Origin of the sequence: Nocardiopsis halotolerans DSM 44410, assembly GCF_000341065.1 — a bacterium.
In the GTDB taxonomy this organism is placed as follows: Bacteria; Actinomycetota; Actinomycetes; order Streptosporangiales; family Streptosporangiaceae; genus Nocardiopsis; species Nocardiopsis halotolerans.
Map to the genome: position 1 here is coordinate 1 of NZ_ANAX01000164.1, position 49,721 is coordinate 49,721.

Consider the following 49,721-nt stretch of genomic DNA (forward strand, 5'->3'; position numbering starts at 1 on the left):
CGTCCACCCGCCACTCGTGGTCGCCGTCGACGTGCTCGGCCAGCAACCCCGGCAGGTCCCTGGACAGGTAGGCGGCGACCTCCGAGGGGCCGGCCACGGGGTCGGCCACCACGCCCACCGTCACCGGCTCGTTCGAAGCGGTCTCCCCGCTTCCAGAATCGTTCACGACCAGCTCTCCTTGTTCCTCGGTGACACATCGCATCCCGGGGGTCCCCGGCCACGCCGAACCCGAGAACCACCGGTACGCGTCCGCGGTGCCGCGGCCGCACGTTCGCCACTACCCGTGGCGCGCACCGGGGACTCCCGAGCCGGCGGGCCCGCCGCAGCCCCACTCCCGGCGCCCTCGCGAAGCGGATCGGCGCGCCGGTGGCGGCGGCCGTCGTCACGCCCTCCGGAGCCGGATTCCCGCCCGTTCCCGTCCGCCGTGTCCTGGTGGCGACCCGTCCGATCCGCCTCCGACCTGTTGAATCTTTCGGCTCCCACCCCTATCGTTCCATGGTCGGCTTAATCGTTCGCTGAACGATTAAGCCGTTCGCCACCTACGCCGACACGGAGGGGAAGTCATGCCGCGTTCACCGGGTTCCGAGAGCGGTCCGCCGCGGGTCCCGCGTAGAACCGCGCTGCTGGGCGGCGCGGGCGCCCTCGGCGCCGCCGCACTGCTCTCCGGATGCGGCCCCTCCGGCCGGGAGGGTCCACCGGCGATCCCCACGGGATCGGCCACCGGTACCCCCGCCGACGGCGGGGGGGTGCGCCCGGCGNACCGCCCGCGTCACAGGCGGAGACCCTCGACCCGGCCAGCTCGCTGTCGGCCTACGAGTACCTCGGCGCCCTGTACAACCGGCTGGTCCGCATGGACGAGAACGGTCGCACCGTGCCCGACCTGGCGACCGAGTGGGAGTCCAGCACCGACGGAACCGTCTGGACCTTCCGGCTGCGCGACGGCGTCACCTTCCACGACGGCGCCCGGTTCACCTCCCGGGACGCCGCCCACACGCTGCGCCGCATCGTCGATCCCGCCCTGGCCTCCCCGCAGGGAACGGTGCTGAGGCCGCTGCTGGACCCGAACAGGGTGTACACCCCCGAGCCCGGGGTCCTCAGGATCGAGCTCAGGAGCCCCAACTTCGAGTTCCCGGCGCTGCTGACCAACTACAACTGCTACGTCATCCCCGACGGCAGCGGCGACACGATCGGCACGACCGGCGTCGGCACGGGCCCGTTCCGCCTGGACACCTTCTCGCCCGGTGGACGCGGACGCGTCGTCGCCAACGGCGACCACTGGGAGGGCCCGCCGGTCCTGGACGCCATCGAGATGTTCGCGATGACCGACATCCAGGCCCGCACCAACGCGCTCCTGTCCGGGCAGGTCGACCTGCTCACGCAGACCAATCTGGACTTCGCCACCGCCCGCGTGGTGGAGGCCTCCGAGCGCGCCACCATCGCGCGCTCGGTCAACGCGCAGTGGTACGTCCTGCCGATGCTCACCACCGCGGAACCCTTCACCGACCCACGGGTGCGCCGGGCGATGAAGCTGGCCTACGACCCCGGGCACGTCGTCGACGTCGCCCTCCAGGGCACCGGCGTGGTCGGCAACGACAACCCGGTCCCGCCGGGCACGCCCTACTGGACCGACCACGCCGTCCCGCGCGACCCCGAACGGGCGCGGGCGCTGCTGGCCGAGGCGGGCCACGAGGGCCTGCGGGTGGACCTGTACACCTCCAGCTACGACCCGGTGTTCACACCGATGGCGCTGGCCTACCGGGACTCGGTCGCCGAGGCGGGGATCGACGTCACCGTGCGCAACGCCTCCGCCGACTCCTACTACACCCGGATCTGGATGAGCGAACCCCTGATGGCCACCTACTGGTACACCGGCCGCCCCGCGGACCAACTGCTCAACCAGGTGTTCCGCAGCGGCTCCTCCTACAACGAGACCGCCTGGTCCAACGCGGACTTCGACGCCCTCCTGGACGACGCCCGACGCACGGCGGACGAGGACCGTCGCGCGACCCTCTACCAGGACGCCCAGCGCATGGTCGTGGACGAGGGCGGCGCGATGACCCCGATGTTCGCCGACCGCCTGGTCGGCATCTCCCGGGACGTCCTCAACTACCGCGAGACCGGATTCGAGTTCGACTACCTCAACATCGGATTGAGGCCCTGATGCTGATCTACGCCACCAGGCGACTGCTGTCCGCGGTCGTCACCGTGCTGCTGGCGTCGGTCCTGGTCTTCGCCGCCGTGCAGCTGCTGCCGGGCGACGTCGCCACCCAGGTGCTCGGCCAGGACGCCACCCCCGAGGCGGTGGCCGCGCTGCGCGAGCAGCTGGACCTGGACCGCCCCGCCGTCGTGCGCTTCCTCGACTGGATCGCCGGAGTGGTCCAGGGGGACTTCGGAACGTCCCTGGTCTCCGGCGAACCGGTGACCGCGACCCTGTGGCTGCACCTGCGCAACACCGTGCTGATCGCCGTGGCCACCATCGCCGTCGCGGTCACCTCCTCCATCGCGCTGGGCGTGGTCGCGGGCCTGTACCGCGATCGCTGGCCGGACACGGTGATCTCCACCCTGACCCTGGTCGGGATGAGCGTCCCCGAGTTCGTGGTGGCGACCCTGCTGGTGCTCGCGCTGTCCATCACCGTCCCCGTCCTGCCCGCGGTGGTCCTGGACGAGGCGTCGGCGCCGGTGTCCGACCTGCTGCCCGCGATCGTGCTGCCGACCATCGCCCTGTCGGTGGTGATGACCGCCTACATCGTGCGGATGACCAGGACCAGCGTCATCGACGTGATGGCCAGCGAGTTCGTCACCACCGCCCGGCTCAAGGGTGTCGGGACCGCGCGCGTGGTGCTGCGCCACGCCCTCCCCAGCGCCCTGCTGCCCACCCTCAACGTGATCGCCATGAACGTCGCCTGGCTGGTCGGCGGCGTCGCCGTGGTGGAGAACGTCTTCAACTACCCCGGTGTCGGCCAGCTGCTGCTGGAGTCCGTGCACGACCGCGACCTTCCGGTGTTGCAGTCCATCGCCGTGGTCAGCGCGGCCGTGTACGTGCTGTGCAACCTCGCCGCCGACCTCGCGGCGATGGCGCTCAACCCGCGCCTGCGCACCGGTGAGAGGAGCGCCCGATGACCGAGACCCGCGAACCCCGGCCGGGGAACGCCGGGGGCCCGCCCGCACGCGGGCCCGGGGCGGTGCGGCGGACCCTGCGCTCCCTGACGCGGTCCACACCCGCCATGGTCGGCCTCTGCCTGGTCGCCCTGCACCTGCTGCTGGCCCTGCTCGCGCCCCTGCTCACCCCCTACTCGCCGACCGGAAACGCCCCCGACGACGCGCTGCTCGGCGTGGGCCCCGAACACTGGGCGGGCACCGACGCCCTGGGTCGTGACGTCCTCACCCGGGTGCTGTACGGGGGCCGGTACGCGCTGACGGTCTCCTTCGCCGCGACCGCCTGCGCGGTGGCCCTGGGGACCGTCGTCGGGTGCGCCGCCGCCCTCCGGGGCGGCTGGTTCGACGACGCCCTGATGCGCGTGCTGGACGCGGTCCTGGCGATCCCGCCGATCCTGGCGCTGCTGGTGGTCGTCACCGTGCTCGGTGCCGGCCCCGCGGTGATCGTCCTCGCCGTGACGATCGTCTACGCGCCCCAGGTGGTGCGCGTGGTCCGCGCGGCGGCCCTCGGCGTGGCCCCTCTCGACTACGTCACCGCGGCGCGGGCGCGCGGTGAGCGCACGGTCTCCGTCCTGGTGCGCGAGGTGCTGCCCAACATCGCCAACGTGGTGTCCGTCGAGTTCGCGATGCGGGCCTCGTGGGTGGTGCTGCTGATCAGCTCCCTGTCGTTCCTGGGCTTCGGCGCCAATCCGCCGACCCCGGACTGGGGACTGATGGTCTCGGAGAACCGCACCACCATGGTGGTGGTGCCGTGGGCGACCCTCGCCCCGATCGTCGCCCTGGCGACCCTGGTCGTCGGGCTGAACCTGTCCGCCGACGGCCTCGCCAAGGCGTGGGGTGTCGACCGTGTGAGGGAGGGCTCATGACCGTCGAGGACCCGCGCGAGACCCTGGTGAGGGTCGAGGGACTGTCGGTGGCCTACCGCTCGGACGGCGCCGACGTGACCGTCGTCCGGGACGTGTCCTTCGAGGCGCGGGCCGGGGAGACCGTGGCCGTGGTCGGCGAGTCCGGCAGCGGCAAGTCCACCGTCGCCGGAACCCTGCTGGGGCACCTGCGGCACGGCTCCCGGGTCACCGGGGGCCGGGTGGAGGTCGCGGGCCGGGAGGTGTTCTCCCTCGACCGCGCCGGTCTGCGCCGCCTGCGCGCGCACGACGTCGCCCTGGTGGGGCAGAACGCGGGCAACGCGCTCACCCCGTCGATGCGGATCGGCCGGCAGATCGAGGAGTCGCTGCTGCCCCAGCGCATGACCCGCGCCGACCGGCGCGGGCGGGTCCGGGCCCTGGTGCACAAGGTCGGCCTGCCCGACCCGGACGCCATCGTCCGTCGGTACCCGCACCAGCTCTCCGGCGGCCAGCAGCAGCGGGTGGCGATCGCGATGGCGCTGGCCGCGCGGCCGCGGGTGCTGGTCCTGGACGAGCCCACCACCGCGTTGGACGTGGTCACCCAGGCGCGCGTCCTGGACCTGGTGGCCGGGCTGAGCGAGGAGCTCGGCCTGACGTCGGTGCTGGTCAGCCATGACCTCGGCGTTGTGGCGCGGATGGCCGACCGCGTGGTCGTGATGCGCGAGGGGGAGGTCGTGGAGGCGGCCGACGGGGCCGACCTGTTCGCCCGGCCCCGGCACGACTACACGCGCCACCTGCTGGCCAGCGTGCCCCGGGTCGGTGACCGGGGCCTGGCCGAGGTCGGCGGGGACGGAACCCGGACCGTGCGCGAACGGGCACCCCTCCCGCCGGACACGCCCGAGGTGGTGTCGCTGAGCGACGTCACGATCAGCTACGGGCGCCATCGCGCGGTGGACGGGGTCTCGCTCTCCCTGCGCCGAGGCGAGGTGCTCGCCCTGGTCGGCGAGTCCGGCAGCGGCAAGTCGACGCTGGCCTGGTCGCTGGCCGGGCTGCGCGCACCGACGGAGGGGGACATGCGGCTGCTCGGGGAGGTCGGGGGCGACCTGACCCCGGGCGCGCGGGAACGGCCGCTGCCCGTGCGGCGCCGGGTCCAGTTGGCCTTCCAGAACGCGGACACCTCCCTCAACCCGCGCCGCGTGGTGCGGGAGGCGGTGCGTCGGCCGCTGCGGTTCTTCGGGCTCGCCGCGCGGTCGGAGGCCGACGACCGCGCACGCGACCTGATCAGGGACGTGGCCCTGGACCCGGCGCTGTCCGACCGGCTCCCCGAACAGCTCTCCGGCGGTCAGCGCCAGCGGGTGGGCATCGCCCGCGCCCTGGCCGGGGATCCGAGCGTGGTGGTCGCCGACGAGGTCACGACCGCGCTCGACGTGTCGGTCCAGGCCTCGGTGCTGGCGCTGCTGGACGACCTGAGGTCCGAGAGGGACCTGGCGTTCGTCTTCATCAGCCACGACCTGGCGGTCGTGCGCGGTATCGCCGACCGCGTGGCGGTCATGCGCGACGGGCGGGTGGTGGAGGAGGGGCCGGTCGAGGCCGTCTTCTCCGGCCCGAACCACCCCTACACGCGCCGCCTGCTGGACGCGGTGCTGGAGCCGGACCCGGAGCGGCGCGGGAGCGGCGCACCGGAGGCACCCGACCCGGAGACGTCCGTTCCGGAGGCGCCCGGTTCGGCGCCGCACGACCCGGAGGCGTCCGACGGGCACGCCGAGGGGTCCGGAGAGGCCGGGGAGGCGGGAGAGACCGATCCCGGGTGGATCGACCTGGGCGGAGGCCACCGCATCCGCCGCTGGGACCCCGACGGTCCCGGGCCGGACGCCTGAGGCGAACGGTTCGGTCGGGACTTCCGCGCCCGGTGGTACGGACGGTCCACCCGACACTGACGTTCAGCACGAGGCGCCCATACGAGGCCGCCCGACACACGAGACACACCACGAACGGAGAACATGCGCTACCGCGAGGACTTCGACAGAGAGGTCGAGGTACGGGAGGACTGGATCCCGATGGCGGACGGCACGCGTCTGCACGCGTGGATCTGGCTGCCGGTGGACGCCGCGGAGGACCCGGTTCCGGCACTGCTGGAGTACCTGCCCTACCGGAAGGGCGACTGGACCGCGCCGCGTGACGCCCAGCGCCACCCCTACTACGCGGGCCACGGCTACGCGTCGGTGCGGGTGGACCTGCGCGGGTCGGGCAACTCCGAGGGGGTGATGCTCGACGAGTACAGCGAGCAGGAGCTCGACGACGGCGTCGCGGTCGTCGAGTGGCTCGCCGCCCAGCCCTGGTGCACGGGCCGGGTCGGCATGTTCGGCATCTCCTGGGGCGGGTTCAACTCGTTGCAGATCGCCGCGAGGCGTCCGGAGCCGCTCAAGGCGATCGTGACGGTGTGTTCGGCCGACGACCGCTACGACAACGACGTCCACTACATCGGCGGTTCGGTCCTGGGCATCGACATGGCCGGGTGGTCGGGGACGATGCTGGCCTTCACCGCCCGTCCGCCGGACCCCGTCGCCGTCGGCGACGCCTGGCTGCCCATGTGGAAGGAGCGGCTCGACGCCCTGGAGCCGTTCATCCACACCTGGCTGGCCCACCAGGAGCGCGACGACTACTGGCGGCGCGGGAGCGTCTGCGAGGACTACTCCGCCGTCGGGGCCGCCGTCCTGGCCGTCGGAGGCTGGGCCGACCCCTACCGCGACACGGTGCTGCGGCTGGTGGAGCACCTGCCCGGGCCGGTGCGCGGCATCCTGGGGCCCTGGGCGCACCAGTACCCCGACATCGCGCTGCCGCCCGGCCCGCACATCGGATTCCTCCAGGAGACGGTGCGCTGGTGGGACCACTGGCTCAAGGACGTCGACAACGGCGTGACCGACACCCCGCTCCTGCGGTCCTGGATGCAGGAACCCGTCCCTCCGGCGACCGCCTACGCCGAACGCCCGGGCCGCTGGGTCGCCGACGACGCCTGGCCCTCGTCGTCCACCCGGTGGACCGAGCACGCGTTGGGCACGGACACGCCGGTTCGGGTGCACAGCCCGCAGCACACCGGCGTCGACGCGGGCCGGTTCTTCCCCTACGGCAACGCCACCGACCTGCCGCCCGACCAGCGTGCGGAGGACGGACGTTCGGCCTGCTTCGACACCGGGCCGCTGACCCGGCGCACGGAGATCCTGGGGCGGGCCCGTGTACGCCTGCGCATGGACGCCGACCGGCCCCGGGGCACGGTGATCGTGCGCCTGTGCGACGTCGCACCGGACGGCTCCTCGACCCTGGTCAGCCGGGGCGTGATGAACCTGGGCAGCCGTTACGGCCGGGACCGGTCGGTGCCCTGGGAGCCGGGTGTGCCCGAGGACGTCGAGGTGGAGCTGACCGGCACCGGGTACGCCTTCCCCGCCGGCCACCGCGTTCGTGTCGCCGTCTCCACCGCCTACTGGCCGTGGGTGTGGCCCCAGCCCGACGACCCGACCCTGACGGTGTGGCCCGCCCGCAGCGCCCTGCTGATGCCCGAGCGCCCCGAGGGGACCGACGACGGGAGGGACGCCGTGGACTTCGACGAGCCGGAACAGGCCACTCCGCTGGCCATCGTCCGCGGGGCCTCGGAGGGCCGCCCCGAGCGGGTGGTCACCCACGACGTGGGCACCGGTGAGTGGGTCCTCGACGTGGACCCCAACTACGGGGGATCGCGTACCTATCCCGACGGTCTCGTCTACACCGAGAGCGCCCGCGAGCGCTACCGGATCCGGTCCGACGACCCGCTGTCGGCCGTGGCCGGGTCCGAGTGGGAGATCACCCTGGAGCGGGACGGCTGGAACGCGTCGGTGCGCACCTCCAGCGAACTCACCGCGACCGAAGGCCACTTCGTCGTGCGCAGTACCCTTGAGGCGCGCACCGGGGACCAGGTCGTCGCCGAGAGGACGTGGCACCGCGAGATTCCGAGGACGGCGGGGTGATGGAGGAACAGGCAGGCGCCGGACCCAGGCCGCCCGGTCCCAAGCGGCGCGCCGTGGCCCCCGACAAGCGGACCCGTCAGCCCACCGAGGTGCGCAGAAGGCTCATCCTGGAGGCCGCCGTGCCCCTGGTCACCGAGCACGGTGCGGGCGGGGTCGGCCTGCGCGACATCGCCCGGGCGGCGGGGGTGTCGGTCGGCACGGTCACCTACCACTTCGGCGGGGTCAGGGAGATCATCAGCGAGGCGGTGTCGATCGAGATCGACGGCTACTACCGGCCGCTGGGTGAGCGGATGCTGTCCCGGCCGACCGCCGTCGAGGGGTTGGAGGTCCTCGTCGAGGGCGTGTTCAACCCCGAGACCGACCGGCACTGGCGGCTGTGGTTCGACACGTGGGCCTCCGTCTCCGCGCCGGTGCCCGACTCCCGGCAGCACCGGCGCTACGAGGACTGGTCGGACCGCGTGGCCGAGCTGATCCGGCGGGGGCGGGAGAGCGGCGAGTTCTCCTGTGAGGACGTGGAGGAGACAGCGGTCCGCTGCGCCGCCCTGGTCGACGGTCTCGCGCTGCGCCGCCTGCGCGGGGCGCCGCCTCTGGCCATCGACCAGGCGCGCTCCCACCTGCGCCGCTTCCTGACCTCCGAACTGGGGCTGAAACCGGCGGCCGATCCGGTGCGGTGACCCGCGCGCGTCGCCCCGGGCGGAGCGGAGCGCGTCCGGGCCGCGGCGGGGCCGTCGGTGGCGCTGCCCTACGTGAGGGCGGTGACGCCCTCGTACTCTCCCAGGTGCGCTCGACCCGTCACCTCGTACTCGAGAAGCAGCAGTCCGTTCGGTGTGGCCTCGTGGTTGAGCAGGCGGAGACCGGAAGGGGCGCTCGCGCCGGTCAGCAGCCGTCGGCCAGTTCGCAGGACGACGGGCGCGACCACGAGGCGGAGGGTGTCGATCAGGCCCGCCGTCAGCAGTGAGTCGCCGAGCCGGGCGCTGCCGTGGATCTGCAGTTCCCGTCCCGGTCGCGCCCTGAGTTCGGTGACCGCGCGGACCGGGGAGCCGTTGAGGATGGTCGTGGGATTCCAGGTCCCTTCGGTGAGGGTGTTGGTCACCACGTATTTCGGCATGGTGTTCATCCGTTCGGCGAACGGGTCCGCCGGATCGGTGATCTTCGGCCAGTCGCGGGCGAACGCCTCGTAGGTCCTCCTTCCGAGCAGCAGCCCGTCGGCGAGGTCGAGCCAGCCGGAGACGCGCTGGACGAACGTCCCGTCCATGTGGGGGACGAGCCAACCGCCGCTGGTGAACCCGCCGCTGGTGTCCTCGTCCGCTGATCCGGGGCCCTGGCTCACCCCGTCGAGCGTGACGAACTCGGTGAGGGCGATCCTCATCGTGTGCCCTCGGCGTACGCGGCCAACTGGGCGGCGACCGTTCCCCAGCCCTCGGCGAAGCCGAGCTTCTCGTGATGTGCGCGGGCCTCCGGTTCACCGTGTCGGACGACGATCCGGTAGTGCGTTCCGTCCGGGTGGTCCTTCAGGGTGATCGTGGCGGTCATCAGGATCGATTCGGGGGCGGCGGGACGCCATGTGCTGTCGATCGCGGTGGTGAACACGATTCGCTCGAGCTCGTCCACGGCGAGGAAGCACGCGTCCAGGTGCGGGACGAACTCGGTTCCGTCGTCGCTCAGCCGCGTCACGAACGCCCCGCCCGGCCGCAGGTCCAGGCGGTTCACCCGGCATCGGAACGGAGCGGGGACCCACCATCGTTCCAACTGGGAGGGATCGGTCCAGGCATCCCACACGGTCCTGCGCGGAGCACGGATGATCCGCTCCAGGCTGAGGTCCAGCTCAGGGTCGAGGTTCATCGTCGGTTCTCCTCCGTGTCGGTGACGAACTGCTCGAGGCGGTCGGTGCGCTCCTCCCAGATCCGGCGCTGCTCCGTGAGCCAGTCGTCGATCAGGGCGAGCCGTTCACGGTTGAGCACGCAGGTGCGCACCCGTCCGGACTTGACCGTGCGGATCAACCCGGTCGATTCGAGCGTTCGCACGTGCTTCATGAACGAGGGAAGGGTCATCGGAAACTCGCGGGCGAGGTCGCCGACGCTCGTGGGTCCGTGGCCGAGGCGCCGGACGACGGCGCGCCGGGTCGGGTCGGAGAGGGCGACGAAGACTCCGTCGAGCTGCGCCAAATACTGTGCCACATGGCTAAGTGTTGCAGTCGTACGACAGTTAGCGCAAGGGCTAAGTGTTGTGTTCGCCCATGGTGACGGGTCATCACCGATCGCTGCGGTGCGAGGCCCGCCGCCCGGTGGTGGGAGGAGGGGGACCTGCCGGAGCGGGACGGCGGCGGCCCCCTCCCGGTGTTCCGCCACTCGACGACGCACCGGTGAGCTGACCGGAGAACCCTGACGTTCACCACGCTGGGGCCCGTTTCTCGGAACGTTCACCCTGGGAGGCGGTTCGGGCGCCGCCGCTGGCCGTCGACCGGGCGCACTCCCACCTGCGCCGTTTCCTGGCCTCCTGACCGGGGCCGGAGCCCGTGGCCGATCCGGTGCGGTGACCTCCGCTGCCGGGGGCGCCCGCCTCGCGCGACCTCTGGCGGGCGCCCTTCGGCGACCACGGCCGACGTTGGACGACGGGCTCAGGGCCTCACGACGGCGAAGGCGGGGTCCGGCGCCTCCAGGACGTCGAGCAGCGCCCGGAGCACCGAGAGGTCGCCCTCGTGGTCGAGGTCCTCCAGCTCCCGACGTGCCAGGACACCGATCAGCTGCCGCCTGGTCGTGGTGAGCGTCAACCGGGCCCGGGGGTCGGGCGTGCGGTCGCGGAAGTGCACGAGCACGCCGTTGGCGAGACGCAGGTGCCAGAGGGCGTCGTCGCCGATGAGGGACAGGTCGATGCGGAGGTCGAGCTCCCAGGCCGCGGGTCCGTCGACCCGGACGGCCAGGGAGTCGAGCAACTGACCGACGTCGAGGGCCGCCAGCAGCTGGGGTCCGCCGGTCCGGCGCCTCACCCCGGGCCCGTGGAGGAGTTCCCGCGCTCCGGTGAGGTAGTAGTTGCGCCACGTCGCGTTCTCACAGCCGTGTCCGAGCGCGGTGTAGACCTCGGCCAGGCGGTGCCGTGCCTCCACGTGGGTCGGTTCGGCGAAGACCGCGTGGTTGAGCAGCGTGGCGGCGAAGCGGAGGTCCCCCTCCGCGACGCGGGTGTCCGCGTGCGCGAGCGTCCGGTCGACACCGCCGAGCAGCTCGACCCACCGCCTGGCCTCCTCGACCGGCGGAAGCTCCCACAGATGCGCGGGGTTCCCGTCGAACCAGCCGAGGTAGCGCTGGTAGACGCCCTTGACGTTGTGGCTCAGCGATCCGTAGTAGCCGCGGTTGGCCCACCGCCTGTCGAGGGCGGGCGGCAGCGTCAACTCCTCCGCGATCTCCCGGGGGGTGAGGCCCCGGTTGATCAGGCGTACCGTCTGGTCGTGGAGGTAGGCGTAGAGGTCGCGCTGCCCGGCCAGGAACTCCTCGATCCGGTCGGCGCCCCAGGTGGGCCAGTGGTGGGTGGCGAAGGCGACGTCGGTGCGGCCGCCGAAGAGCTGGAGGGCCTCGGTGAGATAGCGCGCCCACTGCCGGGCGTCGCGGACCTGGGCACCCCTCAGCGTGATGACGTTGTGCATCGTGTGCACGGCGTTCTCGGCCAGGCACAGCGCCCGCCGGGCGGGGAGGTACATGTTCATCTCGGCCGGGGCCTCCGTCCCCGGCGTGAGCTGGAACTCGATCTCGACTCCGTCGACCACGCGGACCTGGCCGGTTCCGGTGATCGAGTCGGTGGGCTCGACCAGGCCCATCGTGCCGGTGGCCAGGCGCTGCCCCAGACCGCAACCCAGGTGTCCTGCGGGGTCGGCCTCGAGTGCGGTGCCGTACATGAAGCCCGACCGCCGGGCCATCGCCGGTCCGGCGTAGACGTTCTCGGAGACCGCGTGCTCCAGGAAGCCCTCGGGCGCGATCACCGGGACGCCGGGGGCCGCGTCCGCGAGGACGCCGTTCACGCCCCCGAAGTGGTCGGCGTGCGGATGGGTGAGTACCACGCCCGTGACCGGCCGGTCGCCACGGTGGGACCGGTAGAGCGCCAGCGCCGCGGCGGCGGTCTCGGCCGAGGTCAGCGTGTCGATCACGATGACACCGGAGTCACCCTCGACCAGGGTCATGTTGGCCAGGTCGAACCCACGGACCTGGTAGATCCCCTCGGTGACCCGGAACAGGCCGTGTCTGGCCGCGAGTCGGCTCTGCCGCCACAGGCTCCCGCTCNCGTGGGCGCCGGTTCCTCCAGGAAGGCGTACGCGTCGGCGTCGTACACCACGCGTCCGGCGGTGTCGGTGACGCGGGCGGGTTCCAGCGTCCCCACGAAACCGCGCCCGGCGTCGCGCAGGTCCCGCTCGTCCTCTGCGGGGAGACCCTCCGTCTCCGGTCGTGCGGCGGTCATGCCGATGCCTCCCCGGCCCTGACGAGTTCGCGGATGACGCCGTTGCGCTGGATCTCCGACGCGCCGGTCAGCACGCGGAACATGCGCAGCTGCCGCCAGATCACGTCCACGGGCGCGCCCCGCACCATGCCGGCCTTGCCGTGGATCTGCATCGCCTGGTCCGCGATGGCGAACGCGCGTTCGGCCACGAACAGCTTGCACATGAAGGACTCCACCCGGGGCCGCTCCCCCGCGTCGAGCGCGGCGAGGGCGTCGTAGGTCATCGAACGGGCGGCGTAGAAATCGGTGGCCATGTCGGCGAGCTTGTGTTGGATCGCCTGCTTCTCCAGGAGGAGTCCGCCGGAGACCTGGCGCGTGGCGGCGAAGTCGAGAGCCAGGCCGATCGCCCGCCGGGCCGCGCCGAGGGCGGTGGGGCAGTGAAGCAACCGGTTCGTCGTGACCCGGCCGAGGGCGATCCGCATGCCCTGCCCCTCCTCGCCGAGCAGGTTCTCCTCGGGGACGAAGCAGTCCTCCAGGACCACGTCGCTCTCGATGTTCTGTCCCGACAGGGGAACCCTCCCGGGCGTGACGCGGCAACCCGGGGAGTCCAGGTCGACGAGGAACGTGGAGTAGACCTCCTCGGAGGAGTCCATGCGTGCGACCAGGATCGAGAAGTCCGCGAAGGTGCCGCCGGTGCTGAACACCTTGTGGCCGGTGACCCGGTAACCACCCGGGACCGGGGTCGCGGTCGTGCGCATACGGCGTACGTCGGATCCCGCGTCGTCCTCCGTCATGGAGAAGCAACACGCGCGCTCGGCCCTGACGACCGGGAGCAGGTACTTCTCCTTCTGGTACTCGGTGGCGTGCTCGAAGATCGCGCCGATCCGCAGCGGTCCGCCCATGTCACCGAGCACGCTCGTGGCCAGCACGCGACCGGAGGCGCCGACCTCCTCCTTGAGCGCCGCCAGCTCCGTGTGGGACAGCGCCTGACCGCCGAGGTGCTCGGGAAGGTGGATGCCGTAGAAGCCGAGTTCCCGGCTGCGTCGCCACACCGGTTCCAGCATGGATCGTCGCAGCGTGGACTCGGGAACGAGGCCGAGGTCCTCCTCGTAGGCCGCGAGCTCTCCGGACAGGTAGTCCCGGAGGCCGGTGACCAGCGCGTCGAGGCGCGGATTGCCGTGGTAGCTCGGTCGCAGCATGAAGGTCATGTCCGCTCATCCCACCCTTCGGTCCGTGCCCGCCCACTCGCGCTCGCGGAGGGCGCGGCGGTCGATCTTGCCGTTGCGGTTGCGTGGAAGCCGCTGGACGAACTCGACGACGCGCGGGAGTTTGACCCGGGACAGGCGGGTCGCGCAGAACTCGCGGAGTCCCTCCTCGGTGGCCTCCGCGCCCGGGCGGAGCGTCACGAACGCCTTGACGGTCTCACCCCACCGTTCGTCGGGGGTTCCCACCACGCACACCTCGAAGACGGCGGGGTGCTCGTAGAGGGCGGTCTCCACCTCGGTGCAGTAGACGTTGTAGCCGCCGGAGATGATCATGTCCTTCTGACGGTCCACGATGAACAGGTAACCGTCCGAGCGGAGGAAGCCGAGGTCACCGGTGTGCACCCAGCCGTCGCGGAACGTCTCCGCCGTGGCCTCCTCCGCGTGGAAGTACTCCCGGACGCAGTCGGGTCCGCGTGCCACGATCTGGCCCACGGCGCCCGCGGGCAGTGGTTCTCCCCCCTCGTCGACCACACGGACCTCCGTGTCGAAGACGGGACGCCCGCAGGAGAGCAGGAGTTCGGGGTCGGACTCGATGCCCCGCACCACGTCCTCGGAGGTGAGGAAGGTGACGGCGCTCGTGGTCTCGCCCTGGCCGTAACCCTGGTTGACCACCGGGCCGAACAGTTCGACGGCGTCGCGGAGGCGGGCCGGGCTCACCGGAGCGCCACCGATCGTGACGCTGCGCAGACAGGACAGGTCCCGCCGCCTCGCGGTCGGTGAGGCCAGCACCAGGTTGAGCATCACCGGCACCAGGAAGGTGTGCGTGACGCGTTCGCGCTCGATGACGTCGAGGTAGGCCTCGGCGTCGAAGGCCGGAAGTACCACGACCGTGGCGCCGCGGAAGAAGCAGCCGAGGATGCCCATGCCGCTCGCGTGGGTGATCGGGCCGGGAGCGAGGTAGACCGACCCCGGGGTGACGGAGCCCTGCGGGTTCATCGCCAGCTTGCGCATGTTGGACAGGCGGTTCTCGACCGTCTGGACCGCTGCCCTGAGCGTGCCGGTGGAACCGGAGGTGAAGTTCAGTACCGCTGGCGAGTGGCCGTCGAGGTCGACGGCCACCGGGTCGGTGTCGCCCTCGGCGAGGAGGGCGGTGTAGGTCAGGGGCGCGCCGGTCTCCTCGTCGAGGCAGACGACGAGGCAGTCGAGGGCGTGGTCGTCGACGATCGTGCGTACCGTCCCGAGGTTGGCCCCGTCGACCAGGACCAGCCGCACCTCCGCGTCCAGGAGGACGTGCTCGATCTCGGCCGCCGCCAGTCGGGCGCTGACCGGCACACGGAGGCAGCCCGCCTTGCAGATGGCCATCTCGGCGACGACCAGTTCACCGCGGTTGCCGGCGAGAGTGGCGATCGCGGTGCCGGGACCGTAGCCGCGCGCGGACAGGGCGGAGGCGAGCTGGTTGGTCTCCTGTTCGAGGGCGTGATAGCTCCAGCGCCGGTCCCCGGACACCAGGGCCTCCGCCTCCGGCCAGTGGGACGCGCTGCGGGTGAGGTAGCTACCAAGATTCACGAGCCCTCCAGAGACGATGAGTGAACGCGAAGATACTAGACACTATGTCCAGGTTCTGTCCAGGGGCTTGAACGTTGCTAGAAAGGCCTCATGACAAACGAGGATCGACGCACCCTCCGTACACGGGCCGCACTGCGGGCGGCGTTCGTCGCCCAGGTGCTCGAACGCGGATACGCCGGGGTCAGGGTGGAGCACATCGCCGCGGCGGCCGATGTCGGGAGGGCGACGTTCTACACGCACTTCCGCGACAAGGAGGCCCTCTACGACCACGTGGTCGAGGTCGTCCTGGGCGAACTGCGGGAGAGGATCACCCCCGCGGACTGGGAGGGCGTCGGGTTCACCGGGCGGCCGGTGGCCGAGCTCTTCCGCCACGCGTCCGAGCAGCCCGAGGTGTACCGACTGATCCTGCGTGGTGAAGGCGACGGCCGCGGCCTGCGGGCCCTGGTCGACGCGTGGACCACGACGGCCTACGACGTCTTCGCCGAGCGGGCGGAGACCCAGCGGATCCGCCCGCGGGTGGACCTGCGCGTCGTCGCGCGGGCCTGGGTCGGAGAGCAGGCGGCGGTGCTCCTGTGGTGGCTCGAGTCGCCCGCGCCGCGTCCGGGGACGGAGCAGGTGGTGGAGACGCTGGTCGAGCTGTCCCGGCACGGGCGGTACTGGGCGACGGGCTTCGACCCGGTTTCCACGTAGGGGTTGTGTGGCGCCGGTCACTGCCCTTATGTTCTGGACGCACAGAACAGTATTGGATGTTCTGTCCAGGAACTAGAGAAGGGTCGGTGCTGTGCTGTCGTACCGCAGACTGCTCCACGAGTACCCCACCGGAGCTCGGCGCCGGCTCCTGTTGGCCGTCGTCGTGCTGGCGTTGTTCATCTCGGCCTACGAAGGGCAGCTCGCGCCGATCCTCCCCCTGTTGCTGGCCGACCTCGGGCTGACCCTGGAGGCCTACGGGCTGATCACCGCCGTGTCACTGCTGTTCGGAGCCGTGTCCGGATACCTGGGAGGTGAACTGGTCGACCGGATCGGCCGTGTCCGCGTGCTGGTGCCGTGCATGTTCCTGTCCGCGGCGGCGTGCCTGTTCATGGCGCTGTCGCAGTCGGTCGCCCACTTCGTCGCCGCGCGCATCCTGCTCGCCTTCGTCGAGGGCGTGGCGATGGCCGGTACCCAGCCGCTGATCCGGGACTTCACCCCGAGGATGGGCAGGGCGCAGGCCTTCGCGTTCTGGAGTTGGGGCCCCGTCGGGGCGAACTTCTTCGCGGCGGTCCTCGCCGCGCTGACGCTCGGCCTGTTCGACGACTCCTGGCGTTCGCAGATCTTCCTGATGTCCGGCCTGGCCTTCGCGGGTGCGACGGTCGTCGCGTTCACGCTGCGCGACCTGTCCCCCGAACTGCGGCGCACCATCCGTCTCAGCGAGCGGACGACCCGCGAGAGCGGCGCGGCCGCGACCGGTCCCCGACTGGGGCCGCTCCTGGGGCACCGTGTCGTCTGGGCGCACGTGGCCGCGATGTCACTGCTCTACGTGCTGCTCGCCACCATGAACGCCTACGGCCAGATCATGCTGGTCGAACACTTCGCCGTCACGGTGCGCACGGCGTCGGCGATCGTGATGTCGTTCTGGATCAGCAACCTGGTGGCCAGCCTGGTCTTCTCCCGGCTCTCCGACAGGGCGCAGAACCGCAAACCGTTCCTCGTCGGCGGGGGACTGGCGGCGGCGCTGCTGCTCGGGGGGCTCATCGCCACCATGAGCGCGGGAGCGTCCGCGTCGTGGTTCCTCGTCGTCGTGCTGCTGACCGGCATCGGCCTCTCGCTCGGCGCCGTGCTCGGGCCGTGGATGGCCAGCTTCTCGGAGTACACCGAGGAGATCCACCCGGACGCCCAGGGAGTGGCCTTCGGCCTCAACCACTTCGTGAGCAGGTTGTTCATCCTCGCCGCGGTGCTGCTGGCACCGCGCGTGGTCTCCGCCACCGGCTGGCAGACGTGGATGACCGTCACCCTGGTGGCCATCGCGGCCTTCGCGGTCGTCGTCACACAGGTCCAGGGCGGCATGCGGCGCGCGCACGGTTCTCCAGCGGCGGGGGAGACCGACGTGGTCGTGCCCACGGCCGAGGTGCCCGAGGACTCCCCGAGGAGCTGAGGTCGGCGTCCGCGCGGTCGCACCACGGGGTCCGGCCACGGGACCTTCGTACGGGTGGCCATTCGGGAGGTCGTGACGTACGGGAGGCGGAATGGTGGCCTCTCGTCGCCCGCCCGGAGCGCTGCCACGCCCAGGGGGTGTTCCCGTTCTCCGGTCACACGGCGGACCCAGTCGCGGGCACCCCGAACCGCCAAGGACGCAGAGCTGAAGCATGCGGCGTGACGTCGTCCCTCACAGCGGGAGAGCCTGCCGGTGGAGTACCCCGGCACCCGGTGGGGGAGCCGGGGTGGTACCACTGTTCGAGATTCGGGGAGGGGCGTTGCGTACACCTGGTCACCATCTGCGTTGGATGCACTCTGGGAGCGGAGTTCCTGATCCGGTTCGGAATCTCATGTTCAGGTTCGGAATCCAGCAGGTAAAGATGCCTGGCGCTAATCCGGAATAGACGAGACTGAAGCGGAAGTTCCTGGAAATGAACGACGCGCTTCGGAATCCTGCGTCATGCTGGATGCATGTCCTCCAGCGAAAACACAAAAGCAGACAAAAGGTCCTTATTGCCTACGGTGCCGAGGTGCGCCGCCTGCGGAAGGAGCACGGCCTCACCCAGACGACGCTCGCCAAGAAGGTGAGCTCGTCGAAGACGGCGATCTCCGACCTCGAGCGAGCACTGGTCAACCCCTCCGCCCAGCTCCGGGAAGAGGTGGGGCGGCTCCGGGATGAGCAGAAGAGGTTGGAGCGATGAACAGGTCACCGGTGTCACCTGGCACGGACTGGCACAAGAGCAGCTACAGCAATGGGGGCACCAACTGCGTGGAGGCTCGCGAGAGTGTTCAGGGAGCCGATGTGCGGGACTCGCAGAACCCCCTCCTCGGTCATCTCCGTTTCGCCTCCCTGGAGTGGGCTGGTTTTCTCCAGGGGGTCAAGAACGAACAGCACGTCTGACAGTACGCACAGTCTCTGAAACGTGGCGGACGACGGCAGTCGAACCCGTGCCGTCAGCTTGGGAGTCCGAGGCCGTGGAATCCGACTGGCCTGTGAACAGCTCGCTCGCTGCTTCGTGGACGGCTGCTGTCTGAGTGGTGGTGAGTCCCCGTCTACCGCCATCCGAACGTTGACTACGGCTCTGGCCAGAACTGGGCCAGGTACTGTTCGCGGCCTTCCAGAGCGCGTTCGGCTTCGGTGAACTCGATCCCGTGGATGTCGTCGAACCGGCCGAAGAGAGCCATGTAGGCCTCGCTGACGATGCGGCGATTGCGGTGTGCGACACGGACCCGGTACCGGCCCGGCGCCGGGAGCGTAAGTAGGTCGTGTTGTGCGCCTGCGGTGATCTCGTCGACGCTGACCACTCCTGTGGCGAGTTCTATAACGGCGGTGCGCGAGCCTTCCCAGTCATCTTCGTCCCAGGCCGGTTCGGTCTCCCAGGACTCCAGGTACAGGCGCACGAGAACGTTGTTCTGCATGCTGTGGAAGTAGACGGAGCGCTCACCAACGCTGAAAACGTTGCGTCCGGGAACGGGGGCCGTGTCGTCGCAATCCTTACCGTCGACGATCTGGAAGATGCCGTAGTCGGGATAGACGAGCGTGCTGTTCTGACTGAGGAGGCGGCTCATGCGCGTGCTCCGTCTCTGGGGGTGATGGAGGACTCGAGCCCAGAGGGTCGTGCTGTCAGACCATCGGGACCCTTTCGTGGCCACAGAGGAGCTCTGCGGGGCCCGTGCGGGTGACGGCGGCGATCCGCCCTCGGTGGGTGTCCCGATCCGAGTATCGGGTGCGGTTCGTGCAGACTCCGGAAAGCAGTGCGGCCAGGTGTTCGGAAAACCCCGAACGACCTGGCCGTCTGTGTGTCTGGAGCGGATGACGGGAATCGAACCCGCGTTATCAGCTTGGGAAGCTGAAGTTCTACCATTGAACTACATCCGCGCGGCACCGCCGGAAGGATCCGGCTGGCAACGGATGCCATCCTAGCCCAACTCCGGGGTGCGTGGGCAACTCGGCCCGGGACGTCCTGGGGACGGGGCGGGCGACTACCCTGCGTTGTCCCACGCGGTAGGTTCGGAGCGTGCTGCTCTCCGATCGCGATATCAGGTCAGAAATCGACGCCGACCGGGTCCGGATCGACCCCTTCGACCCCGGCCTCGTCCAACCCTCCAGCATCGACGTACGGCTGGACCGCTTCTTCCGGGTGTTCGAGAACCACAAGTACCCGCACATCGACCCCTCGGCCGAGCAGCCGGACCTCACCCGGCTCGTCGAGACCGACGGCGAGGACGCGTTCATCCTCCACCCGGGCGAGTTCGTCCTGGCGTCCACCTACGAGGTCGTCACCCTCCCGGACGACATCGCGAGCCGGTTGGAGGGCAAGAGCTCCCTGGGGCGCCTGGGACTGCTCACCCACTCCACGGCCGGGTTCATCGACCCCGGCTTCTCCGGGCACGTCACCCTGGAGCTCTCCAACGTGGCGACCCTGCCGATCAAGCTCTACCCCGGCATGAAGATCGGCCAGCTGTGCATGTTCCGCCTGTCCTCCCCGGCCGAGTACCCCTACGGGACGGCGGGCTACGGGTCCCGCTACCAGGGCCAGCGCGGGCCGACGCCGTCCAGGTCCCACCAGAACTTCATCCGCACCCGGATCAGCCCCGAGTCCCCCTAGTCCGGGGGTGGACGCGAACACCGGGTTTCGCTGACGGTATGATCATGGGTCGACACGTACTGTCGTTTGGCCCCCATGTCTCCCCAATGTGACCAAGGTCACTGTTTTGGCGTGTGTGGCGTAGATCACAAAAGCACGCCTCGTGGCTGCGACATCCGCTGCTACAGGTCGACAGACGGTTTTTATCCCGGTTAAACATGTTATTTGCTGGTTATCTACCGTCTGAAGTGTGCGTACGTACATCGGTAGGGTTACGCCCCGACGTGAACCAGGTAGTGGTTTGCCCTGATCAGGGGCGCGCAAGGGGGCTCTGCGCAGGCCGACTACCTGTGGGAACCGCGGGTCGGCACAGGGGCGGACGGTGCCCCGGCACGTCTCGCGGCCGGGACCACCCTCTTGAGGAGACCGTGCCAGCAGTACGCGCAGACCACTTGTACAAGGTGTTCGGTAGACAGTCCAGAGCCGCCGTCGAGCGGCTCTCGGACGGCAGTCACAGGGACACCATCGCCGACCTCGACGTGACGGCCGCCGTCATCGACGTGTCGTTCGAGGTCGAACCGGGCGAGATCTTCGTCGTCATGGGCCTGTCCGGATCGGGGAAGTCCACCCTGATCCGCATGCTCAACGGCCTCCTGGAACCCACATCGGGGACCGTCGAGGTCGACGGCGTGGACATCACCGCCCTCAGCAAGAAGAACCTCCTGAAGCTCCGGGGCGAGAAGGTCAGCATGGTCTTCCAGCACTTCGCGCTCCTGCCGCACCGTACGGTCCTGGAGAACGCCGCCTACGGCCTGGAGCTCCGGGGCGTGTCCCGTGCGGAGCGCGGACGCAAGGCCAAGGAGACCCTCGAACTCGTGGGGCTCGGCGGCTGGGAGGACAAGCTTCCCCACCAGCTCTCCGGAGGTATGCAGCAGCGTGTGGGCCTGGCCAGGGCACTGGCCGCCGACACCGACATCATCCTCATGGACGAGGCGTTCAGCGCCCTCGACCCGCTCATCCGGCGGGACATGCAGACCCAGCTCCTGGAGCTCCAGGAGTCCCTGGGCAAGACCATCATCTTCATCACGCACGACCTCAACGAGGCCATGCGCCTCGGCGACCGGATCTGCGTGCTCCGCGACGGCCGCGTCGCCCAGGTCGGCAGCGCCCAGGAGATCCTCAGCGAGCCCGCCAACGACTACGTCGAGCGCTTCATCGAGGACGTCGACCGCACCCGCGTGCTCACCGCCGCGTCGGTGCTCGACCCCGACGCGCCCTCCGCCGACTCCTCCGCTCCGCAGGTCTCCGCCGACACCCTCGTCGCGGACCTGTACGCCAGCGCCGCCGAGTCCGAGCGGCTCCGCGTGGTCGACGAGGACGGCAACGTGCTGGGGACGGTGACGCGCAACTCCGTGCTGTCCGCCCTCGCGACCGGGAAGGAGACCCCGTGACACCCGTCGACTTCCCGCCGTCCCTGCCGATCGGCGACGGCTTCGAGGCCCTCAACTCCTGGCTCAAGAGCAGCTTCGGGCCGGTCTTCGACGTCATCGCCGCGTTCATCGGCTGGGCAGTGGAGGCCCTGTCCGGGTTCTTCGTCGAACCGGCGGCCGGACAGTTCGCCTTCATCGCCGCCGTGATCATCGCCGTCCCGCTGCTGCGCACACGGCGCCTGCCGCTGGTGGTGATCGTCGCCGCGGTCTCGGTGCTCTACGTCCTGCACGCGCAGTTCGCGTTCGGCAACACCGTCGTCAACAGCCTTCCGCCCCAGCTCTTCCTGTGGGCGATGAACCTGTTCGACCAGCAGTACGTGGACGCCTACTTCTGTATCTCGCTGCTCTTCCTGGTCGCCGTCACGGTGCTGGGCCTGCTCGACCGGGGCACCCGCGTGCGCACCGGCGTCGTCGCGGGCGGCTGGCTCGTGCTGCTCCTGCTCGGCTGGCTCGTCCTCCCCGCCCTGGTCACCCAGCCCAGGGCGCTGGTGATGATCCTGCTGCTGAGCCTCCTGGCGCTCTCGGTGGCCGGATGGCGCATGGGCCTGTTCGGGCTCCTCGCGCTCACCCTGGTGGCCTCGGTCGGCCAGTGGACCAACGCCATGGACACGCTCGGCCTCGTGCTCGTGGCCAGCGCCATCGCGGTGGTCATCGCGATCCCGATCGGCGTCCTGGCCGCCTACGAGGACACGGTCAGCAAGATCGCCAAGCCGGTCCTGGACCTGATGCAGACGCTGCCCGCGTTCGTCTACCTGATCCCGGCGATCTTCTTCTTCTCCATCGGCGCCGTGCCCGGCGTGGTCGCCACCATCGTGTTCGCGATGCCGCCCGGCGTCCGCCTGACCGAGCTGGGCATCCGCCAGATCGACAAGGAACTGGTGGAGGCGGGCGAGTCCTTCGGCGCGTCCAGCCGCAAGATCCTCACCGGCATCCAGCTGCCGCTGGCCCTGCCGACCATCATGGCCGGTGTCAACCAGGTCATCATGCTCGGCCTGTCGATGGTCGTCATCGCGGGCATGGTCGGCGCCGGCGGCCTGGGCAGCGAGGTCTACCAGGGCATCACCCGCAACGACGGTGCCCTCGGCTTCGAGGCCGGTATCGCCGTGGTCATCCTGGCGATCTTCCTCGACCGCCTGACCGCGGCCGTCACCCGCAACAGCCCGAGCGCGGCGGCGGCCTGAGCCGCCACACCCCATCCCATCCCCGCACACCGAATTCCCCGAGGGAAGGAATCCCAGATGTACAGCCGTAAGCGCATGACGGCCCTCTCCGCCGCCGGCATGACCGCCGCGCTCCTCCTGACCGCCTGCGGCAACGGCGGCGGGGAGGAGAGCCTCACCGGCCCGGAGGGCGGCGGCGAGGACAACAAGGAGATCAACATCGCGCTGATCGCCTGGGAGGAGGGGATCGCCACCACGCACATGTGGCAGGCCATCCTGGAGGAGAAGGGCTACGACGTCACGATCACCGACGTGGACGTCGCCCCGATGTACCAGGGCGCGGCCAACGGTGACGTCGACCTGTTCCTCGACACCTGGCTCCCGGTCACGCACGCCGACTACTGGGAGGACTACGGGGACCAGCTGGAGGACCTCGGCGTCTGGTACGACAACGCCAAGCTGACCCTCACCGTGCCCTCCTACATGGAGGACGTGAACAGCATCCCCGACCTGGCCGACCACGCCGACGAGCTGGGCGGCCAGATCGTCGGTATCGACCCGGGCGCCGGTCTGACCTCCACCACCCAGAACGACGCGATGCCGGGCTACGGCCTGGACGAGGACTTCGAACTGGTCACCTCCTCCACCGCCGCGATGCTCGCCGAGCTGGACTCGGCGATCGCCGAGGAGGAGCCCATCGTGGTCACCCTCTGGCGTCCGCACCCGGCCTACGCCCAGTACGACCTGAAGGACCTGGAGGACCCCGAGGGTCTGATGGGCGGCGCGGAGGAGATCCACGCGGTCGGCCGTGACGGCTTCGGTGAGGACTACCCCGAGCTCGCCGGCTGGCTGGAGAACTTCGAGCTCAGCGACGAGGAGCTGTCCAGCCTGGAGGTCCTGACCCTCCAGGAGCACGAGGACGACCCGGAGGCGGGCGCCCGTGTCTGGCTCTCGGAGAACCCCGAGTTCCTGGAGCGCACCCTGGGCGACGCCGCCGAGGGCCTGGAGTTCTAGGGGCGGTGCCTTCCCCGGGTCTCCGCCCCGCTTCAGCCCGTGGACGCCCGGACGGTCCCGCGCGCTGGTCGCGGTGCTCCCGCGCCAGCCGCGCCCCCTCGTACGGACGGGCCGCTCCCTGCCCGGGGAGCGGCCCGTCCGCGTGTGTGCGGCCCCCGGGCCGCCCTCGCGCCTCAGGCGGCGTAGTAGCCGCCCTGGGCGCCTCCGTAGCCCTGGTTGAGCTGCCTCCGGCGCTCCCGCCTGGGGAGCACGTAGGCCGCGAGCAGGCCGCCCATGAAGCCGAAGAGGTGCGCCTGCCAGGAGACGCCGGGGTACTGCGGCAGGACCCCCCAGATCATCGTTCCGTAGAAGAGGACGACGCAGATCATGATGACGATGTCGATGGTCTTGCGCTCGATGATCCCGCGCAGGACCGTGTAGCCGAAGTAGCCGAAGACCAGGCCGCTGGCCCCCACGGTGAGGGAGAACGGGGAGCTGAACAGCCACACGCCCACACCGCTGACCACGATGACGATCAGCGTCGTGAGCAGGAACCGTCCCAGGCCGCTGAACGCGACGAGCGAGCCCAGCACGAGGAACGGCAGCGAGTTACCGATGAGGTGTTCCAGGTTCCCGTGCATGAACGGAGCGGTGAACACGGTCCAGGGGCCCTCGAAGTCCCAGGCCTGTAGACCGAACCGCTGGTCGAGCGTGCCGAACAGCAGGAAGCTGTCGAGGAGCTCGAAGACCCACATGGCCGCGAGCATCCCCGTGACGGTCAGGATGGCGGTGATTCTGGACTGCTTCACCCCATCGAGAGTAGAGGACACGGACTTGCGGTGGTATGTCCATGAGGCGCGTGGTGGGTAATTGTCTGATGTGTCGGGATATGTCCTGGCGTGCTCGGCCGGTCTTCGGACGGCCGGAAAGCCCGGTGGGGACGGCCCTCAGGAGGTCAGCGAGCGCTCACGCGGCGGGATGCCCGCCATCGCCATGAACGACTCGACCTTGGCGGGGCTGGTCAGTCCGGTCAGCGGCAGGTACGCGCGCGACGTGCGGCGGTTCTGGAGCGAGGGGAAGCGCTTGGGGCGGCCGGCGGCGTCGCACAGCCCCAGGGAGCGGATGCGCCCCGGCAGCACGTGGTAGGAGCCGATGTCCTGGAAGGGCACGCTCACGACGTAACGGCCGCGCTCGTAGCGGAACTCGCCGTCGGAGACCTCCAGGACGGGGGACTTGATCATGTGGCCGTGCGCGGCCAGGGCCCCGCCCATGAGGGCCAGGAGGACGCCCAGGGTGACGTTGGCCCAGTGCGAGACGTCGACCGCGATCGCCGCGGCGCCGAGGGCCACCAGCACGTAACCAGCCCACAGCTCCACGTGTTTGCGGCCTGCGGGGCAGACCAGGCGCACTGTTTCGGACACGGCAGAGGCCTCTCTCGATGGGCACCGCGGGTGGGATGACGGCGATCGCCGCTCGAAACCCTATCGGCTCCCGTGGTGTGCGGGTGGTGGTTTCGGACAGTCGGGCTCGCGGATTTCCGGCCTCGTTCGAGGGGCTTCGTTGCCGTATGTACCTTTGGCTCGTTTTTTCAGGTGGTCATCCTGTCATCCTATGTATGTCGCATCTCGTTGTCTCTGGAGGCGGATGTGGTGAGACTGAGTGCCCATGGGGCGGCCTTCTGGGTTATATGAGTGTTTTGTGGTGTTTTGTCCGTTTCTCTCTGTGTAGTCACCCGGGATAAAAGTGTAGTTAAACGACGTTTACTTTACCTTAAACGTTGTTGACGGCAACAAATCGCCCGCAACCTATTTCTGGCTTGTCCGAATCGAGGGGAGTTGCTCTGTGCCCTAGGATCGGGTTCTGACCTGCGGTGACGTTCGTGTCGCCAGGGGGTGGGGGTATGTGGTCGGCCGCCCGGGGCGATGAACGCGAACCGGTTGCGGATGGGTCACGAATCCGGCAGTAGGGCTATACAGACATTTCGCTCAATGGTCTTCTGATCGACTAATCGCCTAAGTTCTGCGGGGCTTGTGCGAACCACGTGGCCCCGAGGTTCGGCTCGTATTAGTGATCAAGGGTGTAACCGATGCACAAACGAAGGAAGACGCTCGCGCTCGCCGCGGCGGGAACCTCCGCCGTGATGGCGCTGTCCGCATGTGGCGGCGGCGGTGGCGAACCGGCGGAGGAAGAGGTCACATGGGTGATCAACAGCCTTCCCGCGGCTTGGGGCGCCATCAGTAGCGCCGGGGGCAGCGTCTACGTGATCCAGATGCTCTCCGGCATCGTCCCCTACACCGGGCAGTACCAGCCCGACGCGACGTACGAGTACAACATGGACGTCCTCGCCGAGGAGCCCACCCTCATCAACGACAACCTCGACGAGGGTCCCTTCCAGTTCAGTTTCACCCTCGCCGAGGACGCCGTGTGGAATGACGGCACCCCCATGACCGGTGAGGACCTGCGGGTCACCATGATGATGTCCGCGTCCCCCAGCGAGGGCTACTGCGACACCTGTGACTCCCGCGGCACCACCGGCGCGGACATGGTCGAGAGCGTCGAGGTCGACGGCAAGACCGCCACCTTCACCCTCAAGGAGGGCCTGGCCAACCCCGAGTGGCGGGGCATGTTCGACGCGCACAGCGTGGCGGGCGGCTTCTACCCGGCGCACCTGGCGGAGGAGAACGGCTGGGACGTCGACGACCCCGCGCAGCTGGGCGAGTACTACGCCTGGCTGCACGAGACCCGCCCCGAGTGGTCCGGCGGCCCGTACCAGATCGTGGACGGCGACCTCGAGAACCAGGTCGTCAAGGAGCCCAACCCCGAGTGGTTCGGTGAGACCGAGCCCGGGCTCGACCGCATCATCATGCCGTACAACACGGACGAGGGCACCTTCATCCCGGCGTTCCAGAACGGCGAGATCGACGGCGCCAACCCCGCCCAGTACAGCGCGGACATCGTCACCCAGCTCCAGGACATCCAGAACGCGACCCTCGAGATCGGCGAGGGCAACATCTGGGAGCACGTCGACATCAACGTCGAGAACGAGTGGCTCTCCGACGTCGAACTGCGCAGGGCCATCTTCACCGCGATCAACCGCGACGAGATCGCCAACCGCAACTTCGGCGCCACCTACCCCGAGTACGAGCTGAAGAACAACCACATCTTCGGCAGCGCGAGCGAGTACTTCGAGGACCACATCTCCGACACCGGCCAGGGCAGCGGTGACGTCGAGGCCGCCATGCAGATCCTGGAGGACGCCGGCTACGAGCTGGAGGGCGACACCCTCATGCTCGACGGCGAACAGGTCGGGCCGTTCCGCCTGCGCAGCACCGACACCGTCACCCGGAGCAACTCCCTCCAGCTGATCCAGGCGCAGCTCGCCGAGATCGGCGTCCAGACCAACATCGAGATGACCGACGACCTGGGCGCGATGACCTCGGAGCAGGACTTCGACATCGTCCAGTTCGGCTGGAGCGGCAGCCAGTACTTCGCCTCCAGCCCCGAGCAGTTCTGGCACTCCGAGAGCACCAGCAACTTCGGCGGCTTCGCCGACGACGAGGTGGACGAGCACGCCGAGGCCACGGCCACGGCCACCAGCCTGGACGAGGCGGCCGAGCACGCCAACGCCGCGGTGGAGGCCGTCGTCCCGCACGCCTACGTGCTGCCGATCATGGCCGAGCCCAACTACTTCTTCGCGAGTGACCGGCTCGCCAACGTCGAGGACAACCTCCAGTCCAGCTACCGAGCCACTTACAACATCGGTGAGTGGGACCTCGCCGAGTAGTTCGGCCCAGGTACATGGCCCGGTTCCGGGATATCCTCCCCGGGACCGGGCCGGTCCTCGTCCACCCCTGAAGGATCACACCCATGCTCGTTTACACGGTGCGGCGCGTCCTGGGCACGATACCCGTCCTGATCCTCGCGTCCGTGCTCACGTTCGTCCTGATCGACGTCTCCGGTGATCCCCTCTCGGAGCTCAGGATGCAGCAGCCGCCCCCCGACCCCTCGGTCATCGAACTCCAGGAGGAACGGCTCTACCTCGACCGGTCCATGCCCGAGCGCTACTGGCTCTGGGTGACCGGTATCGGCGGCAACGGGGACATCGGACTGCTCCAGGGCGAGTTCGGTCCCTCCACGCAGAGCAACAGCTACGACATCGGCGCCCAGATCGCCGAGCGCCTGGGGGTCACCCTGCGCCTGGTGGGCGCGGCGATGCTCCTCGCGCTGGGCCTGGCCATCCTGGCCGGCGTCGTCAGCGCGATGCGCCAGTACTCCAAGATCGACTACACGCTCACCTTCATCGGCTTCCTGGCCCTGTCGATGCCCGTCTTCTGGTTCGGCGGCATCATGCAGCAGGCGGGGGTCACCTTCAACGACCTCGTGGGGACACAGGTCTTCGCCACGATCGGCGACGGGCTGTACCAGGCACAGGGCGAGGACCTGTGGGGCAGGATCACCAACGCCTTCGCCTACATGACCCTGCCCACGATCGTGTTGATGCTGACCAGCTTCGCGTCGTGGAGCAGGTACCAGCGGACCTCCATGCTGGAGGTGCTCAACAGCGACTACGTCCGCCTGGCCCGGGCCAAGGGCCTGCCCAACCGCGTCGTCGTCCGCCGCCACGCGCTACGCACGGCCCTCATCCCGCTGACCACGGTGGTCGCCGTCGGTATCGCCGGCGTCGTCGACGGCACGGTCCTGACCGAACAGGTCTTCCAGTGGCGCGGCCTGGGCGAGTTCTTCGTCACCGCGGTCAACGAGAACGACTCCTACGCCCTGATGGCGTGGCTGCTGCTCAGCGGTGTCGTGGTCATCCTGGCCAACCTCGTCGCCGACATCCTGTACGGCGTGCTCGACCCGAGGATTCGCTATGAGTGAGAAGAAGGCGCCCGTGGCGCCGCGGAGCACCGACGCCGAGAGCGTGGGAGGTGCCGAGCGCACCCAGCTCCAGATGATCGTGTCCCGGTTCGCCCGGCACAGGGCCGCCATGGTCAGCCTGGTCGCCCTGGTCGTCATCGTGCTGTTCACCTTCGTCGGTCCGTTCGTCTGGCGGTGGGACCACACCGTCCACCTGGAGATCCCGCCGAGCGTGCCGCCCAACGCCGACCACCCGCTCGGTACCACCACCGCGGGCCACGACGTCCTGGGCCAGCTCATGCGCGGCACCCAGCAGACGCTCAAGGTCGCGCTCACGGTGTCGGTGCTGGGCACCGTCGTCGGTTCCCTGTGGGGAGCCACCGCGGGCTACTACGGGGGGCGCGTCGACGCGCTCATGATGCGCGTCGTCGACGTGTTCCTGATCGTGCCGCTGCTGATCATGGTCGCCGCGATCGCGGGCAACGCACGGGCCGGAACCACCTGGTACGCGGTGGCCCTCATCATCGCGTTCTTCTCGTGGGCGCAGATCGCCCGTGTGGTGCGCGGCGTGGTCCTGTCCCTGCGTGAGCAGGACTACGTGGAGGCGGCGAAGGCGGCGGGCGCCTCGCCGGGCTGGATCATCGTGCGCCACCTGCTGCCCAACGCCGCCGGGCCGATCATCGTCGCGGCCACCCTGCTGATCGCCGTGGCGATCCTGCTGGAGGCGGGCATGTCCTTCCTCCAGTTCGGCATCCAGCCGCCCGACATCTCGCTCGGCCAGATGATCAGTGACGCGCGCACGGCGGTCTCCACGCGGCCCTGGCTGTTCTACCCGCCGGGCCTGATGCTGCTGGCGATCTGCCTGACGATCAACTTCATCGGCGACGGGCTCCGCGACGCCCTCGACCCACGACAGACCATGGTGCGGCGATGACCACGACTGACCAGAAGAGCAACGAGGGGACCACCCCGAGGGGAACCGACGACGTGGTCCTGGAGGTCCGCGACCTCAGCGTGACCTTCCCCTCCGACGACGGGCCGCTGCCCGCGGTGCGCGAGGTCTCCTACGTCCTGCGCCGGGGCGAGGCGCTGGGGATCGTGGGCGAGTCCGGCTCGGGCAAGTCCGTGACCTCCATGGCGATCATGGGGCTGCTGCCCAAGAACGCCCGCGTCGAGGGATCCGCCAGGGTCCTGGGCCAGGAGGTCGTCGGCCTCAGGGACGAGAAGATCAGCAGGATCCGCGGCAACCGGATCGCGATGATCTTCCAGGACCCGCTGACCTCGCTCAACCCCGTCTACACCGTCGGCTACCAGATCGCCGAGGCCGTACTCGCCCACCACAAGGTGGGCAAGAAGGCCGCGATGGACCGCGCGCTGGACCTGCTGAAGCTGGTGGGCATCCCCCACCCGGAGCAGCGGATCAAGCAGTACCCGCACGAGCTGTCGGGCGGTATGCGCCAGCGCGTGGTGATCGCGATCGCGATGGCCAACGAGCCGGACGTCATCATCGCCGACGAGCCGACCACGGCACTCGACGTGACCGTCCAGGCCCAGGTCCTGGAGGCCCTGGAGGCGGCCAGGAAGGAGACCGGCGCCGCGCTGGTGCTGATCACCCACGACCTGGGCGTGGTGGCCGGACACGTCGACAGGGTCGGCGTGATGTACGGCGGCCGCATGGTGGAGATGGGTCCCGTGGAGGACGTCTTCTACCGTCCGCGGATGCCCTACGCCCTCGGCCTGCTGGGATCGCTGCCCCGGCTGGACGAGGACCGCGGCGAGCGGCTCACTCCCATCCTGGGGACCCCGCCCTCCCTGCTCGCGCTGCCCACCGGTTGCGCGTTCTCGCCGCGCTGCCCGATGGCGCGGGACGTCTGCCACGAGAAGGAACCCCGCCTGCTCGCGACGGACGAGAACGGGGAACGGGTCCGCGTGCCGGTGGAGGACACCTCCGCGCACACCGCGGCCTGCCACTTCAGCGACCAGTTGGGGGAGACCGCTCCGGAGGACCTCTTCCGGGCCACGTCGGTGCAGGCCGACACCGTGGTGAAGCTGGACGCGGCCGAGGAGCGGGCAGAGGAGGCCCTCGACGAGATCAGCGACTCCGACACCGGTTCCACGGAGGAGAGCGGTCGGGAGCGGGAGACCATCCTGACCGTCAAGGACCTGGTGAAGAACTTCCCCATCCGCTCGAAGGGCCTCCTCAAGCGGAAGGTCGGCGAGGTGCAGGCGGTCTCCGGGATCTCCCTGGACCTGCGCGAGAAGGAGACCCTCGCCCTGGTCGGCGAGTCCGGCTGCGGCAAGTCCACCACCGCACGCCTGATCCTCCAGCTGATCAAGCAGACGTCGGGCGAGGTCAGCTACATGGGGCAGCCGCTGCACACGCTGTCCCCGCGCCAGATGCGGCCGCTGCGCCGCGACCTCCAGCTGGTCTTCCAGGACCCGTTCGCCTCCCTGGACCCGCGCATGACGGTCTCGGACATCATCGCCGAGCCGATGCGGATCCACGGCCGGAGCAACAGCGATGCCAAGGGGCGGGTCAAGGAGTTGCTGGACCTGGTGGGCCTCAGCTCCGAACACGGCTCGCGCTACCCGCACGAGTTTTCGGGCGGTCAGCGGCAGCGCATCGGCATCGCCCGGGCGCTGGCGCTCAACCCCAAGGTGCTCCTCCTGGACGAGCCGGTCTCGGCCCTGGACGTGTCCATCCAGGCGGGCGTGATCAACCTTCTGGAGGACCTCCAGGAGGAGCTGGGCCTGTCGTACATGTTCGTCTCGCACGACCTGTCGGTGGTCAAGCACATCGCCGACCGGGTGGCCGTGATGTACCTCGGCAAGATCGTGGAGACGGGGACGACGGAGGAGCTGTTCAGGGCGCCCTCGCATCCGTACACGCAGGCGCTGATCTCGGCCATCCCGCTGCCGGACCCGGTCAAGGAGCGGACCCGGGAGCGGATCGTCGTCACCGGCGACGTGCCCAGCCCGGCCGACCCGCCGTCGGGCTGCCGGTTCCGGACCCGGTGCCCGAAGTTCGCCGACGAGCTGTCGGAGAGCGAGCGCACCAAGTGCGTGGAGGAGCCCCCGGAGCTGATCGACCGGGGATCCGGGCACCGTGACGCCTGCCATTACTCCAAGGTGATGGAGCTGTTGTCAGCTTCTCGTTCGTGAACGACCGAGCTCGCAGTTGGGCCGCCTCGCTGGGTGTGAGGGGGCCCACCGCGTCTGACCCGACCACTCCGCTAGGGGTGGTCGGGTGGGACGTGTGACCGCCGCCCCGCATCCCACACAACAGCACCACGACGGGCGATATTGCGGGAAGCGTTCCGGTCCGCGTGCGCAACGACACAGCAGCTCCGGCAAATGAAGGTAGCTTGATCGACCCGGTTCCGCCGGTCCACATGGTTACAATCCGCGCAGGTCTGTGAGGTGTGGGCCGGATCGACGAACACCACCGGCACACCCGCACGGCGAGCCTTGTAGACGATGAACGCACCCAGTTGGGCGAAGGACCAGGAGTGCAGCGTGACCCGTTGGGGCCTGCGTTGCCGTACCCGGCCGCGAATTCCCCTCAGGTCTTCCAGGGAGATCCCGCGCCCGGTGCGTTCAGCCACGGCCACGATGCGTTTCGAAATCCGATGGTTGGTGTCCTTGGCGTGCCGCGCCTCTTTGCGGCGGCGCTTCTTGAGTAAGCGTTTGGCGGACCGGGTGCCCTTGGCCTGCAACTTCTGACGCAGCCTTAGTTGTCGGCGGCGGTACCGGTTGAGTTTCCGCCCGGCCATGACCTGCCCGTCACTGGTGGTGGCGATGTTGGCGATCCCCAGGTCCACCCCCACAAACCCCTCGGGTTCGATCTCGGGGGCGTCGGGCACCTCGACGGTCACGGCCAGGAACCAGACGCCGTCGCGGCACAGCAGGTCGGCCTTGCCGCGCTTGTGCTCTGCCAAGGCTTTGAGTTGGTCGGGCGACCCGGTGAACGGCACGCCTTTCAATCGGCCCTGGAAGGTCCACAGTGAGATCGTGCGCGCCTCCAGGGCCAAGGACAGGTTGCGCTGGTCATAGGGATGCGCCGAGGTGGGGCGGAAGGTGATCGGGATGGACTCGATCCGCGTGTGGCGCGCTGATCCCTTGGGGCCGTAGTTGCCGTTGTTCAGGTTGGCGCGGCGGGTGCGGTAGGCATCGCACACCTTCTTGATGGTGTGCTGGGCGGCTTGTGAGCCCACTCCGGCTTCGCGTAGCTGCTGGTAGGTGTGTTTGCGCAGGTCGTAGTTGCGGAACACACCCTGTTCGTGGGCCACGCGCGCTACCCAGGTGGCGTGGGTGTTGAGATCGCGCAGCGTCGAGGTCAGCACCACCGCCTGTTCGGGCGACGGCGCGAGCTTGAGCCGCACCACGATCTTGGACACGCTCACCATCGTGCACCCGACCAGTGACAGACCGCAGCCACACCAGTTCAAGGTGGCCCACATCACCAGTGATGCGGTGTGGTCTGAGCGGCGATTCCTCCCGGGTCTGAAGCCCCGGGGTCCTCGCCAAAACAAAGCTGTTCTCCACCCGCGGCCGTTACGTGAACGGGGCCTGAGCCCGGGCGACCCGGACGTCCACGCCGCTCCCGTGTCGAAGGACGTCCGGGACACCGGTCGGGGTCCCGGAGGACACGGCCGGGACGGAGCGGTGACCGCGACGGGCCGGTGCCGGGGGTGTCGCCCCGGCGCCGGCCCGTTCGCCGTGTCGGGGCCGGAACCGGCCACCGGGCGCCGAACGCGGGCCCTCCGCGCGCCACCTGGGCCGGAGCGCCGCCGCGCGGTTCCCCCGACGACGACCCGCGCCCGGGGTCCTGGCGCCGTGGTCCGGCGTGGGTTAGTGTGCGGTGTTCTGTCCGTGAGCGGTAGGAGACACACAGTGATGATCCCCGCCCTTCCCTGCGATCCCCCGCGACCTCGCGTCCCGAAGCCGCGCGGCGCCGTCCGGGCCGCCGCGCTCGCCGTGGTCCCCGTTCTCCTGGCGGCGCCGCTGGGCGCGTCCCCGGCCCACGCCGACGCGGTGTCGGCCGAGGAGCGCCTGGCCGACCTGCGCGTGGACATCGACACCCTCCTGGAGCACTCGTCCCTGGAGGGCGCGGTGTCCGGGGTGGTCGTCACCGATCCCGACACCGGCGAGGTCCTGTACTCGCGCGACGGCGGCGAACGGCTGCTGCCCGCGTCCAACATGAAGCTGTTCACCGCGGCGGCGGCACTGGACGTGCTGGGCGCCGACCACACCTTCTCCACCGAGGTCGTGGTGGAGGGCCGCCCCGGGCACCGGCGCTCCGTGGAGGACCTGTACCTGGTGGGCGGCGGCGACCCCACCCTGACCGTGGAGGACCTGGACGCGATGGCCGCCGACGTGGCCGCCTCCGGCGTCAGGCTCGTGCGGGGTGACGTGTACGCCGACGACACCTGGTTCGACTCCCAGCGCCTCGTGGACGACTGGTGGCCCGAGGACGAGCCCTACGCGTACTCCGCGCAGGTCTCCGCCCTCACGGTCGCCCACGGGGAGCGCTACGACACCGGTGTGACGGAGGTCGTGGTCACCCCGGCCGACGCGGGCGAGCCCGCCCACGTGGACCTCGGCGCGGCCGAGGGCTACGCCGAGTTGGACAACCGGTCCCTCACCGGGGAGCCCGGAAGCGACGGCACCCTCGTCGTCGACAGGACGCTCGGCACCAACACCATCACGGTGAGCGGCTCGATCCCGGCGGGTGGCGCCCCGGTGACCGTCCTGCGCACCGTGCACGAGCCCGCGGGGCTGGCCGGGCACCTGTTCGAGCAGGCGCTGGAGCGGCACGGCGTCACGGTGAAGGGGGACTCCGCGCTCGGTGGGGCGCCCGGGGGCCGGACCAGGGTGCTGGCCGACCACGAGTCCTCCGAGCTGGAGGAGATCCTCGTCCCGTTCATGAAGTTCAGCAACAACGCGCACGCCGAGATGCTCGTGAAGAGCATCGGCCGCGAGGTCGCGGACGAGGGGAGCTGGGCGGCCGGACTCGCCGGGGTGGAGGACTCCCTGGTCCGGCTGGGGGTGGACACCTCCGACCTCGTCCTCAACGACGGTTCCGGTCTGTCCCGGGGCAACCTCGTCACCGCCGACACGGTCATCGACCTGCTCGTGAGCACGCGCGACGCTCCCTGGCACGGGATCTGGACGGCCTCGCTGCCGGTGGCGGGCGTGAGCGATCCGTTCGTCGGGGGCACCCTGAGGTACCGGATGGAGGGCACCGCCGCCGAGGGCGTCGTGGAGGCCAAGACCGGCACCATGACCGGGGTCAGCGCGCTGTCCGGGTACGTGGACGCACCGGACGGCGGCCAGCTGGCGTTCAGCGTCGTCAACAACGGCCACAGCGGTCCGGCACCCCGTGCGGTGCAGGACGCGATCGCCGTCAGGCTGGCCGAGTACCTGGGGCACGGAGTCCGTGAGGGCGTCCGGTCGCTGAGCTCGGCGCCACGGGGCGGCGGGGAGCTGGAGTGCTCCTGGGAGCTGACGTGCTGATCCGCCGTCGGATCGGCCCGCCCGACCGCTGAGGTCGGAGCCTGGGACCCGGGGCCGCGGGGATCCGTCTCCGCGGCCCCGCGCGTCTTCAGGGGCCCGGACGTCCTCCCCCGGGACGGGTCGCGGGCGTCCGGCCGTGGGTATCCGGGCGAGGAGCGGCGGGAGCGAACGCTCATGGGGCGGGCCCGTGTACCGCCCCGCCCCTACCAGGCGCGGCGGCCCAGGAAGGCGAGCAGCCGGGTCTGGGCGTCGGCGCCCTCGGGCGGGGTGAGCTCCGCGCCGCAGACGCCGTCGCCGCGCAGATGGGGCCCGAAGGCCGCGGTGGCCTCGTGCGCCCACCGCACGTCGTCGGGGTCCAGGCGCTCGTCCTGGCCGGTGGCGCGAGCCAGGTCCCAGCGGTGCACGACCAGGTCGAAGCTGAGGAACCGGTCCACGGCCTCGGCGAAGGTGGTGCGGCCGAAGAAACCGTCGAACTCCGTGTTCGCGCGGTCGGGGTCGTCCAGGTCGGCCCGGACCACCGAGCGTGCGGCGTCCCATGCGGCGCGGGGGTCCTCGTCCACGGACGGGACGTCGCCCAGCTCGCGGCCGACCAGCCCGAGGAACATCCCTTGGGTGTCGACCACGTGGCGGACCACGCCCCGGGCGTCCCATCCCTCGCAGGGGGACGCGGCCGACCAGCGGTCGGCGGGGACGGCCGCCACCGTCCCGGCGAAGTCCTCGGACAGGCGGGCGTAGCGCGCGGAGATGTCACTCATGGTCGGTGTCCTCAGGGTCGTGTGCGTCTGGAACCAGGGTCCCGGCGTTCCGCGGGGCCGGGCGGGGCCGATGGTCGGCTGATCCGGCGGCCCGCGGTGACCGGTCGTCCGGAAGGCCCGGCGCGGCCGTCGGGCGTCCCCTCGGTTCGCTCGCGGTGCACCGCCATCCTCCGTCCGTGGCCGGGCCCCCGTCTTGAAGAAACGCGACATCCAGTACAGGTGTTCGAGACTTTAGGCTGGAGTCGTGAGACCGTACTCCGTGGGACTGGAGGGGGACACGCGCGGCATCCTGGACCCGGGGACCGGGTTGTCCCGGTTCCGCCTGGACCGCCACGCGCCGTCGGAGCGTGTCGCCCGTTTCGTGGACCGTTACTGGGTGGCCTCGTGGAACCTGTCCGGCCACGAGGCGTACACCCAGAGGGTCCTCGCCCACCCGGTGGTGAACCTCGTGTTCACCGGAGGGTCCGCCACGGTGCACGGCCCCACCACGAAGGTGACCCCGCGCCTGCTGGAGGGCGAGGGTTGGGCGCTCGGGGTGATGTTCCGCCCCGCCGGGTTCCGTCCGTTCCTCGGCCGACCGGTGAACACGATCGTGGACACGGGGCTCCCCGCCTCGGAGGTGTTCGGCGGGACCGGTGTGTTCGGGGAGGCGGCCCCGCGGGATCCCGGCCCGCTGATGGCGGAGGTCGACCACGCCCTGTCCGGGCTGCTGTACGCCCACCGCCACCCGGTGGAGGACACCCGCGACGTCGTGGAACGGGTGGCCGCCGACCCCTCGGTGGTCAACGTGTCGGGGCTCGCCGAGCGTGAGGGGGTGAGCGTGCGCCTGCTCCAACGCCGCTTCGCCGACCACGTCGGCCTGAGCCCCAAGGCGGTCATCCGCAGGTACCGGCTCTACGAGGCCGCGGAGCGCGCCAGGAGGGGTGCGCCGCCCGACTGGGGGCGTCTGGCCGCCGAACTGGGGTTCAGCGACCAGTCACACCTGACGAGGGAGTTCACCGCCGTGCTGGGGACTCCGCCCGCGCGCTACGCGGCTCGCGCGACACCAGGCGGCTGAGCGCCCGGTACACGTCGTCGGCCGTCAGCCGGGGATCGGCGCAGCATCGCATGAACAGGCCGTCGATGGCGGCACCCGCGCCCACGCGGTCGTCGGGGCGGGGTAGGTGGGGGACGAGGAAGGCGTCCACGGCACGGTTCCAGCGCTCGACCTGCGGGCGCATGGCCGGACGGCGCGCGGCGAGCAGGAACAGTTCGCACTCGGCCATCACGTGGGCCCGTTCGGGGCCCGATCCCACCGCGATCATCCTGGCGAAGGCGCGCAGGGCCGCGTCCGGGTCGTCGGGCAGGGACGCCAGGGCGGCCACGTAGGTGTCGTTGACCCGGGTGAGGGTGTCCACGAGCAGGTCGTCGACGGTCGCGTAGTAGTAGGTCACCGCGCTGGGCGGGACCCCGGCCTCGGTGGCCACGCGCCGTTGGCTGACCGCGGCCACGCCGTCGCGTTCGATGACGCGCATGGTGGCGTCCAGGAGTCGTCGGCGGCGCCGTTCTCCCTTGCGCCTGCGGCCGTCGCTGATCGTCTCCACGTCGGTGTCGCGCATGCCGTTCCCCCTCAGTGCCGGCCGCCCATCTCCAGGGCGACCACCCCGGCGATGACCAGGGCGATCCCGCCCACCTGGACCCAGGTGAGCGTCTCACCGAAGAGCACGACGCCGACCACCGCGACCAGGGCGACGCCCACGGCCGCCCACACGCCGTAGGCCACACCGAGGTCCATGCCCTTCAGGGCCTGACTGAGCATGTAGAAGGCCCCGACGTAGCCGAGGACGACGACGGCCGAGGGGAACAGGCGGGTGAAGCCCTCGGAGAACTTGAGCGAGGTGGTGCCGATGACCTCGGCGATGATCGCTCCGCTCAGCCAGAGCCATGGCACAGTGTCCTCCCGGAGAAAGCTGGGCGTTTGACCAGGTTTTCCTCCGGAGAAACCTGGTCACTTGCTCCATATTCTAGGAGAGGGGTGAGCCGGTGTCCAGGAAGGGTTATGGATGGCCGTAACCTCATACCCGGAAGGAATCGAGGCGTACCCCCGGGGTGTATCGTCATCGGTTCCGGCGTCCCCCGCGTTCCGCGCCGGTATAACCGCTCTATAACCGATACGGGCGACCCCAGAACCTTTTCGGTGTATGCGCGTCCTACTTGTACAGACCGCTTTTCGAGGCATGACATGGAGGTAACCAGACGTGACGGGCAGAACACCTCCGGCGATGGCGCGTCGGTTCGGCATCGCACTGGCCGCACTGGCGCTGGCAGCCACGGCCTGCACGTCGGGTGAGGCTGAGACACAGGGCGGCGGCACGGGCACCGCGGCGGACGCGGAGCCCGTGGAGCTGGCCATCACCCCGGGCGACGGTGCCGAGGAGGTCGAGCCGAACTCCCCCGTCCGCGTTACCGCCGAGGGCGGCGTCATCACCGACGTCCAGGTGGAGCAGGCCTCCGTCAACGAGGCCGCCGCCGCGGAGGGCGAGGAGGAGGGCGACCCCCTCGCCATGACCGGCACCCTCAACGGGGAGGGGACCGAGTGGACCAGCGACTGGACCCTGCACCCCGGCTCGGAGATCGTGGTCACCGCGACCGCCGAGAACGAGGCCGGTGAGACGACCGAGCTCGTCCACGAGTTCACCACCCTGGCGGCGACCCCCGGCCAGCGCCTGGAGCTGGCGTCCAACTTCCCCACCAGCGGTCAGACCGTGGGTGTGGGCATGCCGATCGTCATCAACTTCGACCTGCCGGTGACCAACAAGGCTCAGGTCGAGAACTCCATGGAGGTCGTCTCCGAGCAGGGCATCGAGGGCGCCTGGAACTGGACGAGCGACAAGACCGCCGTGTTCCGTCCCAAGGAGTACTGGGAGCCCCACCAGTCCGTCACCGTCGACATGCACCTCGCGGGGGTCGAGGCCTCCGAGGGCGTCTACGGCGTGAGCGACCACCAGCTCGAGTTCGAGGTCGGTCGTGAGCTGGTCGCGACCATGCACGTGCCCGACCACGAGATGGTCATCACCATCGACGGCGCGCAGGAGCGCACCATCCCGGTGAGCAACGGTCAGGCCAGCCGCCGCTTCGACACCACGAGCAGCGGTGTCCACGTGCTGATGGAGCGCTACGAGCACCTCACCATGGACTCCTCCACCGTGGGCATCCCCGAGGGCTCGCCCGGCTCCTACAACGTGGACGTGATGTACGCGGTCCGTACCTCCAACAGCGGCGAGTTCGTGCACGAGGCCTCCTACAACGGCTCCATCGGTTCGGCCAACACCTCCAACGGCTGCACCAACCTGCGCATGGACGACGCCCGCTGGTTCTTCGAGAACACCCTGATGGGTGACGTCCTGGAGACCACGGGCACCGACCGCGAGTTCGAGTGGAACAACGGCTGGGGCTTCTGGCAGCGCTCCTGGGACGAGTGGCTGTCCAACAGCGCGACCGGTGAGCCGCAGGTCACCGACGGCTCCGGCACCCCGGGGGCCGTCCACGGCGAGCAGTGAGGGACGCGCTTTCGGAACTCCGCCTCTGGCGCTGACGAAGGGGGCGGCGGGAACCACACGGTTCCCGCCGCCCCCTTCGTGTCGCACGCCCACGCCCACGACCGCGCGGGCGCCGCGTCCTCCTCAGCCCTCCCGGGACAGCCGGGCCACGACGGAGTCGATGACCAGTTCGGTCACCGCGGCCATGTCGACGGATCCGGAATCCAGGAGCCACTGCACCTGGAGGCCGTCCATGACGGCGATGATCGCCGCCGCCGCTGCCTCCGCCGGGGTGCGGCCGTCGGGCCCCGGCGTGCCCGCCGCCTCGCGGTGCTCCGGCGCGAGCCGGTCCAGCACGGCCTCCCCGATCTCCCGGCGCAGCACCACGTAGCGGTCCCGGAACCAGTCCTGCGCCGGATGCTCGTCGGTCGCGCTCTCCGCCGACAGCACCGCGTACAGCTGCGTGGTCCCCGGGCGCGCCGCGTTGCGCTCGGCGGTCGCCACCAGGTGGTCCAGCATCCGGCTGCCCTCCGGCGCCGGGTCGGTGTCGTCGCGCAGCTCCAGGACCGCGGTGAGCAGGTCCGTCTTGGAGCCGAAATGGTGCAGGACCCCGGCCGGGGTGATGTCGAGCATCGCCGCGATGTCGGCCAGCGAGGTGTTGTGGAAGCCCTGCGAGGCGAACACGTCGGCGGCCGTGCGCAGGATCTGTTCGCGTCGGTTCACCCGTTTCCGAGGAGGCGGGTCCTCGGCGCCGGGGGAGGGCCGGGTGTCCGGCGCTGGGGTCGTCTCGCTCATTCTGGCTCTCCACTTCCTGTACCCCGCCGGGTACTCCGGGCCCATGCGGGGGTCGGGGCCCACCGTCCACGGTATCCAGGTTCCCGTCCACTCTTGCTTAATGAATATTAAGTAAGTATGGTTCGACTCCAGGAGACGTACGTCACAGGACCAGGGGCCCATGACTTCAGACCTTCACACCCGCGTCGCCCGGCTCCCACTGGAGGACAAGGTGCGCCTGCTGACCGGGCGTACCGGGTGGACCCTGCACGGGAGCCCCGAGGCCGGGCTGCTACCGGTCACCGTCTCCGACGGCCCCGCCGGGGTACGCGGCACCGAGGTCACCCAGCTGGAGCACTCGGCCAGCACCCCCAGTCCCACCGCGGTCGCCGCAGCATGGGACACCGACCTGATGGAGCGCGCCGGCCGCTTCTTCGCCGCCGAGGCCCGCCGCAAGGACGTCGACGTCGTCCTCGCCCCCGTCCTCAACCTCCACCGCTCACCCGTCGGCGGGCGCCACTTCGAATGCCTCTCCGAGGACCCCGTCCTCACCGGCACACTCGGCGCGGCCTTCGTGCGCGCCGTCCAGGGCGAGGGCGTGGGCACCTGTCCCAAGCACTTCATCGGCAACGAGACCGAGCGTGAGCGCACCAGCTACCACGCCCGCATCGACGAGCGCACCCTGCGCGAGGTCTACCTGCCGCCCTTCGAGGCCGCCCTGGACGCCGGGGCCTGGACGGTCATGGCCGCCTACAACGGCGTGGACGACGGCGTGGAGTCCCGCAGCATGACCGACCACCGCCGCCTGCTCACCGGACTGCTCAAGGAGGAACTCGGCTTCGACGGCGTGGTGGTCAGCGACTGGACCGCCGCGCGCAGCACCGCGCCCGCCGCCAACGCCGGGCTCGACCTGGTCATGCCCGGCCCGCACGGACCCTGGGCCGAGGACGACGCCCTCCTGGCGGCCGTCCGCTCCGGCGAGGTCCCCGAGTCGGTCGTCGACGACAAGGTCGTGCGCCTCCTGCGCCTGGCCTCCCGGGTCGGCAAGCTCGACCGCGACACCTCGCCCGCCGTCGACGGCGAGGACGAGCGTGTGGTCCTGCGCGAGATCGGCTCACGCGGCCACGTCCTGCTCCGCAACGAGGGCGGCCTGCTGCCCCTGTCCGTCGACGGCGTGCGCCGGATCGCGCTCATCGGACCGAACGCCGTGGACGCCTACACCCAGGGCGGCGGCAGCGCCCACGTCAACTCCAAGTACCTGGTCAGCCCCGCCGAAGGGCTCCGCGCGGCCCTGCCCGACGACGTCGAGCTCACCGTCGTGCGCGGGGGAGACCCGCGGCGGCTCCTGCCCGCGGCCTCACGCGACCTCGTCACCAGCCTGGACCTGACCCTGTTCGACGCCTCCGGCGACCCCCTCGGCACCCGCGCGCTCGACCGCACCGCCTTCCACGTCGACGTCGACGACCCGAGCGCGGCCAGCGCCGTCGTCACCGCCGAACTCCACCTCACCGAACCCGGGACCCACCGGGTCGAGGTCGGTGTGGTCGGCCGCCACACCGTCCGCGTCGACGGCGAGATCCTCGCCGAGGGCGGCCGGACCGCCTCCGACGCCGAGATCCTGGAATCCCGGCACAGCCACCCCGACGGCCCCCGCACCGAGATCGAGGTCGACACGCCCCGCACCGTCCGCGTCCGGATCGACCTGGAGGTCGCCGACTTCGGCGGTTTCGGCCGCGGCGTCATCTCCCAGCTGCGCCACCTGCCTCCCGGTCCCTCCCCGGAGGAGGAGATCGCCGAGGCCGTCCGCACGGCTGAGGAGGCCGACGTCGCGGTCGTGGTGGTCGGCACCAACGACGAGGTCGAGTCCGAGGGCTACGACCGGCCCACCCTCACCCTGCCCGGACGGCAGGACGAACTCGTCCGGCGCGTCGCCGCCGCCAACCCGCGTACCGCCGTCGTGGTCAACGCGGGCGCTCCCGTGCTGCTGCCCTGGCTCGACGAGGTCCCCGCCGTCCTGTGGTCCTGGTTCGGCGGCCACGAGTACGGCCACGCCCTCGCGGACACGCTCACCGGCAGGTCCGAACCGACCGGTCGCCTGCCCTGGACCCTGCCCCGCGACCACGCCGACGTCCCCGTCATGGACACCCGGCCCAAGGACGGGGTCATCACCTACGACGAGGGCGTGTTCGTCGGTTACCGCGCCTACGACCGGGACGGCCGCGAGCCCCACCGCCCCTTCGGCTTCGGACTCGGCTACACCGACTGGGAGATCACCGGCGCCTCACTCGACGGCACCCCTCCCGAGCGCGACGGCGGCCTGCTCACCGGTCCCGTCCGCGTCACCGCCACACTCACCAACACCGGCGCACGGCCGGGGCACCACGTGGTGCAGGTCTACGTGGAACCCCCCGCCGACGGCGCGGGGACCACGCGTCCGGTCCGGGCCCTGGCCGCGTTCGCCTCCGTGAGGGCCGCCCCCGGAACGAAGACCACCGTCCACCTCGACGTCCCGCCGCGCGCCCTCGCGGTCTGGGACCCCGACACGCACTCGTGGCACACGCCGGAGGGGGTCTACCGCCTCGCGGTCGGCTCCTCCAGCCGCGCCATCGCGCACCGGCTCTCCCTCCCCGTGCGCTAGACCGTGTTCCCTCCCTGTTCGGACGCCCGAGGAACGGGAACCCTCGGCGCCTCCGGTGGGACGGCTCGTTCCCACCCGTCACCCGCCACCACCCTCAACGGACGCTACGCGCAGTCTTTCCTCTCTGTCACCCGCCACCACCCTCAACGGACGCTACGCGCAGTCTTTCCTCTCTGTCACCCGCCACCACCCTCAACGGACGCTACGCGCAGTCTTTCCTCTCCGTCTCCCGCCACCACCCCCAACGGACGGCCTGCGGCCGCGGTATCTGTCGTCTCACCTCCAGCCCATCCAGAACCCCGTGGGCGTCCGAAAGTCCCCCCGTCCCCCCACAGAAGGTCGCACGAGGAAGCAGCATGAAAGTTCCCCTGCCCCCACCGGCCGGAGTGTCCCGGCGCGGGCTGCTCCGCGCGGGGCTGACGGCGTCGGCGCTCGGCTCCGTCGCGGCGCTCGGCGGATGCGCCGCCACCGTCGGACCAGCGCGGGACCGGCCGATCGTCCCGCCCAAGGAACCCGGCGAGAAGATCACGCTCACGTACTGGACCTGGTGGCCGAACCTCCAGGCCGTGGCCGACATCTGGAACGCCGAGCACCCCGACATCCAGGTGCGGGCCGTGACCATCCCCGGCGGGCTCGACGGCGGCTACGCCAAGATGTTCAACTCCCTGATCGCGGGCAACCAGCCCGACCTGGCCCAGGTGGAGTTCTTCCAGATCCCCTCGTTCCTGCTGGAGAACGGGCTGGAGGACCTCAGCCGCTACGGCGCGCTGGAGTACGCCGACCGCTACGACGAGTGGCAGTGGCTCCAGGCCTCCTACATCGACGGCCAGTACGGCGTCCCCGTGGACTCCGGGCCGATGACCTACTTCTACCGCGCCGACAGGTACGAGGACTGGGGCATCGACGGCGCCCCCGCCACCTGGGAGGAGTACGCCGAGGCGGCCCGCCGCGTGGCGGCGGCCGGGGACGGCTCCTTCATCGAGTCCTTCCCCGTCGGCGACGCGGACTGGCTCGCGGCCATGTGCATGCAGGCCGGAGCCCGCTGGTTCGGCACCGAGGGCGGTGAGTGGTCGGTCAACCTCGTCGACGACGCCTCGGTGCGGGTGGCCGAGTTCTGGGAGGGCCTGGTCCGCGAGGGGGTCCTCAACCTCACCCACGCCGTGTGGTCCACCGGCTGGTTCCAGGGCCTCCAGCAGGGCACCATCGGCACCTGGACGGTCGGCAGCTGGGGCGACGCCATCATCAGGGGCAACGACCCCGACAACCCCGGCCGGTGGAAGGTCGCCAGCATGCCCCGGTGGGGCGACGGGGAACGGCGCGAGGGCACCTGGGGAGGATCGGCCTCGGCCGTGCTCACCGGGGCGCCCCACCCCCACGAGGCGGTGCTGTTCGCCAACTGGCTCAGCACCGACCAGCGGGCGGTGGACGCCATGATCACCGAGTGCGGCATCGGCTGGGCGGCCTCGGAGGAGCTCAACACGAACTCGGTCCGCAACCAGGGGCCCGACCCCTACTTCTCCGGCCAGAACCACACCGACGTCATCGCCGAGACCACCCGGTACATCCCCGCCGACTGGGAGTGGGGACCGACCCTGTCCAGCACCAAGAACCACATCGGTGACGCGTTCCGCTCCGCCGTCGCCGAGGGCACCTCCTTCGTGGACGCCCTGGCCACCGCGCAGGAGAACACCGTCGCCGACATCCGCGACAAGGGCCTGTCGGTGAGGAGCGTGTCATGACCGCCACCGCGCGCAGCGCACCCGGGACGGGTCCGCGGAACGGAGCGCCCGTCACCGCCCCCGCACGGCCCCGTCGCCGTCTTCGGAGCGGAGCCCTCGTCCCCTGGGGCTTCGTCGGGCCGTTCCTGGCCCTGTTCGTCCTGTGCTTCGTTCTCCCGATCCTGTACGCGGTCTACCAGAGCCTCATCCAGGTCCGGAGGCACGGCCTCTTCGGTGAGGAGGGACGGGAGACCGTCTTCGCCGGGTTCGCCAACTACGCCCGCGCCCTGGGACAGGAGACGTTCGTCGACTCCATCGGCCGCGTGCTGCTGTTCGGCGTCGTCCAGGTGCCGGTCATGCTCGGCCTGGCGCTGGTGCTGGCCCTGCTCCTGGAGTCGGCCTCGGCGAAGTGGCCCGGTTTCTTCCGCGCCCTGTACTTCATGCCCTACGGCGTCCCCGGCGTGGTGGCCTCGCTGCTGTGGGGCTTCCTCTACGTCCCGGGCCTGTCCCCGATCGTGGACGTGGCCGGGACGGTGGGCCTGGAACCCGACCTGCTCGGACCCGACGCGGTGCTGTGGTCCATCGCCAACATCATCACGTGGCTGTTCGTCGGCTACAACATGCTGATCCTCGTCGCGCAGCTCAAGACGATCCCGGGCGAACTGTACGAGTCGGCGCGCATCGACGGCGCCGGACCGATCCAGACCGCCTGGCACGTCCAACTGCCGCTGATCCGCCCCGCCCTGGTGCTGACCACCATCTTCTCGATCATCGGCACCCTCCAGCTGTTCGCCGAGCCGCAGATCCTGGCGGCGTTCACGGTGAACATCGACTCCGCGTACACGCCGAACATGGCGGCGTACAACTCCGCGTTCACCGACAACGACTACAACGTGGCGGCGGCGCAGTCGGTCATCGTGGCCCTGACGGCGTTCGTGCTCTCGTTCGGGTTCCTCTGGTTGGTCAACAGGAAGGACCGGCAGCGATGACCACGACCGACGTCAGGAAGGGCGGCGCGGCGTCCGCGCGGCGCCGCACCACGGGCCGGGGCACCGCGACCGGTGCCCCCACCCGGTCCAGGATCCTGGTCACCGCGATCCTCGCCGTCGCCGCCGTCTACTTCCTGGTACCCGTGTACTGGGTGTTCGTGGCCGCGACCAAGACCACCTCGGACCTGTTCGACTCGTTCGGCTTCGGGCCGGGCGAGGAGTTCGTCCTGTTCTCGAACATCGGCGAGGTCCTCACCCACAACGGCGGTATCTTCTGGCGCTGGACCCTCAACAGCCTCGTGTACTCGGTGTTCGGCGCCCTGCTGGCCACCCTGCTGGCGGCGGCCGCCGGGTACGCCCTGGCCAAGTACCGGTTCCGGGGCCGCGAGCTGGTCTTCGGCATGGTCCTGGGCGGGGTGCTCGTTCCGGCCGCCGCCACCGCCCTGCCGCTGTACCTGCTGTTCAGCCAGATCGGCCTGGCCAACACCTACTGGGCGGTCCTGCTGCCCAGCCTCATCTCCCCGTTCGGGCTCTACCTGTGCCGGATCTACGCCGACGCCTCGGTGCCCGACTCCATCGTCGAGTCGGCCCGGCTGGAGGGCGCGGGCGAGGGGCGCGTCTTCCTCACGCTGGGGCTGCGCATGATGGCCCCCGCGCTGGTGACGGTGTTCCTGTTCCAGATGGTCGGCATCTGGAACAACTACTTCCTGCCGCTGGTGATGCTCGCCGACGAGGACCTGTACCCGATCACCCTGGGTCTGGTGACCTGGCAGTCCTACCAGGGCCGTGACATCGAGATGTACATGCGGGTGGTGACGGGCTCCATGCTGTCGGTCATCCCCCTGGTCATCGCCATCATCGTCCTCCAGCGCTACTGGCGCGGAGGGATGACCGCGGGCGCCGTCAAGGGTTGACCCGCGTCGGCGGGACCCCGTCCGAGCCCTTCGGGGGTCCCGCCGCTTCCGGAGAAGCCCGTTCCTCCAGGGGAACGGGACCCCTCCCGCCGTTCCGCCCGGCCCGGACGCGTCACCAGGCCCGGACGCCGCCGACGGGGGCGGGCAGGCGCTCGTTCAGCCAGGTCCACGTGCCGTCGTTCTCGGTGAAGCGGCGCTGGACGCGCTCCACCTCCGTGAGCGGGTTCGAGAACACCTCGTTCCACGCCCCGGCGGCGCGCTCCTCCAGGTAGAGGCTGCGTGCGTCGGTACGCATGCGCACCGCCTGGAGGGTGTGGGAGGAGCCGTCGCGCAACTGGATGCGGTAATAGGCCATGGGAAGTCCCTGGAGTGTGGTTCGTCCTGGAGGGAAGGACGGTGCGTTTCCCGGAACGCGCTCGGCACCGGTGGGTGCGCGTGGGGGATCGGTTTCCCGGAACGTGCGGCGGAACGTGCGTGGTCAGCCGCGTGAGTGTCCGAAGGGCGGCGGCGGGAGTGCCGAGACCCGGAGTGCTCCGGGGAACGGGTGCGGGTGCCGGGGCACCGTGCTGTCCGCGTTCATGGACTCTACTCCTGTCCGGGGCGGATCGAGGCCGGAATCAGGCATGGGGCGGATGAAATCCCGGTGATCCGACGGTGATCACGGACTCCGATTCGGAAAAAGGGCTTGTTACCGCCACATAGCACACGATTCGTTTGATTCACTGCGGAAGTCGGGGGCCGTGAAAACCTCTTGCACCCGGCCGCCTCCTCACCGCAGTGTGATCGCCGTTCGTGTTTCCATGAGAGATAGCGAGTCGACGTGGCAATCACCCACCCCCGTGCCACCCGCCCCCGTACCGCCGTCGTCTCCGGCGGCGGTACCGGCATCGGCAGGGCCACCGCCCTGGCGTTGGCCGCCCGAGGACACCGCGTCGGCCTGGTGGGCCGACGCGGGGAACTCCTCGCCGCGGTGGCGGGGGAGATCCGCGCCGCGCACGGGCCGGACGCGGCCCACCACGCGGCACTCGACCTGACCGACCCCGAGGCCGTGGGCGCCGCCGCCCCGGACCTCGCCGAGCGCCTCGGCGGCGTGGACGTGCTCGTCAACAACGCCGGCGGCCTGCGTCCGGCACCCGGCTCCGACCTGGCGGGGACGGCGGCGGGCTGGACGGACGCGTGGTCGGCGAACGTGCTCACCGCCGTACTGCTCACCCAGGCGCTGCGCCCCCACCTCCGGGTCGACGGCGGCCGGATCGTCAACGTCAGCTCGATCGCCGCGCTGCGCGGTGGCGGCGCTTCCTACTCGGCGGTCAAGGCCGCCCTGCACGGCTGGACCTTCTCCCTCGCGGGCGAACTGGGCCCGAGCGGATGCACCGTGAACGCCGTGGCGCCCGGCTACGTCTCCGACACCGGGTTCTTCGGCGGCACGATGACCGACGAACGCCACGAGCGCCTGGTCGGCCAGACCGTCACCGGCCGCGCGGGAGCTCCGGAGGACGTCGCCGACGCGATCGCCTGGCTCGCCTCTCCCGGGGCACGGCACGTCACCGGGCAGATCGTCCAGGTCAACGGCGGCGCGTACATGGGCCGCTGAGGGGCGCGTCCACCGGGCCGCCGTCACCGACCGGGTTTCGGCGACGGCGGTCGGGGCGTTCTGAAGGGGGCGACTCGATTACCCTCGAAGTGCACCTTCTGCTCCCTGCGTGCTCCCCTTTCACGCCGCCCCGCCCCGAATGAGCGAGGTTCCCCTCAAGTGTCCACAGCCACCTTCACCGCCACCCTTCCCACGACCGTCACCGACCTGACTCCGGATGACCCGCTCCGGATCGGCCCCTACCGGCTGCTCAAACGGCTGGGAGCGGGCGGGATGGGTCTCGTGTACGCGGCCCGGGACGAGGGCGGTCAGCTGGTGGCCGTCAAACTGATCCACCCCGAGTACGCGTCGGCCGGCGACTTCCGTGCGCGTTTCGCGCGCGAGGTGGAACTGCTGGGCCGTGTGGGCGGCGCCTGTGCCGTGCCGCTGCTCAACGCCGACACCGAGGCCGCCCGCCCGTGGCTGGCGACCCCGCTCGTGCGCGGCATGACGCTGAGCGACTACCTGCGCAAGCACGGTCCGCTGGGAGAGGAACTGCTGCGCGGCCTCGCGGTGGGGGTGGCCGAGGCGCTGTCCCAGATCCACGAGGCGGGGATCGCGCACCGCGACCTCAAACCCTCGAACATCGTCCTGTCGCCGGAGGGTCCGCGGGTCCTGGACTTCGGGGTGGCGCGGGCGATCGACCAGACCGCCATCACCCGCACCGGGATGCTGAGCGGGTCGCCGGGGTGGATCAGCCCCGAGCACTACCGCGGCGAGCCGGTCTCGACCTCCGACGACGTGTTCGCGTGGGGTGCGCTGGTGGTGTACGCGGCGACGGGGCGCCCGCCGTTCGGCGCGGGGAACGCGGCGGCGGTGGCGCACCGGGTGCTGAACGTCCCCGCGGACGTCGAGGGCTTCTCCGGCCCCCTGGCCGACCTGGCGCTGCGCGCGCTGAGCAAGCAGGCGGCGGACCGCCCCACCGCGCTGGAACTGGTGCACGGCGTGGTCCAGGCCGCCTCTCCGGGACGGGCCATCGCACCGGTCCACGACGTCGGATCGGCGGCGGCGGTCACCGCCGGTGTGCTGGACCGCGACTGGCACGGCGTACGGACGGGATCCGAGCGCGAGTACGAGATCCCCGTGGCGGAGAGAGGCCGGGGCACGGGACGGGTCCTGGCCCGCACCGGTGCCGCGCTGGGGTCCCTGGTCCTGCTGGCGGGGCTCATCGCGGGCGGTGTCGCCCTCGGCCAGAACTGGGAGAGCCTGCCCATGGCCGCGTGGTTCACGACCGAGGAGGAGCCACAGGAACCCGCCCAGGAGCAACCGGCGGAGGAGCACCGCGTCCCGGGACCGGTCTCCACCGAGGAGCCCAGTGAGGAGCCGTCGGAGGAACCCTCCGAGGAGCCCAGTGAGGAGCCCAGTGAGGAGCCCAGTGAGGAGCCGTCGGAGGAGCCCTCCGAGGAGCCCTCGGACGAACCCGAACCCGAGGCCGAACCCGAGACCGAGGCCCCACAACCGCCGCCGACGGTGCCGTTGACCGTGTTCAACGCCGACGGGCCCTGCCAGGCCTCGCGCGCGCCGGAGTGCGGCCTGCGGCTGGTCCGCGACCCCTACGCCCCCTACGCCGCGAGTGGGAACCGTGCGGGCACGGTCTGGCACAATGACGCCCTCCAGGCGACGTGCCGGGTCACGAACGGCACCACCGTCACGGACGAGAGCGGGATGAGCACCAGCACCATGTACCTGGTGACCACAGGCGGCGGCGTCACCGGATGGCTGCCCGGCGCCCGCACGCGCGACACCGCCCACGTCCGCGTCTGCGAGCCCCACGAGATCTGACGGCCCGTCACCGGCGGCCGCCTCGGCACACGGCT

General features: G+C 70.4%; 41 protein-coding genes, 1 tRNA gene and 1 pseudogene. 27 read left to right on the plus strand and 16 right to left on the minus strand.

Translation table 11 applies throughout. The annotated features are described in order from the left end of the window. The first annotated feature begins 850 nt into the window (after positions 1–850). The 6 genes from D455_RS30260 to D455_RS0112670 all read left to right on the plus strand — a co-directional run bounded on the left by D455_RS30260 (position 851) and on the right by D455_RS0112670 (position 8,670). A complete protein-coding gene (locus D455_RS30260) occupies positions 851–2,161 on the plus strand; it encodes an ABC transporter substrate-binding protein (protein WP_449289308.1) in 1,311 nt (436 codons plus the stop codon). After that, positions 2,161–3,120, plus strand: a complete 960-nt coding sequence (locus tag D455_RS0112650) for an ABC transporter permease (protein WP_017571091.1) — start codon at positions 2,161–2,163, stop codon at positions 3,118–3,120. Before D455_RS30260 ends, D455_RS0112650 begins: the two co-directional genes overlap by 1 nt. Then, the gene (locus D455_RS0112655; RefSeq protein WP_017571092.1) at positions 3,117–4,022 is read left to right on the plus strand and encodes an ABC transporter permease; all 906 of its coding nucleotides are present in this window, start codon (positions 3,117–3,119) and stop codon (positions 4,020–4,022) included. The genes D455_RS0112650 and D455_RS0112655 overlap by 4 nt, the downstream gene beginning before the upstream one ends. Next, complete coding sequence (locus D455_RS0112660) at positions 4,019–5,875, plus strand: dipeptide ABC transporter ATP-binding protein (protein ID WP_017571093.1); 1,857 nt, start codon at positions 4,019–4,021, stop codon at positions 5,873–5,875. The genes D455_RS0112655 and D455_RS0112660 overlap by 4 nt, the downstream gene beginning before the upstream one ends. 123 nt (positions 5,876–5,998) lie before the next feature. Beyond that, a complete protein-coding gene (locus tag D455_RS0112665) occupies positions 5,999–7,996 on the plus strand; it encodes a CocE/NonD family hydrolase (protein WP_017571094.1) in 1,998 nt (665 codons plus the stop codon). Beyond that, positions 7,996–8,670: a TetR/AcrR family transcriptional regulator gene (locus D455_RS0112670; RefSeq protein ID WP_017571095.1), complete on the plus strand. Its 675-nt coding sequence runs from the start codon at positions 7,996–7,998 to the stop codon at positions 8,668–8,670. The genes D455_RS0112665 and D455_RS0112670 overlap by 1 nt, the downstream gene beginning before the upstream one ends. A 68-nt stretch (positions 8,671–8,738) precedes the next feature. Here D455_RS0112670 and D455_RS0112675 read toward each other — a convergent pair whose 3' ends face one another. The 6 genes and pseudogenes from D455_RS0112675 to D455_RS0112700 all read right to left on the minus strand — a co-directional run bounded on the left by D455_RS0112675 (position 8,739) and on the right by D455_RS0112700 (position 15,189). Continuing rightward, on the minus strand, positions 8,739–9,365 hold the full coding sequence (locus tag D455_RS0112675; RefSeq protein ID WP_017571096.1) for a dihydrofolate reductase family protein: 627 nt from the start codon (positions 9,363–9,365) through the stop codon (positions 8,739–8,741). Beyond that, on the minus strand, positions 9,362–9,838 hold the full coding sequence (locus D455_RS0112680) for an SRPBCC domain-containing protein (RefSeq protein WP_017571097.1): 477 nt from the start codon (positions 9,836–9,838) through the stop codon (positions 9,362–9,364). The genes D455_RS0112675 and D455_RS0112680 overlap by 4 nt, the downstream gene beginning before the upstream one ends. After that, on the minus strand, positions 9,835–10,173 hold the full coding sequence (locus D455_RS0112685; protein WP_026122574.1) for an ArsR/SmtB family transcription factor: 339 nt from the start codon (positions 10,171–10,173) through the stop codon (positions 9,835–9,837). Before D455_RS0112685 ends, D455_RS0112680 begins: the two co-directional genes overlap by 4 nt. A 440-nt stretch (positions 10,174–10,613) precedes the next feature. Beyond that, positions 10,614–12,439: pseudogene (locus D455_RS30265) on the minus strand (alkyl/aryl-sulfatase). Then, positions 12,436–13,626 carry an acyl-CoA dehydrogenase family protein gene (locus D455_RS0112695; RefSeq protein ID WP_017571100.1) on the minus strand — a complete coding sequence of 397 codons (1,191 nt, stop codon included), beginning with the start codon at positions 13,624–13,626 and terminating at the stop codon, positions 12,436–12,438. The pseudogene D455_RS30265 and the gene D455_RS0112695 overlap by 4 nt, the downstream one beginning before the upstream one ends. Before the next feature lie 6 nt (positions 13,627–13,632). Next, positions 13,633–15,189, minus strand: a complete 1,557-nt coding sequence (locus D455_RS0112700; RefSeq protein WP_017571101.1) for a class I adenylate-forming enzyme family protein — start codon at positions 15,187–15,189, stop codon at positions 13,633–13,635. A 90-nt stretch (positions 15,190–15,279) separates the two neighbouring features. Between D455_RS0112700 and D455_RS0112705 the strand changes: the two genes are divergently transcribed. From D455_RS0112705 to D455_RS32870, 4 genes are all read left to right on the plus strand, one after another. After that, positions 15,280–15,879 carry a TetR/AcrR family transcriptional regulator gene (locus D455_RS0112705; RefSeq protein WP_017571102.1) on the plus strand — a complete coding sequence of 200 codons (600 nt, stop codon included), beginning with the start codon at positions 15,280–15,282 and terminating at the stop codon, positions 15,877–15,879. A gap of 91 nt (positions 15,880–15,970) precedes the next feature. Further along, entirely contained in the window at positions 15,971–17,320 is a 1,350-nt protein-coding gene (locus D455_RS0112710; RefSeq protein ID WP_017571103.1) for an MFS transporter, read from the plus strand. Positions 17,321–17,792: 472 nt separating this feature from the next. Further along, complete coding sequence (locus D455_RS30270) at positions 17,793–18,062, plus strand: helix-turn-helix transcriptional regulator (RefSeq protein ID WP_083922215.1); 270 nt, start codon at positions 17,793–17,795, stop codon at positions 18,060–18,062. After that, positions 18,059–18,262 (plus strand): DUF397 domain-containing protein, encoded by a 204-nt coding sequence (locus D455_RS32870; RefSeq protein WP_169552629.1) that lies wholly within the window; start codon positions 18,059–18,061, stop codon positions 18,260–18,262. Before D455_RS30270 ends, D455_RS32870 begins: the two co-directional genes overlap by 4 nt. Before the next feature lie 173 nt (positions 18,263–18,435). Here D455_RS32870 and D455_RS0112720 read toward each other — a convergent pair whose 3' ends face one another. Further along, positions 18,436–18,930 (minus strand): hypothetical protein, encoded by a 495-nt coding sequence (locus D455_RS0112720; RefSeq protein ID WP_017571105.1) that lies wholly within the window; start codon positions 18,928–18,930, stop codon positions 18,436–18,438. A gap of 236 nt (positions 18,931–19,166) precedes the next feature. Then, positions 19,167–19,240 (minus strand) — tRNA-Gly (locus D455_RS0112725). Positions 19,241–19,379: 139 nt separating this feature from the next. Between D455_RS0112725 and dcd the strand changes: the two genes are divergently transcribed. The 4 genes from dcd (at position 19,380) to D455_RS0112745 (ending at position 23,613) form a co-directional block, all read left to right on the plus strand. Then, complete coding sequence (gene dcd, locus D455_RS0112730; RefSeq protein ID WP_017571106.1) at positions 19,380–19,970, plus strand: dCTP deaminase; 591 nt, start codon at positions 19,380–19,382, stop codon at positions 19,968–19,970. A gap of 431 nt (positions 19,971–20,401) precedes the next feature. Next, the gene (locus D455_RS0112735; RefSeq protein WP_017571107.1) at positions 20,402–21,400 is read left to right on the plus strand and encodes a quaternary amine ABC transporter ATP-binding protein; all 999 of its coding nucleotides are present in this window, start codon (positions 20,402–20,404) and stop codon (positions 21,398–21,400) included. Further along, on the plus strand, positions 21,397–22,620 hold the full coding sequence (locus tag D455_RS0112740) for an ABC transporter permease (protein ID WP_017571108.1): 1,224 nt from the start codon (positions 21,397–21,399) through the stop codon (positions 22,618–22,620). The genes D455_RS0112735 and D455_RS0112740 overlap by 4 nt, the downstream gene beginning before the upstream one ends. Before the next feature lie 57 nt (positions 22,621–22,677). Further along, positions 22,678–23,613 (plus strand): glycine betaine ABC transporter substrate-binding protein, encoded by a 936-nt coding sequence (locus D455_RS0112745; protein WP_017571109.1) that lies wholly within the window; start codon positions 22,678–22,680, stop codon positions 23,611–23,613. Positions 23,614–23,786: 173 nt separating this feature from the next. On the opposite strand, the gene D455_RS0112750 is transcribed toward D455_RS0112745, so the two are convergent. Both D455_RS0112750 and D455_RS0112755 read right to left on the minus strand, forming a co-directional pair. Continuing rightward, a complete protein-coding gene (locus D455_RS0112750; protein WP_017571110.1) occupies positions 23,787–24,401 on the minus strand; it encodes a rhomboid family intramembrane serine protease in 615 nt (204 codons plus the stop codon). Between the two features lie 138 nt (positions 24,402–24,539). Then, positions 24,540–25,013, minus strand: coding sequence for a hypothetical protein (locus D455_RS0112755; RefSeq protein ID WP_026122575.1), 474 nt, complete (start codon positions 25,011–25,013; stop codon positions 24,540–24,542). Between the two features lie 665 nt (positions 25,014–25,678). Here D455_RS0112755 and D455_RS0112760 point away from each other — a divergent pair. The 4 genes from D455_RS0112760 to D455_RS0112775 all read left to right on the plus strand — a co-directional run bounded on the left by D455_RS0112760 (position 25,679) and on the right by D455_RS0112775 (position 31,611). Continuing rightward, a complete protein-coding gene (locus D455_RS0112760; protein WP_017571112.1) occupies positions 25,679–27,376 on the plus strand; it encodes an ABC transporter family substrate-binding protein in 1,698 nt (565 codons plus the stop codon). 83 nt (positions 27,377–27,459) lie between these two features. Beyond that, positions 27,460–28,470: an ABC transporter permease gene (locus tag D455_RS0112765; RefSeq protein ID WP_017571113.1), complete on the plus strand. Its 1,011-nt coding sequence runs from the start codon at positions 27,460–27,462 to the stop codon at positions 28,468–28,470. Next, positions 28,463–29,383 (plus strand): ABC transporter permease, encoded by a 921-nt coding sequence (locus D455_RS0112770; protein ID WP_017571114.1) that lies wholly within the window; start codon positions 28,463–28,465, stop codon positions 29,381–29,383. Before D455_RS0112765 ends, D455_RS0112770 begins: the two co-directional genes overlap by 8 nt. Beyond that, positions 29,380–31,611 (plus strand): ABC transporter ATP-binding protein, encoded by a 2,232-nt coding sequence (locus tag D455_RS0112775; protein ID WP_017571115.1) that lies wholly within the window; start codon positions 29,380–29,382, stop codon positions 31,609–31,611. The genes D455_RS0112770 and D455_RS0112775 overlap by 4 nt, the downstream gene beginning before the upstream one ends. A 71-nt stretch (positions 31,612–31,682) precedes the next feature. Here the strand turns inward: D455_RS0112775 and D455_RS0112780 are convergent, their stop codons facing one another. Beyond that, entirely contained in the window at positions 31,683–32,855 is a 1,173-nt protein-coding gene (locus D455_RS0112780) for an RNA-guided endonuclease InsQ/TnpB family protein (protein WP_152487054.1), read from the minus strand. A 490-nt stretch (positions 32,856–33,345) separates the two neighbouring features. Between D455_RS0112780 and dacB the strand changes: the two genes are divergently transcribed. After that, positions 33,346–34,965 carry a D-alanyl-D-alanine carboxypeptidase/D-alanyl-D-alanine endopeptidase gene (dacB, locus tag D455_RS0112785; RefSeq protein ID WP_017571117.1) on the plus strand — a complete coding sequence of 540 codons (1,620 nt, stop codon included), beginning with the start codon at positions 33,346–33,348 and terminating at the stop codon, positions 34,963–34,965. 203 nt (positions 34,966–35,168) lie between these two features. On the opposite strand, the gene D455_RS0112790 is transcribed toward dacB, so the two are convergent. Then, positions 35,169–35,720, minus strand: coding sequence for a TIGR03086 family metal-binding protein (locus tag D455_RS0112790; RefSeq protein WP_017571118.1), 552 nt, complete (start codon positions 35,718–35,720; stop codon positions 35,169–35,171). A gap of 244 nt (positions 35,721–35,964) precedes the next feature. On the opposite strand from D455_RS0112790, the gene D455_RS0112795 reads away from it, so the two are divergent. After that, positions 35,965–36,777: a helix-turn-helix transcriptional regulator gene (locus D455_RS0112795; protein ID WP_241480240.1), complete on the plus strand. Its 813-nt coding sequence runs from the start codon at positions 35,965–35,967 to the stop codon at positions 36,775–36,777. Here the strand turns inward: D455_RS0112795 and D455_RS0112800 are convergent. Further along, positions 36,716–37,318 carry a TetR/AcrR family transcriptional regulator gene (locus tag D455_RS0112800; protein WP_017571120.1) on the minus strand — a complete coding sequence of 201 codons (603 nt, stop codon included), beginning with the start codon at positions 37,316–37,318 and terminating at the stop codon, positions 36,716–36,718. The genes D455_RS0112795 and D455_RS0112800 overlap by 62 nt on opposite strands. A gap of 11 nt (positions 37,319–37,329) precedes the next feature. Beyond that, positions 37,330–37,650: a DMT family transporter gene (locus tag D455_RS0112805; RefSeq protein WP_017571121.1), complete on the minus strand. Its 321-nt coding sequence runs from the start codon at positions 37,648–37,650 to the stop codon at positions 37,330–37,332. Positions 37,651–37,957: 307 nt separating this feature from the next. Here D455_RS0112805 and D455_RS0112810 point away from each other — a divergent pair, with 307 nt between their 5' ends. Beyond that, positions 37,958–39,259 carry a L,D-transpeptidase gene (locus tag D455_RS0112810; protein ID WP_026122577.1) on the plus strand — a complete coding sequence of 434 codons (1,302 nt, stop codon included), beginning with the start codon at positions 37,958–37,960 and terminating at the stop codon, positions 39,257–39,259. Between the two features lie 123 nt (positions 39,260–39,382). Here the strand turns inward: D455_RS0112810 and D455_RS0112815 are convergent, their stop codons facing one another. Then, positions 39,383–40,033, minus strand: coding sequence for a TetR/AcrR family transcriptional regulator (locus D455_RS0112815; protein ID WP_026122578.1), 651 nt, complete (start codon positions 40,031–40,033; stop codon positions 39,383–39,385). Positions 40,034–40,193: 160 nt separating this feature from the next. Here D455_RS0112815 and D455_RS0112820 point away from each other — a divergent pair, with 160 nt between their 5' ends. The 4 genes from D455_RS0112820 (at position 40,194) to D455_RS0112835 (ending at position 46,271) form a co-directional block, all read left to right on the plus strand. After that, on the plus strand, positions 40,194–42,650 hold the full coding sequence (locus D455_RS0112820; RefSeq protein WP_026122579.1) for a beta-glucosidase family protein: 2,457 nt from the start codon (positions 40,194–40,196) through the stop codon (positions 42,648–42,650). 356 nt (positions 42,651–43,006) lie between these two features. Further along, positions 43,007–44,389 (plus strand): ABC transporter substrate-binding protein, encoded by a 1,383-nt coding sequence (locus D455_RS0112825; protein WP_040684826.1) that lies wholly within the window; start codon positions 43,007–43,009, stop codon positions 44,387–44,389. Then, positions 44,386–45,357 carry a carbohydrate ABC transporter permease gene (locus D455_RS0112830; protein ID WP_017571127.1) on the plus strand — a complete coding sequence of 324 codons (972 nt, stop codon included), beginning with the start codon at positions 44,386–44,388 and terminating at the stop codon, positions 45,355–45,357. Before D455_RS0112825 ends, D455_RS0112830 begins: the two co-directional genes overlap by 4 nt. Next, positions 45,354–46,271 carry a carbohydrate ABC transporter permease gene (locus D455_RS0112835; protein ID WP_017571128.1) on the plus strand — a complete coding sequence of 306 codons (918 nt, stop codon included), beginning with the start codon at positions 45,354–45,356 and terminating at the stop codon, positions 46,269–46,271. The genes D455_RS0112830 and D455_RS0112835 overlap by 4 nt, the downstream gene beginning before the upstream one ends. Before the next feature lie 112 nt (positions 46,272–46,383). Here the strand turns inward: D455_RS0112835 and D455_RS0112840 are convergent, their stop codons facing one another. Continuing rightward, positions 46,384–46,626 (minus strand): hypothetical protein, encoded by a 243-nt coding sequence (locus D455_RS0112840; RefSeq protein ID WP_017571129.1) that lies wholly within the window; start codon positions 46,624–46,626, stop codon positions 46,384–46,386. Between the two features lie 465 nt (positions 46,627–47,091). Here D455_RS0112840 and D455_RS0112845 point away from each other — a divergent pair, with 465 nt between their 5' ends. Both D455_RS0112845 and D455_RS30275 read left to right on the plus strand, forming a co-directional pair. Continuing rightward, a complete protein-coding gene (locus D455_RS0112845; RefSeq protein ID WP_017571130.1) occupies positions 47,092–47,865 on the plus strand; it encodes an SDR family NAD(P)-dependent oxidoreductase in 774 nt (257 codons plus the stop codon). Positions 47,866–48,024: 159 nt separating this feature from the next. After that, the gene (locus D455_RS30275; protein WP_051064632.1) at positions 48,025–49,686 is read left to right on the plus strand and encodes a serine/threonine-protein kinase; all 1,662 of its coding nucleotides are present in this window, start codon (positions 48,025–48,027) and stop codon (positions 49,684–49,686) included. Positions 49,687–49,721: the final 35 nt, after the last annotated feature.

Excerpts from the sequence above, each read along its gene's own strand:
- D455_RS30260 (WP_449289308.1), top strand. The coding sequence starts at position 851 with ATGGACGAGAACGGTCGCACCGTGCCCGACCTGGCGACCGAGTGGGAG.
- D455_RS0112650 (WP_017571091.1), top strand. The coding sequence starts at position 2,161 with ATGCTGATCTACGCCACCAGGCGACTGCTGTCCGCGGTCGTCACCGTG.
- D455_RS0112655 (WP_017571092.1), top strand. The coding sequence starts at position 3,117 with ATGACCGAGACCCGCGAACCCCGGCCGGGGAACGCCGGGGGCCCGCCC.
- D455_RS0112660 (WP_017571093.1), top strand. The coding sequence starts at position 4,019 with ATGACCGTCGAGGACCCGCGCGAGACCCTGGTGAGGGTCGAGGGACTG.
- D455_RS0112665 (WP_017571094.1), top strand. The coding sequence starts at position 5,999 with ATGCGCTACCGCGAGGACTTCGACAGAGAGGTCGAGGTACGGGAGGAC.
- D455_RS0112670 (WP_017571095.1), top strand. The coding sequence starts at position 7,996 with ATGGAGGAACAGGCAGGCGCCGGACCCAGGCCGCCCGGTCCCAAGCGG.
- D455_RS0112675 (WP_017571096.1), bottom strand. The coding sequence starts at position 9,365 with ATGAGGATCGCCCTCACCGAGTTCGTCACGCTCGACGGGGTGAGCCAG.
- D455_RS0112680 (WP_017571097.1), bottom strand. The coding sequence starts at position 9,838 with ATGAACCTCGACCCTGAGCTGGACCTCAGCCTGGAGCGGATCATCCGT.
- D455_RS0112695 (WP_017571100.1), bottom strand. The coding sequence starts at position 13,626 with ATGACCTTCATGCTGCGACCGAGCTACCACGGCAATCCGCGCCTCGAC.
- D455_RS0112705 (WP_017571102.1), top strand. The coding sequence starts at position 15,280 with ATGACAAACGAGGATCGACGCACCCTCCGTACACGGGCCGCACTGCGG.
- D455_RS30270 (WP_083922215.1), top strand. The coding sequence starts at position 17,793 with ATGAACGACGCGCTTCGGAATCCTGCGTCATGCTGGATGCATGTCCTC.
- D455_RS32870 (WP_169552629.1), top strand. The coding sequence starts at position 18,059 with ATGAACAGGTCACCGGTGTCACCTGGCACGGACTGGCACAAGAGCAGC.
- D455_RS0112720 (WP_017571105.1), bottom strand. The coding sequence starts at position 18,930 with ATGAGCCGCCTCCTCAGTCAGAACAGCACGCTCGTCTATCCCGACTAC.
- D455_RS0112745 (WP_017571109.1), top strand. The coding sequence starts at position 22,678 with ATGTACAGCCGTAAGCGCATGACGGCCCTCTCCGCCGCCGGCATGACC.
- D455_RS0112760 (WP_017571112.1), top strand. The coding sequence starts at position 25,679 with ATGCACAAACGAAGGAAGACGCTCGCGCTCGCCGCGGCGGGAACCTCC.
- D455_RS0112765 (WP_017571113.1), top strand. The coding sequence starts at position 27,460 with ATGCTCGTTTACACGGTGCGGCGCGTCCTGGGCACGATACCCGTCCTG.
- D455_RS0112770 (WP_017571114.1), top strand. The coding sequence starts at position 28,463 with ATGAGTGAGAAGAAGGCGCCCGTGGCGCCGCGGAGCACCGACGCCGAG.
- D455_RS0112775 (WP_017571115.1), top strand. The coding sequence starts at position 29,380 with ATGACCACGACTGACCAGAAGAGCAACGAGGGGACCACCCCGAGGGGA.
- D455_RS0112780 (WP_152487054.1), bottom strand. The coding sequence starts at position 32,855 with ATGGTGAGCGTGTCCAAGATCGTGGTGCGGCTCAAGCTCGCGCCGTCG.
- dacB (WP_017571117.1), top strand. The coding sequence starts at position 33,346 with ATGATCCCCGCCCTTCCCTGCGATCCCCCGCGACCTCGCGTCCCGAAG.
- D455_RS0112790 (WP_017571118.1), bottom strand. The coding sequence starts at position 35,720 with ATGAGTGACATCTCCGCGCGCTACGCCCGCCTGTCCGAGGACTTCGCC.
- D455_RS0112800 (WP_017571120.1), bottom strand. The coding sequence starts at position 37,318 with ATGCGCGACACCGACGTGGAGACGATCAGCGACGGCCGCAGGCGCAAG.
- D455_RS0112815 (WP_026122578.1), bottom strand. The coding sequence starts at position 40,033 with ATGAGCGAGACGACCCCAGCGCCGGACACCCGGCCCTCCCCCGGCGCC.
- D455_RS0112820 (WP_026122579.1), top strand. The coding sequence starts at position 40,194 with ATGACTTCAGACCTTCACACCCGCGTCGCCCGGCTCCCACTGGAGGAC.
- D455_RS0112825 (WP_040684826.1), top strand. The coding sequence starts at position 43,007 with ATGAAAGTTCCCCTGCCCCCACCGGCCGGAGTGTCCCGGCGCGGGCTG.
- D455_RS0112830 (WP_017571127.1), top strand. The coding sequence starts at position 44,386 with ATGACCGCCACCGCGCGCAGCGCACCCGGGACGGGTCCGCGGAACGGA.
- D455_RS0112835 (WP_017571128.1), top strand. The coding sequence starts at position 45,354 with ATGACCACGACCGACGTCAGGAAGGGCGGCGCGGCGTCCGCGCGGCGC.
- D455_RS0112840 (WP_017571129.1), bottom strand. The coding sequence starts at position 46,626 with ATGGCCTATTACCGCATCCAGTTGCGCGACGGCTCCTCCCACACCCTC.